The 57,671-nt window shown below is 37.4% G+C and carries 59 protein-coding genes and 5 tRNA genes (1 of these 64 running past the window's edge); 23 read left to right on the forward strand and 41 right to left on the reverse strand.

Annotation, left to right across the window (positions count from 1 at the left end; genetic code table 11):
• Positions 1-120 precede the first annotated feature (120 nt).
• The 3 genes from JW962_02785 to JW962_02795 all read right to left on the reverse strand — a co-directional run bounded on the left by JW962_02785 (position 121) and on the right by JW962_02795 (position 2,723).
• Positions 121-192 (reverse strand) — tRNA-Glu (locus JW962_02785).
• A 58-nt stretch (positions 193-250) separates the two neighbouring features.
• A complete protein-coding gene (gene rplS / locus JW962_02790; protein ID MBN1374234.1) occupies positions 251-682 on the reverse strand; it encodes a 50S ribosomal protein L19 in 432 nt (143 codons plus the stop codon).
• 166 nt (positions 683-848) lie between these two features.
• Positions 849-2,723 (reverse strand): ABC transporter ATP-binding protein, encoded by a 1,875-nt coding sequence (locus JW962_02795; GenBank protein MBN1374235.1) that lies wholly within the window; start codon positions 2,721-2,723, stop codon positions 849-851.
• A gap of 124 nt (positions 2,724-2,847) precedes the next feature.
• Between JW962_02795 and JW962_02800 the strand changes: the two genes are divergently transcribed.
• Together JW962_02800 and JW962_02805 are read left to right on the forward strand one after the other, a co-directional pair.
• Entirely contained in the window at positions 2,848-4,374 is a 1,527-nt protein-coding gene (locus JW962_02800; GenBank protein MBN1374236.1) for a 2,3-bisphosphoglycerate-independent phosphoglycerate mutase, read from the forward strand.
• A gap of 25 nt (positions 4,375-4,399) precedes the next feature.
• Positions 4,400-5,023 carry a DUF192 domain-containing protein gene (locus JW962_02805; GenBank protein ID MBN1374237.1) on the forward strand — a complete coding sequence of 208 codons (624 nt, stop codon included), beginning with the start codon at positions 4,400-4,402 and terminating at the stop codon, positions 5,021-5,023.
• A gap of 216 nt (positions 5,024-5,239) precedes the next feature.
• Here JW962_02805 and JW962_02810 read toward each other — a convergent pair whose 3' ends face one another.
• The 3 genes from JW962_02810 to JW962_02820 form a co-directional block, all read right to left on the reverse strand.
• Positions 5,240-5,857 (reverse strand): glucosaminidase domain-containing protein, encoded by a 618-nt coding sequence (locus JW962_02810; GenBank protein MBN1374238.1) that lies wholly within the window; start codon positions 5,855-5,857, stop codon positions 5,240-5,242.
• Between the two features lie 233 nt (positions 5,858-6,090).
• On the reverse strand, positions 6,091-10,464 hold the full coding sequence (locus JW962_02815; GenBank protein ID MBN1374239.1) for a hypothetical protein: 4,374 nt from the start codon (positions 10,462-10,464) through the stop codon (positions 6,091-6,093).
• A gap of 112 nt (positions 10,465-10,576) precedes the next feature.
• Positions 10,577-13,162 (reverse strand): AAA family ATPase, encoded by a 2,586-nt coding sequence (locus tag JW962_02820; protein MBN1374240.1) that lies wholly within the window; start codon positions 13,160-13,162, stop codon positions 10,577-10,579.
• A 130-nt stretch (positions 13,163-13,292) separates the two neighbouring features.
• Here JW962_02820 and JW962_02825 point away from each other — a divergent pair, with 130 nt between their 5' ends.
• Positions 13,293-13,739, forward strand: a complete 447-nt coding sequence (locus JW962_02825) for a hypothetical protein (GenBank protein MBN1374241.1) — start codon at positions 13,293-13,295, stop codon at positions 13,737-13,739.
• Here JW962_02825 and pheT read toward each other — a convergent pair.
• The 10 genes from pheT to JW962_02875 form a co-directional block, all read right to left on the reverse strand.
• Positions 13,736-16,231, reverse strand: coding sequence for a phenylalanine--tRNA ligase subunit beta (gene pheT / locus JW962_02830; protein ID MBN1374242.1), 2,496 nt, complete (start codon positions 16,229-16,231; stop codon positions 13,736-13,738). The two genes, JW962_02825 and pheT, sit on opposite strands and share 4 nt — an antisense overlap.
• A gap of 146 nt (positions 16,232-16,377) precedes the next feature.
• A complete protein-coding gene (locus JW962_02835; protein MBN1374243.1) occupies positions 16,378-18,294 on the reverse strand; it encodes a hypothetical protein in 1,917 nt (638 codons plus the stop codon).
• An 18-nt stretch (positions 18,295-18,312) separates the two neighbouring features.
• The gene (locus JW962_02840) at positions 18,313-18,840 is read right to left on the reverse strand and encodes a sigma-70 family RNA polymerase sigma factor (GenBank protein ID MBN1374244.1); all 528 of its coding nucleotides are present in this window, start codon (positions 18,838-18,840) and stop codon (positions 18,313-18,315) included.
• Between the two features lie 14 nt (positions 18,841-18,854).
• A complete protein-coding gene (locus tag JW962_02845; GenBank protein ID MBN1374245.1) occupies positions 18,855-20,768 on the reverse strand; it encodes a hypothetical protein in 1,914 nt (637 codons plus the stop codon).
• A gap of 86 nt (positions 20,769-20,854) precedes the next feature.
• Entirely contained in the window at positions 20,855-22,093 is a 1,239-nt protein-coding gene (locus JW962_02850; GenBank protein ID MBN1374246.1) for a polysaccharide deacetylase family protein, read from the reverse strand.
• Positions 22,094-22,117: 24 nt separating this feature from the next.
• Positions 22,118-23,377: a hypothetical protein gene (locus JW962_02855; protein ID MBN1374247.1), complete on the reverse strand. Its 1,260-nt coding sequence runs from the start codon at positions 23,375-23,377 to the stop codon at positions 22,118-22,120.
• Positions 23,358-23,624 carry a thioredoxin family protein gene (locus JW962_02860; GenBank protein MBN1374248.1) on the reverse strand — a complete coding sequence of 89 codons (267 nt, stop codon included), beginning with the start codon at positions 23,622-23,624 and terminating at the stop codon, positions 23,358-23,360. The genes JW962_02855 and JW962_02860 overlap by 20 nt, the downstream gene beginning before the upstream one ends.
• A 2-nt stretch (positions 23,625-23,626) precedes the next feature.
• On the reverse strand, positions 23,627-23,902 hold the full coding sequence (locus JW962_02865; GenBank protein MBN1374249.1) for a helix-turn-helix transcriptional regulator: 276 nt from the start codon (positions 23,900-23,902) through the stop codon (positions 23,627-23,629).
• A 93-nt stretch (positions 23,903-23,995) separates the two neighbouring features.
• On the reverse strand, positions 23,996-24,274 hold the full coding sequence (locus JW962_02870; protein ID MBN1374250.1) for a DUF134 domain-containing protein: 279 nt from the start codon (positions 24,272-24,274) through the stop codon (positions 23,996-23,998).
• A 74-nt stretch (positions 24,275-24,348) separates the two neighbouring features.
• The gene (locus tag JW962_02875; GenBank protein ID MBN1374251.1) at positions 24,349-24,615 is read right to left on the reverse strand and encodes a DUF5320 family protein; all 267 of its coding nucleotides are present in this window, start codon (positions 24,613-24,615) and stop codon (positions 24,349-24,351) included.
• A 124-nt stretch (positions 24,616-24,739) separates the two neighbouring features.
• On the opposite strand from JW962_02875, the gene JW962_02880 reads away from it, so the two are divergent.
• A complete protein-coding gene (locus JW962_02880) occupies positions 24,740-25,879 on the forward strand; it encodes a DUF3810 family protein (protein ID MBN1374252.1) in 1,140 nt (379 codons plus the stop codon).
• 22 nt (positions 25,880-25,901) lie between these two features.
• On the opposite strand, the gene JW962_02885 is transcribed toward JW962_02880, so the two are convergent.
• From JW962_02885 to JW962_02900, 4 genes are read right to left on the reverse strand one after another with little or no spacing between them, the layout of a single operon-like run.
• Entirely contained in the window at positions 25,902-27,680 is a 1,779-nt protein-coding gene (locus JW962_02885; GenBank protein MBN1374253.1) for a M3 family oligoendopeptidase, read from the reverse strand.
• On the reverse strand, positions 27,680-28,936 hold the full coding sequence (locus JW962_02890; protein MBN1374254.1) for a nucleotidyl transferase AbiEii/AbiGii toxin family protein: 1,257 nt from the start codon (positions 28,934-28,936) through the stop codon (positions 27,680-27,682). The genes JW962_02885 and JW962_02890 overlap by 1 nt, the downstream gene beginning before the upstream one ends.
• The gene (locus JW962_02895; protein MBN1374255.1) at positions 28,936-29,544 is read right to left on the reverse strand and encodes a hypothetical protein; all 609 of its coding nucleotides are present in this window, start codon (positions 29,542-29,544) and stop codon (positions 28,936-28,938) included. Before JW962_02895 ends, JW962_02890 begins: the two co-directional genes overlap by 1 nt.
• Before the next feature lie 52 nt (positions 29,545-29,596).
• Positions 29,597-29,836 (reverse strand): DUF1232 domain-containing protein, encoded by a 240-nt coding sequence (locus JW962_02900; protein ID MBN1374256.1) that lies wholly within the window; start codon positions 29,834-29,836, stop codon positions 29,597-29,599.
• A gap of 64 nt (positions 29,837-29,900) precedes the next feature.
• Here JW962_02900 and JW962_02905 point away from each other — a divergent pair, with 64 nt between their 5' ends.
• Both JW962_02905 and JW962_02910 read left to right on the forward strand, forming a co-directional pair.
• Positions 29,901-30,506, forward strand: coding sequence for a hypothetical protein (locus JW962_02905; protein ID MBN1374257.1), 606 nt, complete (start codon positions 29,901-29,903; stop codon positions 30,504-30,506).
• Positions 30,499-31,272 (forward strand): nucleotidyl transferase AbiEii/AbiGii toxin family protein, encoded by a 774-nt coding sequence (locus JW962_02910; protein ID MBN1374258.1) that lies wholly within the window; start codon positions 30,499-30,501, stop codon positions 31,270-31,272. Before JW962_02905 ends, JW962_02910 begins: the two co-directional genes overlap by 8 nt.
• Here the strand turns inward: JW962_02910 and JW962_02915 are convergent.
• The 5 genes from JW962_02915 to JW962_02935 form a co-directional block, all read right to left on the reverse strand.
• The gene (locus JW962_02915) at positions 31,267-31,338 is read right to left on the reverse strand and encodes a hypothetical protein (GenBank protein MBN1374259.1); all 72 of its coding nucleotides are present in this window, start codon (positions 31,336-31,338) and stop codon (positions 31,267-31,269) included. The genes JW962_02910 and JW962_02915 overlap by 6 nt on opposite strands.
• 98 nt (positions 31,339-31,436) lie before the next feature.
• Positions 31,437-31,823 (reverse strand): NUDIX hydrolase, encoded by a 387-nt coding sequence (locus JW962_02920; GenBank protein MBN1374260.1) that lies wholly within the window; start codon positions 31,821-31,823, stop codon positions 31,437-31,439.
• A gap of 75 nt (positions 31,824-31,898) precedes the next feature.
• Positions 31,899-32,417 (reverse strand): hypothetical protein, encoded by a 519-nt coding sequence (locus JW962_02925; GenBank protein ID MBN1374261.1) that lies wholly within the window; start codon positions 32,415-32,417, stop codon positions 31,899-31,901.
• Positions 32,418-32,515: 98 nt separating this feature from the next.
• Entirely contained in the window at positions 32,516-33,511 is a 996-nt protein-coding gene (locus JW962_02930; GenBank protein MBN1374262.1) for an Ldh family oxidoreductase, read from the reverse strand.
• A gap of 45 nt (positions 33,512-33,556) precedes the next feature.
• Positions 33,557-34,570 carry an Ldh family oxidoreductase gene (locus JW962_02935; protein ID MBN1374263.1) on the reverse strand — a complete coding sequence of 338 codons (1,014 nt, stop codon included), beginning with the start codon at positions 34,568-34,570 and terminating at the stop codon, positions 33,557-33,559.
• A gap of 135 nt (positions 34,571-34,705) precedes the next feature.
• Between JW962_02935 and JW962_02940 the strand changes: the two genes are divergently transcribed.
• On the forward strand, positions 34,706-35,119 hold the full coding sequence (locus JW962_02940) for a hypothetical protein (GenBank protein ID MBN1374264.1): 414 nt from the start codon (positions 34,706-34,708) through the stop codon (positions 35,117-35,119).
• Here the strand turns inward: JW962_02940 and JW962_02945 are convergent.
• Both JW962_02945 and JW962_02950 read right to left on the reverse strand, forming a co-directional pair.
• Entirely contained in the window at positions 35,111-35,776 is a 666-nt protein-coding gene (locus JW962_02945) for a hypothetical protein (protein MBN1374265.1), read from the reverse strand. The two genes, JW962_02940 and JW962_02945, sit on opposite strands and share 9 nt — an antisense overlap.
• A 78-nt stretch (positions 35,777-35,854) precedes the next feature.
• Entirely contained in the window at positions 35,855-36,904 is a 1,050-nt protein-coding gene (locus JW962_02950; GenBank protein MBN1374266.1) for a virulence RhuM family protein, read from the reverse strand.
• Positions 36,905-37,116: 212 nt separating this feature from the next.
• Here JW962_02950 and JW962_02955 point away from each other — a divergent pair, with 212 nt between their 5' ends.
• A complete protein-coding gene (locus JW962_02955) occupies positions 37,117-37,329 on the forward strand; it encodes a hypothetical protein (GenBank protein ID MBN1374267.1) in 213 nt (70 codons plus the stop codon).
• A 736-nt stretch (positions 37,330-38,065) separates the two neighbouring features.
• Here JW962_02955 and JW962_02960 read toward each other — a convergent pair.
• The 4 genes from JW962_02960 to JW962_02975 all read right to left on the reverse strand — a co-directional run bounded on the left by JW962_02960 (position 38,066) and on the right by JW962_02975 (position 41,350).
• Positions 38,066-38,494 carry a hypothetical protein gene (locus tag JW962_02960; protein MBN1374268.1) on the reverse strand — a complete coding sequence of 143 codons (429 nt, stop codon included), beginning with the start codon at positions 38,492-38,494 and terminating at the stop codon, positions 38,066-38,068.
• Between the two features lie 250 nt (positions 38,495-38,744).
• Positions 38,745-39,575, reverse strand: a complete 831-nt coding sequence (locus JW962_02965) for an Ldh family oxidoreductase (GenBank protein ID MBN1374269.1) — start codon at positions 39,573-39,575, stop codon at positions 38,745-38,747.
• Positions 39,576-40,052: 477 nt separating this feature from the next.
• A complete protein-coding gene (locus JW962_02970) occupies positions 40,053-41,096 on the reverse strand; it encodes a P1 family peptidase (GenBank protein MBN1374270.1) in 1,044 nt (347 codons plus the stop codon).
• Between the two features lie 179 nt (positions 41,097-41,275).
• Positions 41,276-41,350: transfer RNA gene (locus JW962_02975), tRNA-Asp, on the reverse strand.
• Positions 41,351-41,496: 146 nt separating this feature from the next.
• Between JW962_02975 and JW962_02980 the strand changes: the two genes are divergently transcribed.
• The gene (locus tag JW962_02980) at positions 41,497-42,066 is read left to right on the forward strand and encodes a methyltransferase domain-containing protein (GenBank protein ID MBN1374271.1); all 570 of its coding nucleotides are present in this window, start codon (positions 41,497-41,499) and stop codon (positions 42,064-42,066) included.
• A 77-nt stretch (positions 42,067-42,143) separates the two neighbouring features.
• On the opposite strand, the gene JW962_02985 is transcribed toward JW962_02980, so the two are convergent.
• A tRNA-Ile gene (locus JW962_02985) sits at positions 42,144-42,217 on the reverse strand.
• A 175-nt stretch (positions 42,218-42,392) separates the two neighbouring features.
• The gene (locus JW962_02990; GenBank protein ID MBN1374272.1) at positions 42,393-42,914 is read right to left on the reverse strand and encodes a hypothetical protein; all 522 of its coding nucleotides are present in this window, start codon (positions 42,912-42,914) and stop codon (positions 42,393-42,395) included.
• A 107-nt stretch (positions 42,915-43,021) separates the two neighbouring features.
• Between JW962_02990 and JW962_02995 the strand changes: the two genes are divergently transcribed.
• Together JW962_02995 and JW962_03000 are read left to right on the forward strand one after the other, a co-directional pair.
• Positions 43,022-43,171, forward strand: a complete 150-nt coding sequence (locus tag JW962_02995) for a hypothetical protein (protein MBN1374273.1) — start codon at positions 43,022-43,024, stop codon at positions 43,169-43,171.
• A complete protein-coding gene (locus JW962_03000; protein ID MBN1374274.1) occupies positions 43,146-43,778 on the forward strand; it encodes a hypothetical protein in 633 nt (210 codons plus the stop codon). The genes JW962_02995 and JW962_03000 overlap by 26 nt, the downstream gene beginning before the upstream one ends.
• Positions 43,779-44,062: 284 nt before the next feature.
• Here JW962_03000 and JW962_03005 read toward each other — a convergent pair whose 3' ends face one another.
• Positions 44,063-44,584 carry a hypothetical protein gene (locus JW962_03005; GenBank protein MBN1374275.1) on the reverse strand — a complete coding sequence of 174 codons (522 nt, stop codon included), beginning with the start codon at positions 44,582-44,584 and terminating at the stop codon, positions 44,063-44,065.
• A 109-nt stretch (positions 44,585-44,693) separates the two neighbouring features.
• On the opposite strand from JW962_03005, the gene JW962_03010 reads away from it, so the two are divergent.
• Positions 44,694-45,038 (forward strand): hypothetical protein, encoded by a 345-nt coding sequence (locus tag JW962_03010; protein ID MBN1374276.1) that lies wholly within the window; start codon positions 44,694-44,696, stop codon positions 45,036-45,038.
• A gap of 20 nt (positions 45,039-45,058) precedes the next feature.
• The gene (locus tag JW962_03015) at positions 45,059-45,919 is read left to right on the forward strand and encodes a hypothetical protein (GenBank protein ID MBN1374277.1); all 861 of its coding nucleotides are present in this window, start codon (positions 45,059-45,061) and stop codon (positions 45,917-45,919) included.
• Positions 45,920-46,081: 162 nt separating this feature from the next.
• Here the strand turns inward: JW962_03015 and JW962_03020 are convergent, their stop codons facing one another.
• On the reverse strand, positions 46,082-47,197 hold the full coding sequence (locus JW962_03020; GenBank protein ID MBN1374278.1) for a hypothetical protein: 1,116 nt from the start codon (positions 47,195-47,197) through the stop codon (positions 46,082-46,084).
• 262 nt (positions 47,198-47,459) lie between these two features.
• On the opposite strand from JW962_03020, the gene JW962_03025 reads away from it, so the two are divergent.
• A tRNA-Leu gene (locus JW962_03025) sits at positions 47,460-47,546 on the forward strand.
• 186 nt (positions 47,547-47,732) lie between these two features.
• Here the strand turns inward: JW962_03025 and JW962_03030 are convergent.
• A complete protein-coding gene (locus JW962_03030) occupies positions 47,733-48,422 on the reverse strand; it encodes a hypothetical protein (GenBank protein ID MBN1374279.1) in 690 nt (229 codons plus the stop codon).
• 128 nt (positions 48,423-48,550) lie between these two features.
• Between JW962_03030 and JW962_03035 the strand changes: the two genes are divergently transcribed.
• The 6 genes from JW962_03035 to JW962_03060 all read left to right on the forward strand — a co-directional run bounded on the left by JW962_03035 (position 48,551) and on the right by JW962_03060 (position 52,053).
• Positions 48,551-48,763, forward strand: a complete 213-nt coding sequence (locus tag JW962_03035; protein MBN1374280.1) for a hypothetical protein — start codon at positions 48,551-48,553, stop codon at positions 48,761-48,763.
• Positions 48,684-49,493 (forward strand): hypothetical protein, encoded by an 810-nt coding sequence (locus JW962_03040; protein ID MBN1374281.1) that lies wholly within the window; start codon positions 48,684-48,686, stop codon positions 49,491-49,493. Before JW962_03035 ends, JW962_03040 begins: the two co-directional genes overlap by 80 nt.
• A gap of 125 nt (positions 49,494-49,618) precedes the next feature.
• Entirely contained in the window at positions 49,619-49,777 is a 159-nt protein-coding gene (locus JW962_03045; protein ID MBN1374282.1) for a hypothetical protein, read from the forward strand.
• 134 nt (positions 49,778-49,911) lie between these two features.
• Complete coding sequence (locus tag JW962_03050; GenBank protein MBN1374283.1) at positions 49,912-50,619, forward strand: HAD family hydrolase; 708 nt, start codon at positions 49,912-49,914, stop codon at positions 50,617-50,619.
• A 14-nt stretch (positions 50,620-50,633) separates the two neighbouring features.
• Entirely contained in the window at positions 50,634-51,236 is a 603-nt protein-coding gene (locus JW962_03055; protein MBN1374284.1) for a ribonuclease HII, read from the forward strand.
• 199 nt (positions 51,237-51,435) lie between these two features.
• Positions 51,436-52,053 carry a DUF4230 domain-containing protein gene (locus tag JW962_03060; GenBank protein ID MBN1374285.1) on the forward strand — a complete coding sequence of 206 codons (618 nt, stop codon included), beginning with the start codon at positions 51,436-51,438 and terminating at the stop codon, positions 52,051-52,053.
• Between the two features lie 313 nt (positions 52,054-52,366).
• Here JW962_03060 and JW962_03065 read toward each other — a convergent pair.
• The 4 genes from JW962_03065 to JW962_03080 all read right to left on the reverse strand — a co-directional run bounded on the left by JW962_03065 (position 52,367) and on the right by JW962_03080 (position 54,115).
• Positions 52,367-52,439, reverse strand: a tRNA-Thr gene (locus JW962_03065).
• A 178-nt stretch (positions 52,440-52,617) separates the two neighbouring features.
• A complete protein-coding gene (locus tag JW962_03070; protein ID MBN1374286.1) occupies positions 52,618-53,151 on the reverse strand; it encodes an NYN domain-containing protein in 534 nt (177 codons plus the stop codon).
• Positions 53,152-53,285: 134 nt separating this feature from the next.
• Complete coding sequence (locus JW962_03075) at positions 53,286-53,546, reverse strand: NYN domain-containing protein (protein MBN1374287.1); 261 nt, start codon at positions 53,544-53,546, stop codon at positions 53,286-53,288.
• Positions 53,547-53,632: 86 nt separating this feature from the next.
• Positions 53,633-54,115, reverse strand: a complete 483-nt coding sequence (locus JW962_03080; GenBank protein ID MBN1374288.1) for an NYN domain-containing protein — start codon at positions 54,113-54,115, stop codon at positions 53,633-53,635.
• Positions 54,116-54,397: 282 nt separating this feature from the next.
• Between JW962_03080 and JW962_03085 the strand changes: the two genes are divergently transcribed.
• Positions 54,398-55,951, forward strand: a complete 1,554-nt coding sequence (locus JW962_03085) for a hypothetical protein (protein ID MBN1374289.1) — start codon at positions 54,398-54,400, stop codon at positions 55,949-55,951.
• Between the two features lie 41 nt (positions 55,952-55,992).
• Here the strand turns inward: JW962_03085 and pheS are convergent, their stop codons facing one another.
• Complete coding sequence (gene pheS, locus JW962_03090) at positions 55,993-57,090, reverse strand: phenylalanine--tRNA ligase subunit alpha (protein MBN1374290.1); 1,098 nt, start codon at positions 57,088-57,090, stop codon at positions 55,993-55,995.
• A 51-nt stretch (positions 57,091-57,141) separates the two neighbouring features.
• Between pheS and JW962_03095 the strand changes: the two genes are divergently transcribed.
• Positions 57,142-57,453 carry a YggT family protein gene (locus JW962_03095; protein ID MBN1374291.1) on the forward strand — a complete coding sequence of 104 codons (312 nt, stop codon included), beginning with the start codon at positions 57,142-57,144 and terminating at the stop codon, positions 57,451-57,453.
• Positions 57,446-57,671, forward strand: the start of a protein-coding gene (locus tag JW962_03100; GenBank protein ID MBN1374292.1) for a hypothetical protein. Its footprint extends 563 nt past the window's final position; only the first 226 of its 789 coding nucleotides appear in the window; the start codon lies at positions 57,446-57,448; its stop codon lies beyond the right edge, outside the window. The genes JW962_03095 and JW962_03100 overlap by 8 nt, the downstream gene beginning before the upstream one ends.

Raw genomic sequence — 57,671 nt, forward strand, 5'->3', positions numbered from 1 at the left:
AAGGGGTTCTCTGAGAACATACTGGGCAACAGATGACTGTGTTGGGAAAGCAGTGAAGTAGTGAAGTAGTACTCCGGAGAGATAGTGTGAGAAGAGGAATTCGATTCCCCATTAAAAGAATACCGCTACGGGGAATCGAACCCCGATTACAGGATTGAAAATCCCGCGTCCTAACCGTTAGACGATAGCGGCACGAAAGTTGTGGAAAAAGCGGTAATCGTTAGAAATCGGGGCTAAACCGCTCCAACATTTACTCCTTTAATTTTTCAGGTGCATTAGCTTCAGTTTCCGAATCTTCGGGCTTATTTTTTGTTTGTTGTTTAACTTCCTCAATAATCTGTTCGCCCTTTATCTTCATAGCACGTCGACCGATACGTTCTCGCATGTAATAAAGTTTCGATCTACGAACCTTTCCTCTACCTGCAACCACGAGCTCTTTTATTATGGGTGAGTTAAATAAAAACGTTTTCTCGACTCCTACACCGAAACTGATCTTGCGAACAGTAAAGGTTTTTGTATTTCCCTTGCCCTTAACGGCAATAACCAAGCCCTTGAATACCTGTAGTCTTTCTTTGTCTCCTTCTTTTATGCGAAGGGAGACCTCTACTTTGTCACCCACCTTTACATTTGGTCTTTTTATAACTTGCTTTTCCGTAACATCTTTTACCAAAGCTGTGTTCATTTCTCAAAACATAAAATAAACGCAATTCATGCAAAAGGAAATATACCAAATTTTCCCGCATTCGTCCAGTAGGGACAGGTTTCTAACCTGTCCCTACTGGACATGGTTTTCGAACCTGTCCCTACTTGGACATGGTTTTCGAACCTGTCCCTACTGGATATGGTTTTTAACCTGTTCCTTCGAGGCTGTAACCTTTTGCCTGCAGACTAAAGGCCTTTTTATAAATTCCGTTGTGTTTGGTCAAATCTTCGTGGTTCCCTTGTTCAACGATTTCACCATCTTCAAGAACGTATATTCTATGAGCATTTCTGACGGTTGAGAATCGGTGTGAAATGATAATAACGGTTTTCCGGTCGAAACTATGATAAATATTTTTAAATATTTTGTGTTCGGCTTGGGCATCTATAGAGGCAGTTGGCTCGTCAAGTATTAATATTGGGGCATCACGGTAAAACATTCGGGAAATAGCTATCTTTTGCCACTGTCCCCCCGAAAGATCCGTTCCTTTTGAGAAAGTTTTATCAAGCTTCTGATCATATTTGTTTTCAAGATCAACAATAAATTCATGTGCGTCTGCTTTTTTAGCTGCAGTTTTTACCTGGTCCAGGTCAACTTTTCTGTCAGGATCTCCCAATAATATGTTTTCCTTTACGCTTAAAGAGTGATACTTGTTATATTCCTGGTTTAAAACTCCAATTCGTTTGTAATAATCTTTAATATCAATGTTTTTTATTGGTATATCGTCAATCAAGATCTCTCCTTTCTGTGGATCGTGGAATCTAAGAAGCAATTTTATTAATGTAGATTTGCCGGCACCGTTTTCGCCAACTATTGCAATTTCATCAAACGGATTTATTGTTATATTTATGTTTTTGAGAACATATTTTTTGCTATTTGGATATTTAAAAGAAACATTTTTAAGCTCAATTTTGGGTGGTGTTTGAGTTTTCGACTTAAGTTTTTGATCACCGTTGATAATCAGTGGGGCAAGTGATTCGATCTTTCTTACGTGATCAAGGTAAGAGGCTAAATCGTAAAGATTCAGGAATTCACCGATTGTATAGTCAAGATTACCTGAAAATGATTTAAATTGTCCTTGATAAAATGTGAAATCACCCACAGAGTATTCGCCTTTTAGTACTTTTTGTAGCAGAAACGCTGTTGCAGCCAGGTATGAAAATGCATTAAGGATTAAGAGTAAAAATCCCTGGATGAAGTTTTTGTCATATATTTTTTGTTCCATATTAAGCATGTGTTCACCGCTCTTTTTTAGTTCGTTATATAGATAATTATTTGCACCCGAAATCTTATGTTCGTAAGCGTACCTATCGTCACCTAGATACCAGCCTAACCTTCTTACGAAACGATTTTCTTCTATTCTGTTGTTGTAGTAATCCCAAATCTCTTTTATAAATTTGCTGTGAATAATGTTTCCCGGGAGGGAAAAGAGGACTATGACTGCCGAAATAAATGGGGACGTTTTAAATGCAAAGTATCCTGACATTGTGACTGATAACAGCATAGAAACAAAATTTAAAGATTCTCTTGCAAATTCCTGAACTTTGTAAAAGTTTTCCCAGGCTTTTTGAATAGAGTTTGAGATGTTAGGGTCTTCGAATTGTTGAATATCCAGGCTCGAGATCTTTTTATGTATTGCATACTCATATTTTCTTAGAAAGTAGTTTCGGAATTTGTTGGCAAGCCATTGTTCAGTCCGTCTTCCCATGTTGCTCATTGTTGAGATGGCTGTAGAAGCAATTATTATTATGACAACAGGAGAAATTAGTTCTAGTTCAGATATATCTTTAACCCCTGTTTGGGTAAGATTTAGGAGCGCATCAATAAATTTACCTGTGTAAAATGAACCTAGTATTGGAAGAATAGTTGTACTAACCGAAGAAAAAAACATAAGGATTGTGTAAAACGGCGAGATTTTGAAAAACAATCGATAGACCCAACTTCCATTTCGTATTATCAATCCAAACTTTTGGAGCATGTTCGTGGACTTTGGTTTTACTTTTTTATTTGTATGCCGGTTCATGATTTTCTTATCTATTTAATTATAGTTTGGCAAAACGGTGTATTTTACTATGTATCTATTCGGTTGTACAATAAAAATGTATATTGCTGGTTATCATTTTTGTCTTGTTGTATACTTAAAAACCATGAAACCATTTGCGTTAATAATTCTTGATGGACTCGGTGTAGCCAGAGCATCTAATGGCAATGCCGTTGCTCTTGCAAAAACACCTTTCTTAGAAAAGCTATGGAATAACTATCCTCACGGATATTTAAATGCTGCAGAAGAAGCTGTAGGGCTACCTGCAGGCATTAATGGTAACAGTGAGGTTGGTCATTTAAATATTGGTGCCGGCAAGGTCGTTTATCAATCACTACTTAGAATAGATAGAAGCATCGAAAGCGGTCACCTTCTTAACAACCAAACATTGAAAGCGTTGGTTTCAAAGTTGGCTTTAACCGGTGGTAGAATTCACTTAGCCGGAATTTTAAGTGATGGCGGTGTACATTCGCATATTAACCATCTATTAGAGATTTTGAGTGTTTTATCAAAGCTTTCTCCCAAGTCTCGTATATTTATCCACTGTTTTACCGATGGTAGGGACTCCGGTCCTAAATCGGCAGCTACATATTTTGAAAAACTGTCATCTCGCATTCAGATATCAGGGGTTGGTGAAATTGCAACGATTCTTGGAAGATATTATCTTGATCGTGATGAGAAGTGGGATAGAACAAAAGTTGCATACGATTTATTTACACAGGGAATCGGTAAAAGGATTGATTCTTATAGTCTTGCACTTAACGATTCCTACGAACAGAATAAAACCGATGAGTTTCTTAATCCTTATGTTCTAAATCCTGACGGAATTGTAAAGGAAGGTGACGCATTTATATTTCTAAATTTTAGGGCTGATCGTGCCACACAGCTTACTGAAGCTTTTGTTATGCCTGATTTTACTGGATTTCCCAGAGAAATTGTACTTAAAGATCTTTTCTTTTCAACAATGATGCTCTATAGTCGGAAGTTCATAGACTATACCCAGTTAATTTTTCCAAGGAACGATATTACGGTTCCCCTTGGCAGGATTTTAAGTCAGAAGGGAATTACACAACTTCGAATTGCTGAATCAGAAAAATTTCCCCATGTTACTTACTTTTTTAATGGTGGTCAAAATATCGTTTTTGATGGTGAAGACCGAGTCGAAGTTCCCTCCCCTCGTGATGTTGCCACATATGATCAAAAGCCACAGATGAGCGCAGATGAAGTTACAAGAATATTAGGTTCCAAGATTGAGACTGAGCGGTACGGTTTTTATGTTGTGAACTTTGCAAATCCGGATATGGTTGCTCATACTGGGAATCTTCCTGCAAGTATAAAGGCGGTAGAGGTTGTTGATGAGTGTATGAGCAGAATAGTGCCCCAAATTGTCGGTAGAGGCGGACGAGTTATAGTAACCGCTGATCACGGTAATGCCGAAGAGCTTATTACCTCAACGGGAGATATTGATACTGAACATTCAATTAATCCTGTGCCGTTTTGTATTGTGGGTAATGGACTCTCTTCTCGCACCCTTCCAATGGGTAGACTTTGTGACATTGCGCCCACAGTATTGTCACTTTTAGGTTTTGATGTTCCGTCTGACATGACAGGTAGAGTGTTGTATAATCCTTAAGTTATAATTTGTTTGATTTTTATTAATGAAATTTTCATTTAGTAAACCCAAACGACTCAAAATAAACATACCTAAGATTGATTTTTCGTTTTTGAAGACTGAATGGGGAATGATATCCATTGGAATTTTAGTATGTGTTCTTATTGCCTTTCTTCTCATAAAAATGCTTTCCGGAAGAGATGCCGCACTTCTAGAGTATAGGAGACTAATGGAAGAGTTAGAGAATACATCAACCGACGATCTAACAAACAATCTTTCCGATGATACCCTCTTGCCTACGCTCTCATTTCTGTCTCAAGATGGTGAAGCCAAGGGTAACATAAGTTACGTTACCGCTGATACCGAGGAACTTAGGGTTAAAGGGCTCTCCGAGTATGATATTCTTGAGCAGAATATGGGTATGCTTTTTGTATTTGACACCATTGTCAATGCTGCATTTACAATGGAGGGCATGAGTTTTCCCCTGGATATTATATTTTTAGATAGCAATGATACTGTTGTCGAAATTGCAAGCAAACTTCAACCGTGCGAATCAGATTGCACGCCATATACACCGGCTAGTTCCTATCAATATGCAATCGAGGTAAATGCTGGAGTTGTTAATAACCTTGGAATTGTTGTTGGCGATATTGTAGTTGCCGGCGAATAATTACGGCATATCATAGTTACCTTTGGAGTTCCCTTAGCATTCCTAGGTTTTCACAACATCCCCAGCAATGGGAATTCAGCCTCATAGACAGTGCTCGTTGATTTTTGTAGTGTCTCCTACCTTTAGGATTGTACTAAACACGAACATTATATTCACGAGGATCCTGAATTCCCATTGCTGGGGATGTTGTGAAAGTATTAAAAGCTGTTTCGACGATTAAAGGCTGTTCATTATGTTTGTAATCTTTTGTGCCCAAGCTTCAGGTGTTACGGGATTGTATACCGGAGCCATAAGTGCGGGTGTTGTGAGTCCTTTTGCATAGTAACCTTTTGCAATACCGTTAACAACTGTAGCAATGGCCTCTTCAAAGCTTGTATATCCAAGATTACCCCATCCGAATGGATTGTATGGTCGAAAACACACTACTCCACCACCGGATTCAACAATGGAAATTGCAACGATAAGTCTGTAGTCTACTCCCATTTTTGCCGAGTATCGAACCAGAAATTCCGCAGAAGATGCCATAGGAGCCTTATATTTTTCGTAGAAAGCTTTTACTTTGGTAACATTTGCCATGATTTCTTCTTCTTTTTGCATTCGGGCGGTTTGATTTGCTGATAAATTGCTGTAATTTTCGGTTTTTCCGAAGAAATAGCTGTTGTCAAATGGAGTTGTAACAATGTCAGAATAGATGTTTTCATCTTCGACTTTTGATTCAGCTCTAACGGGAAATTTGATACCGGCACCGTAAAGAAATACAAGAGCGTTTCCTACAACAACTGAGCTAACCCCTACACCGATTGCCAATCCTAACACTTTTTTAAAGGTATTCACGCAAAACGTGTCCCTTATAAATTAGCCTCGCATTCTCTTACAAATTTTTGCAAGGTGCGAGAGTTTGTCCTTGAGATTTCTCCCAAGGGATTCTAAAGAACAATTTATGATTGTATTATACCATGAAAATGGCATTTTCTCAATGTATCTTTAGTCAAACTCGGGCGAGTATACCCTGGTCTTTGGTGAATGTCAACAGAGTGTCAGAATACTCGCCAAGTTATTTTTTATAATTACTTTTCCTGTTTTCGTCTCGACAATATTATTCCTATAACAAGGAGTATAAACACAAGGATCGGAATAAGAATCCACCAGGGGAATCTATTATTACCTATTAGTCTAATGTTTACGTCCGCAGTATCCTTATCAGTTACTTCTATAGTTTTGTTCTCGCCAAGTGAGTACTTTGAAGGTAATTCGTCGTCTATTATTTTTACAGTATATTTTCCTGGACATACTTTTAGTTCCCAATATCCATTATCGTCTGTTATTGCCTCCATTTGGTAGGTTTTTCCGTCGAACTCGTACTCAACAAGGATCTTCTGGTTTGTAAAGATTTTTTCGTTTTCATCCTTTTTGTCATTTTTGTTTTTATCTTCATATACATAACCCGAGATTTTGTATGTAATGCTACATCGTTCCTCGGTAGTACCCAGGATATTATTATCAAGGTCCTCTTCTTCCGGCTCCAAAGATTCCGGTTCAGAAACCGGTTCTATAGGAATTATGGGTTGGATAACCGGTCTAATCGTTACGATCGGTTGAGGAATAATTATTACTACCGGTGGGTTAACTGTTACAGTTACTGATTTTGTTGTACAGGTATTCTCCGACAATGGATTGTCAATAAATCTTGCTTCGCAGACTCTCAGAGTAACAGTATAAATACCGGCCGCAAGATATTGTTTTGATGGAATAGTTATGTTTCCCGGAGTACCGAATGTTCCTAATGATTGAAATCCTTCACCTGTACCGTAATCTATTTCGGCATACCAGGGTGAGTCGTCAGGTACTTCCTGAATCCAACCGGGATCACTTATATATGAAGGGTCTCCAAACATTGCGGTGAAGTTAGCGACTCCACCTGTCTCAATTATTTGATTGCTTCCTAATACAACCGCCGGTGCTACATTATTAATTGTTATAGTTACCAAATACGCCTCACTTTCATTCCCGGCAAAATCCGTTACGTAGTAACGGATTGTATATACCCCCTCGGGTATATATGAAGTGTCTGTGGGAACGTCAATATCTGAAAAGTCAATTGTTTCTCCTGTTAAATAGTGGAAAAGTTCGTTTAGTGTTCCTCCATATCCACAACCGTCATATCCGCAACCAGCCATACTTACATCTATTGCTGTATCAAGGATGGTATATGTTCCATCGGGATCTGTAAACGTTATGACAACGTAAACCATGTCAAGATTCCCGTTTGTGTCACGCATTTCAAGGTCGTTGAGAAATCCAAGGTTTAGTAATTGACCTTCGGTTAGAATTAGATCGTCAATTGTTGAAATTGTCGGAGCTGTATTGTCAATATTTAACGGATAAGTGCTTACTGTATAAGTTGTATTATTTGCAAGATCTGTTGCCTTTACGCAAACATACATACCGTTGTGACTTTCGTCTGCTATGGTAAATGGTGTGTTTGATTCAAAGCTTTCTGTAAATACGACTGTGTTGTCGCAGGTTCCATCTGTGAATGCATATTGATAAGTTGATGGGTCAGGATTATTATCTGTTACTAAGATCGAGATAATGTCTTCAAGATTAAAACCGGCCTCAACGTCATCGATAAAGGTAACGACAGGAGGTGTTACATCGTAAGTTATATAACAAGTATTGCTCCAGTCCGAAACCGCGCCGGTTAATGTATCTATTGCCCTGACTCTTGAATAATGTGGAACTTGACCATAACCAAAGCTTCTATAGTTGGTGTAAGGGTTTGTATAAGGCTCCAGACCCGCCCAGGAGGTTCCGTTTGAAGAGTATTGTCTTTGATATTGTATATTTGGGTTTCCTGCTGAAACATCTGTCCAATGAACTGATACGCCATTTATATTGGTATAACCGCCTTCACAATCGTATCTTGTTGGTCTTTGGCTAATTGGTGTTCCATCGTTAACATTGTAACCAATTTGTACTGGAGTTAAGGGTTGAACAAATCTAAAGCCTACCGCGTCGGCAATGGCAATTTGTCCGCCTGATAAACCCGGACCCTGGAGTACAACAGAGCCCTGCTCGTTTACAAATGTGTATTCTCCTAACGATACCCAGCCTGATTGAGATTGTTCATAGGTTACTGCGCAGGTTGCTTGATCTATTGTGACAGGGGAACCGCTGTTTATTGTATATTCTACCTCGCCTCGCGAAGCCGAGGGTTCACATCTGTATTGGGTGTAAACTTCGTAAACACCGTTTAGAAGATCATTTGTTGTCCATGTGGCTGTGGCGCTGGTTGATCTTAATGTCTGAGTGTCTCCTCCAACGTAGGAACTAGCTATGGCTTGAACACTTGGATCTGAGTGATTGACGTGTATGGCCATATTTGCTCCAGAAACAGAGAAAGTTCCGTTGTTATTATGGTCTGAATATAAGGCACTGTCATCAATAACTATATCCATTGGTTCTGCATACTTCCACTCTATAGCTGAATCGCTTTCGTTTCCTGCCGAATCTACTGCCGTGACAATATAGTTGTGGAGACCTGTTGTTGAATGTGTGTAACTTAGGTCTGTTCCTTCATAAATCGGTGTTATTGTATTATTATCGGCGTAAACTCTATAAAGAGTTGCGTTGGATACCGCTTTCCATGTAACTAATATTTCATTTGTATCCTCCTCTAAAAAGAAAAGTGGGGATTCTGGAGGTGTTGTGTCTAATTCAGTGTAGTCAACCATTCCTAAAACGCTATTGCCTGTTCCGCCTGAGTTTGTTTCCGGAATACTGCCGTCGCCACCTGTTGTATCGTTGGGACCTGTTGCATCTCCCCAGTTATTTCCTCTTGCATCGATAAGAACAGTAGTTGTTGGATCACCGGTTACAGTTGTTGTCCAGTTTGAAAGCCCGTAATTATTGTTTCCGGAGATTGTTACACCATGAATTTCAACATTTGTGACGTAATTTCCTATTGAGATTCCCCCACCGGAAGCTGTGGTTCCGCCGTTTCCTGTAATTGTGCCGCCATTTATTGTAACTAAATCTAAGGTTGTTGTATTTAGTCCATAGCCTGCGGTATCGTTTCGTCCTTTTATTGCGATTCCCTTGCCTTGTGTTACTCCTAAGCCATTTCCTGTTACAGTTGGATTGTTAAAGGTAATATTGGAGTAATTTCCATTCTTTAGGTTGATATCTATACCGGCATTGTGTGCTGCAAGTCCACTTGTTGTGTTTTGTCCGTTATTTGATGCAGATATGTTTGTAAACGTTGCATTTGATAATTTCTCGACGTATATGCCTTTAAAGCCATTTGAATCAAATGAACTGTCAGTAATTAATACGGTGTTAACGTTAGAAGTAGTATCTGGTGATGGGTTTGCCCCGGCAGGGTTTTTTGCAAAGTAGATACCGTAATGTAAATTGTTAAATGCGGAGTTTGATATTGTAAGCCCATTAACTGTGCCGTGTACCATAACTTTTAAGCCAATCTCGGTCTCTGTTCCAAAGTAGGTGGCTGGTCCGATAACCATTACATCGCTTATGGTAAGGTTTGATATTGCGATAGGGTCACCTCCTACGGGTGAGTTTGTCATTATACCGACTTGAATACCCGCTGAATTTACTGGTGTTACACGAAGGTTTCCAATATTTACATTTGATGCAGTTACGGTTATTGCAGCTGCGCCTGAATTTGAAGATAATATTGTATCTACAAGAGGATCCGTACCATTTCCATTTCCCTGTAGGGTGATTTCTTTGTCAATTATTATGTTGCCACTGTATGTTCCGGCTGTAACCTGTACAGTATCGCCATTCGATGATGCATTTATCGCTTCCTGAATTGTGTCGTAGCAGATGCCGTCGACAGTTGCGACGACACATGCGTTTCCATTTCCTACCGGGTTTGGGTTTATAACAATAAAGATTGTGAAATGATCGACGTTTTCTGCAATAATTGAGTTTTCTACAGTTGAAACATTATTTAGTTGAGCAAAGTTTACGCTGTCTTCAGAGTAAGCAATGGTTGAATCGGGTTCACTATTATTTGGAAGGGTAAGTGTAAATTCGAAGCTGTAATTCGGCATTGTCGATGTTACCTCAAGTGCCCAGGGATAAATAGCAGAAGTTTCTTCGATCTGTTTAGTGGTAAGAGGGATCTTGTTTATTGTTATGATTCCAGGCTCATCAACTTTTGTAAAGGTAATAGAGATTGATGGGTCGTTTGGAAAAACATATGTTCCAATTGTGATTGGTTCGTTAGAAGTAAATGAGCCGTCAGTATTTTGAATCCAGATTTGGTTTTCGTTGGATTCAATATAATCTTCCGGTGTGTCTGCAAGTACGGGATTTGAAAGCAGGAAGAAGAGTGAAGCTGTGTTACCGATAATTAGATTTAGTAAAAGAAAAATTTTTACTAATCGGAACAAATGGGTTTTAAGTTTTTTCATTATTGAAAAATTAATATAATGTTATTCTCGTATTCTAACAAAATATCAAATTAGTTACAACCACCTGTTATTCGTCCTACCGAAACTGTAGATAATAGTAGATAATATATGATTAATTAGTGAACATAACTTTGTTGTTTTTAACAGTTGCTTTGATTTTATCGCCTTTTTTAAATTTCCCCTCAATAAGTGCTTTTGAAAGCTCATTTTCTACGTTTTTCTGGATTGTACGTTTCATTGGGCGCGCTCCAAACTCCTCGTCATATCCGGCGTTTACCAGCATTTCAACAACGGAATTGTCAAATTCAATGGTTAATCCTTGCGCCAGAACCAATTGTTTAAGCTTTTCAAGAAGAATTAAGGCTATTTCGCGGATTTGTGCCTTGGTAAGTGAATGGAAAAGAATAATGTCATCGAATCTGTTTAAGAATTCGGGTCTAAATTGAAGTTTAAGTTCGGACAAGACTTTATCATAAAGTTTTTCCCACTCTTTGTTTCCCTTGTTCTTAATGTGTTCCTGAATAAGGTTAGATGCAATATTACTTGTAGCAATTATTATGGAGTTCTGGAAATCCACTGTTCTACCTTTTGCGTCGGTTAATCTGCCGTCATCGAGAAGTTGAAGTAATATATTAAATACTTCAGGATGAGCCTTCTCAATTTCGTCTAACAGGACTAGTGAGTATGGTTGACGTCTAATTCGTTCTGTTAGCTGTCCACCCTCTTCATAACCAACATATCCCGGTGGGGACCCGATTAGTTTACTTACACTGTGTTTTTCCATGTATTCACTCATATCGATCCTTATAATTGCTGATTCATCACCAAAGATATATTCCGAAAGTGCTTTTGCAAGTTCGGTTTTGCCAACTCCGGTGGGACCTAAAAAAATAAATGCAGCAATGGGTTTGTTTTCAGATTTTAACCCAACCCTAGCCCTACGTACCGCCTCACTTACAGCGGAAACAGCATCGGTTTGTCCTACAATCCGTTTATGGATCTCCTTTTCCATTTCCAAAAGTCGCTTTTTCTCTTCTTTTTTCATTTCTGTAACGGGGACACCCGTCATTTTTGATATAACGTCGGCGATATCATCAATTGTAACTTCGGGGATACCGGTTCCCTTCTTTTTTTGCCAGGCTTCGTCAAGTGGTGCAATTTGAGATTTTAGTGATTCAATCTCCTGTTTTAATTTTGCGGCCTTTTCAAAGTCCTCTGCCCGGGTTAAGGCTTCTCGTTCTTTTTCGAGCTGTTTTACTTTTTCGGACAATTCCATAAGCTCCTGTGGAGGTAATGTTTTCTCTAGTCGGACTTTACTGCAAGCTTCATCGAGAGTATCAATTGCTTTGTCAGGTAAAAAGCGATCTTTTATGTAACGGGTGGCCAGTTGGGCAGCGGAGACAATTGCTTTGTCCGTTATTTTTACTTTGTGGTGAGCTTCGTATTTATCACGTAATCCTCGTAGAATTTCGATTGTTTGGTCAGTTGTGGGTTCATCAACTAAGACCGGTTGAAATCTGCGTTCCAGGGCAGCGTCTTTCTCTATGTATTTTTTATATTCATTAAGAGTTGTAGCTCCAATTACCTGGAGTTCACCTCGTGCAAGTGAGGGTTTCAACATGTTTGAAAGATCCATTTGGCCTTCCTGTGCACCACTTCCAACAACTGTATGAAGTTCGTCGATAAATAAAATAATATCTCGACCGGCTTTCTCGAGTTCTTCGATCACTTTTTTGGCTCGCTCCTCAAATTCACCACGGTATTTTGAACCTGCAATAAGACTTGATATATCAAGTTCTTTAACCCGCTTTCCTAAAAGTACTTCAGGTGCACTGCCGTTTACTATTCGATGAGCTAAACCTTCAACTATTGCTGTTTTTCCTACACCCGGTTCACCAATAAGTACGGGATTGTTTTTACGTCTACGTGACAAGATTTGGATAATTCGGGTGATTTCGTCGGCTCTACCAATGACAGGATCAATTTTTCCCTGCTCAGCTAAGTTTGTTAGATCTCTACTGAATTTGTCGAGCGTTGGAGTTAATGATTTTTCTTTCACGGCTTTACCGCTCTCGTCGCCTTCACCTACCAGGCTTACAACGGCTTGTCGTGCATTTGTATAACTAATACCGTATTTTTTAAATACTTGGGCGGCTAAGCCTTCTCCTTCCTTTATAAGTCCCAAAAGAATGTGTTCCGAGCCGACGTAGCTATGATTAAGCTCCATTGCGTCTTGAAATGCAAGTTGAAGTACCTGTTTACCTCGTGGAGTCAAATCGGTAATTTCGGTTTCAATATCGCCATCGGTTATTTGTGATTCGACATAGCTCTTAAGTTCGGAAATATTAATTTCGAGTTTGTTTAAGATTTTTTGTACGACTTCATCTTCGAGAACGCCTAGAAGTAGGTGTTGGGTATCGATTGCTTTGTTTTTATGTTTTATTGCACCTGCAACTGCGGCTTGAATTGCTTTTTTAGCACGGTCGGATAAATAATTGTTAATGTCGACGCTCTCCTGCTGTGGTTGGTAACCGCCGCCTCCGAAACTTCTTTCGAATGGACCATCGAAGGAAGTTTCGCCGGTTTCTTCGGTTTCGGCAAGACATTTATCACAGATATATTTAGTAACGTTACGTCCGTTTATAATTTGAGTTATTTTGGTATTGGCTTCACGGGCCTGACATCTGTCGCAAATCATGTTAACCGTAGGCAGTAAATTAGTTTAATATCATTATACCGCAAGGAGTTAAGGTCGTAAACTGTCTGCTTTTGGACAATATTCCCTAAATTGGGTAATATGAACAATATCTAATTTTTATTTATTCAGAATGAAAAAAGGTTTAATTATTGCAATAATCGCAGCAATTGGGCTATTTGTTCTACTTGGTTGTGGGCTTTGTGGCGGCGGTATTTACTGGTTTATGAATTCTATGAAAAAGGAAGCAGCCGAGGTTCGAAGTGGAGTTTTGTATGATGTGTGCGTAATTTTGCATGAAGAAGATTTTGAGAAAGAAGAGAGTGATTATTTTACAGATGACTTTATAGAAAAGGCAGATTCGCATCCTGAAGAAGTTGTTGATGACTTATATGATTTGTTCCCGGAGGATTTCGATTGTGAAGATTTAACAGAAACGGGAATTAGCGATGTTTTCAGAGGTTCTGTCAGGGTTTCAATAGAAAACGATAAGAAAACGGTTATTCTCAAACTAAATGGCAAGGAAGTTACTGTTGTATCTGAAGACGGCGACGACTTTAAAATTGACGATATTGATTAGGCTTTTACCCGGCCTTCTGTTTTATCTCGCACATTTCTTTCTAACTGCTTTCGGGCTATATCAACCTCTTCGTTTGTAATTTGGGAATCGGCTTTGTTAAAGTAAATTCGAATTGTAACCTGCTTTGTTTCGTCCGATTTGTTTTCTTGATAAATATCTACCGGCTCTATCTTTTCCATAAACTCTGCCCCCCTTGAAGTTAAAACTGCATTTATAATGCCTTCGTAGGTGACATCTTTATCCACAATAAAACAAATATCTTGAATTACAGAAGGAAAATTGCTTGGCTCTCTGTAGTTGCTTATTCCTGTTAATGCCTTTGGAATACTATCTAAAAGAACCTCTACGCCGCTTGTATAGGCGGGAACCCGCATGTTCTCTATAACTGTTGGGTGAAATGCACCGACGATTCCGATTGGAATACGTTTTTTGTTTGCATGCTCGTCAATTAACTCGACAATTGCTGACTGGCCCTTATGAAACATTGGAGTTATAAGTCTAAGCCAAGCCGGCATTGGGTTTATATATTTTGTTAAAAGTGTGTATCGGATAGTTCCTTTCTTAATTCCAAGCGTTTTAAATACCAGTTCCAGGTATAACTTTGAGTGGTAATAGGCTGAAGTTTTAGATGTTGAAACAGGATTTGTATAGACAAAGCTTAACTTATGATATTCAGTTGGAAGTTTATCAGGACCAAGATCAGCTTTAATATGAGTAACGCCATGTTCATAAAGCATGAATGGTTCTGATGTTTGTGCGGTATTTTCAGCCACCTTTTCCAAAAGATTTGGAAGAATAGTGCATCGCATGTAAGAAAGTTCCGGTGATAATGGATTTTGGATGTGGTAGCAGTCTTTTGTTGATAAAGTACATTTGGTATACAGTTCGTCACCGATAAATGAAAAAGTCATGATTTCATTTCCGCCGGATGCCGTTAGTGTATGTCGTAGATTTTGCTCCCTTGTAATAGCGTGGACTTGGTGAGTGGGTTTCCCTGTGTGTGTTGGAACTGTTGGGACAATTTTATTGTATCCATATAATCTTGCAACTTCTTCAAGAATATCCTCCGCATTGCAGAGATCGTAGCGGAACGTTGGAATTGTAAGGGAAATTGTGTTTGCTTTAAGTATCGGGTTTAGTTCAAGTCTGGAAAGATAAGTCACAATCTGATTTGTAGGTAGCTCTTTTTCGGAGACCCCGATGCGTGTTCTTAGGTAATCTGTTGTTACTTCGATGTGTTGTTTTTTTCGTGGGTATGGATATGCATCTTTAATGTTAGATGTAATTTTTGCGCTTGCAAGTTCTACCAGCAATTTTGACACCATAAGTAGTGCTGTAATTGTTTGCTCGGGATCTTGTCCTTTTCCGAATCGTGTCACGGCATCGGTAAAGAGTCCAAGTTTCATTGAGGTCTTTCGGATGTTGTATAAATCAAAGTTTGCTGATTCTATAATTACTTTTGTTGTGGAATCTGAGATCCCGCTTTCTTTTCCACCTATAACTCCCCCAATCCCCAATGCACCGCCGTCATCGGCAATTACGACGGTTTCGGAATCAAGCTCGTAAACTTTGTTATCCAGCGTTAAGAGTTTTTCGCTTCTTTGAGCGACTCTTGCCGTTACTGTACCGTTTACCTTGTCGTAATCGAATGCATGAAGTGGCTGTGAAGTCAAAAGCATTACATAGTTTGTAATGTCGACAACATTGTTCACGCTTTGAATGTCGTGTTTCTGTAGAAATATTTTTAGCCACAGAGGGGATTCTTGTACATTTACATTTCCTAAGCTTATTGCACTATATCTTTTGGTAAACATGTGATCCTTTGGATTTTTAATTGCAACGTTAAAAGGGTTCTCGTCTTCGTCAATGTTAGAAACTTTGGGTGAAAGCCAATCAGGAGTGTTAAGGTCTAGGTTAAAAGCAGCTGAGATCTCTCTTGCTATTCCATAAATTCCAAAACAATCGGGTCTATGAGTTAAGGCTTTATTTTCTACTGTAATAATTGTGTCATCAAGAGCCAAAGCCTTTGTTAGTTTATCACCGGGAGTTAAATCAACCGGAAGTACAAGAATCCTTGAATGGTCGTCTCCAAATCCAAGTTCTTTTTCGGAGAGTAACATTCCGTTAGACTCTACTCCGCCCAATGGTCGCTTAGCAATTGTTTCATGCTTTCGATCAGGGTATGGGTTTACGGGGGTTAAAAATCCCGGCGATATATAGGCAATTTTGTCACCTACTTTTATATTGTTAGCACCTGCGCATACCTGTACATTTGTGTTTCCAAGGTTTATTTTACAAACAAATAGTTTTTCGGATTTTGGATGTGGTTTGATTTCTCGTACCTCGCCAACAAAAATACCTTTATACTTTTCGGAAAGTTTTTGGATGTCTTCAATCTCCGCAATGGCACTTGAAAAGGTGCTTACAAATTGCTCAAAGGGAATGCTTTTTACGTCGACAAACTGTTGCAGTGTATTAAGCGAGAGCTTCATTGTAAGAACCTGTTTAAATAAAGTTGAGATAATATTAACACAAATTAATTAAGGGTGGTATTCGTTTAAATGGATTCAGTCAACTGTGCCGGGGTCCCTATTCTGGGACCCCGGCAGTATTTACAGAGGTTACCCTTTAAAAGGTTTTACTGTCTTTTGGCCTCATCCGGTATGTCTTCTTCATATACTGCCCAGCTTGAGGTAGTAAGCTCAAGGATTTTTGCCCTGCCGGTAGTATTTAGCGTTGAGTAGGAAGTAAATGCAGGATATACAAATGTTTCTGCATCAAAGTTGTCATCACTGTAATTATCAGCAGAAATTATATGCAGTGCATTCTTATACCTAAACATAATCATAACTGCTTTGTAAGTTTTTGTGGTAGATTCTTTTACAGGATCATTACCTTCAGTTTCGCTGTCTGCCGATACGGTTTCGGTGATTTCATAATAAGTTTGCTCGGAGACATAAACGTTTGCGGCTACACTAGTGCCATCTATGGTTAAGGTTTTTGTACCGGTTTTGGTAAATCCGTTTTCGGCTTTTGCTGAGCCGTCGGTTTCTTCTGTTGAGGTTCTAACTAAACCAGTAGAATCAAGAATCTGTTCTTCTCTAACACTGTTATCATATGTGGCAATGGAGATATTTGTTCCGTCCCGGCTGGTTGTCTCGTTGTAATCCCCCGATGCTATTGCCGAAACGTAATCGGGCTGATACCAAGACGAATACAATTCGCAACTTTGGTTATACATTGCTCGACCTATTTCGGTGTCCGGATAAAGGGCACGGTCGCAGTAATCAGGATAATCCTGCTCTTCCTCGTACGAAAGATAAAATCCGTTCGTTACGTACCCGTTTGGAACAATTATAGAAAAATTGTTAGCAGCTAAAAATGCGTTAACCTCAGTTTCATCAATTCCGCTAGTGTACTCATAAACATATTCATGTATCGAAACGTTTAAATAATCGTTTGCGAATTTGGAAGAAACTGTATCCCATGCTATGTCTGACTGATTCTCTTGAGCGTAAATTGTTGTTGAAATAAGATTTGATGTAGCTACGGAGTCAAGATACATCTCCTCTTTATATATTTCGTAGGTCTGCTCATTTATCCATTGTCTTGTATAGACGGTTTTAGAATTTGAATCGGATCCACAATAAAAATCGTCCCATTTAAACTCGATTACTACGTAGTTCTGGTCATTGATAGTCTCATATGCAACAGCCTTTACATCGGTTCCGAAATATGAGTCGATAAAGGACTCTGGTTCATCTGTCGAAGTATTTTCGGAATCTAGGGGTTTAGTAGATTCATTATCTATGGTATTGCCCATATCAAGATCTTGTAACGGTTCTGCAGGCTCCACTCCTAAAAGTCTATCGCTATAATCGTAAGTCTCTCTTATTGCATAGTTTCCTCCAAAATATGTGAAATTGCTTGATTCGTCGGACTGATAATATGCAATTAGTTCGCCATCCCCCGTTTTAGTAACAGTTTTGCTTTTGTACCCACTGTCGTCCCAGAATGAATAAGTCTCGGTTATTGTCTTTTCCCCTGGATAGTAAACATAAACAGGACAGCTATCGGATTTAGGACCCCTTTCGGTGGTGATAATATCGTGTGAATAGTTAAAATTGATATAAGTTGAATTATCATACCAGCCATAACCTGCGGCTAGGTCTGCAGACTCTTCGTTTGTGGATTTTAATCCGGTTGCGAGTGCTTGCGTCCCGCCTTGCCTGCTCAGGTTATTGTTTTTTATTGCTCCTCGCAGAAGTGCCTGCAAATCAATATTTGCCAGTGGATCTGTGGGCTTTGGCCATAGTGCCTTGTAGGTGAAGAATCCACCTACCAGAACAATCACTGAGGCCACCCCAATGATTGCGTACTTTAGAGATTTTTTCATGATCTCTCCTAAACTAAAATTAAATATGCCTGCTTTTTTAAGGAAACTTTGTTTTAGCGAATTGGAAAAATTAGAATCCGGTGTGCTAGAGCCTGCAGGGTTTTCTAAAAAACTTAGCACCTCCTGCTCTTCTTTTTCAAACTCTCTTTCTTTTTCCATAAAAAATAAAACAGGTTATTAATTTATAAGTGCATCCGGGGGTACACTCGGTTGCATGGCTATCATCAGTCTTAACGATTTTATAGCTCGTTTCATTGTTGTTTTTACATAATTGTTGTCTTTACAAATCTTTTCGCAAATCTCTTTTGTTTTTAGTTTTTGTAAAAGCCGAAGTTTTGCAATTTGTCTTTGTTTTTCGGGAAGCCGATCGATAAACGTTTCTATTTGGCTTTGTGTATAACCGTTGCTTTCTATTCTATATGTTGTTTGCTCGATTTCCTCGTATATTTCGAGTCTCTCAATCTCAAGTGGAATCTCGTGACCCTTTTGTTTTAGATAGCTGATAAAAATATGTTTTGCAATTCCGTAAAGGTAGCCTACGGGGTTTTCTATTGTTGTTTTGGATCTTGAATTTTCGGCAAACGCTAGAAAGGTTTGGCTTGTAAGTTCTTCCGAGACAGCTTGTGATAGTGTGCGTGAATAAAAGAATCGGTAGATTTTGACGATGTTTTCGTTGTAGAGTGTTTCGAGTTGTGTCTTATCCATGTTGATTTTAGTGTTTATGACCAGTCCCATTCTTTCTTTTTTCCTTGTCTTCTGTTGAAAGGGTTTAGGTATGCTAGAAAGTTAAATAGGGTTTCTCTAACTTGGGGAATAAGTAGTAGTGAACTTCCTGCAGCGATAGCTGCAACTGGAACCCCGACTTTGTAAAGTGTCTCTTCCGGGATACTGGTTTTCTCTGAAATATTGGAGACAAGGGTTGTTACAGGTGATTGTTCTGAACTGGTTATTGAATCATCTGGACTTACTGTTTCACTGGTTGTAGCTTCTGGTGTGGTGTCAGTGCTTGTATTACTTGTTGAATTGTTTTCGGGTGTAGTTTGAGCCGGATCTTCTGGTTCTTCGTTGCCCTCATTTGGGGTCTGTGGCTCTTGCTGAGGTGGACTTTGAGGTGCAACATAATATTCAAAGGCGCCAATATCATAACCATTAAATTGAGGCCTTGTTACTCCATCGTAGTCATTTGTGATACTAGAAATTGTTAATCCCGCATCTATTGCCGGTGAAGTTGACTGTAGGTGGAAGTTGTTTGTAGAAATGAAAAGTGGGTTAATCTTCATCTTGTCTGTTGGTTGCAGAATATATCCATAGACTTTGGGGGTGCTTCCGTCGGAATTCCAAAATAAATTGTTTCCATAAGTCCCACAGCTGCCTATGTTGTGAAGGTGTGTTGATGATGAGTGAGTGTGGTAATCTACCATAATGTTGTTGTAGATCTGAAAATCACGTACGTCTATTGCTGCTTCGCAATCGTTCACGTTGGAATCTGCTTCCCAGTCGTTTAGGTTGATTGCAGTTGGCCAGGTGTCAGATACAAATCCCAGGTCCCCTTTAAAGGTGTTGTTATAGATTTTTAGACCAATTAAGTTTTTTCCTCCGCCTCCAGTGCATATGCCCACATGAGACATTATTATATTGTTGCGGATTGTTAGGTTTTCACATTGGTTGGAATCATTTTGCCCCTCTAGCATAAACCCTGTCACAGATATTCCTGGGACTGGCCTCTCCAAGACGCCTGTTGTGGTATTTCCCATGAAAATGTAGTTGCCCTCAATGATGGTGTTCTTGGCTGCGCCTCCCCATTGTGGGTCCTGTCCATATGTTTGGAATGCGTCCATATGTGGGGTTCCAGCTTGAAGATCTACTCTGAGGTCGTGTATATAATTGCCACGATATGTGTTTCCAGTGCCTGTAAATTCAATACCATTAACGTCTTGTAATTCTGTACATGGACTCATCTGATCTACAATATAACCAATATCATTATCCTCTATGAGATTATTTGTTCCACTGCAAACAATTCCATTGTTGTATGTGTATCGAATCGTGTTATTTCTGACGATTGATCCATTGGAGACTCCCCTTACCAGTATTCCTTGTCTCGGGCTATTTTCTACTAGGTTGTTTTCTGCAATGTTGTAATCGCCGATTATTTGAATTGCCCCTTTATATTGGCAATCCGTTGGCGTTACGGTAAATCCCTTTAATGTAATATAACTTCCGCTTAACTCTAGGGTTTTTGTGTATACCGCTCCACTTGCTTGTACTGTAATCCGACTAACATTAGTTCCAGAATTTGAAATCACTACATCTTCGTTATATGTTCCGGCAAGAACAGTAAGTGTATCTCCCGCTCCAAGCACGGTTGCACCTTTTTGAATTGTTCGAAAAGCACAAGGTTGGCCGGTTCCACTACCTGGGTAGTTGGCCGCTGATAGTCCCGTACGGCCCGTATCGCTTCCTCCTGTAGACACATAAATCGTTTCGGCGGCTGATGTTCCTAATACCTGTTGCGTCTGGGAGTTTTTCCATGGATGAGAATAAATAAAGCAGCCTGATGCAACGAATATTAGGGTAACAAACGTGAAATAGGTTAATAATATCAAAACTCCGGACAAACTGTTCTTTTTCATACTTCTACGTTAACATGTGTAAAAGTGTGTGTAAAGTCCTGAAGTAAAGAATTATTTATGACCTGTCCGTTGGTAGAACGGCTCTACTAAAGATCCAAAACTGTTTTAAGCTGTGCTTCTATGTCACTGTTAAATCCGGAAAAGGCTTTTCCATCGACAAAAATAAATGGATAATATCCGTAGGTTGTTGATACACCTTCACTTTCCGGATATTCGGATTTGTATGTACCAAGTACGCTTGAAAAATCGCTATCGGTTGTAAGATGCTCTTCGTAGGAAAGGTTATATTCATCAAGAAATGCCAGCAAATCAACGCACATGGGCCCTGTGTTGTTGTGGAAAATAACAATTTCTTGCTGATTTATTTTGCCATTGCCGCCGTCTGACTCATTAAGATCATCAACCTTACATGGGTTTACAACATCCTGCTCATCTTCGTAAGGAATTGCCGGTCTAATTTTCTCAGGTGTGTAAGGTGCATTTATGTTTATAGGAATCTGCCACATAGGAAGTACTTTGTCGACTGTTCCAAGTGTATCTAAATCAACCCAGTCAACGTTGTAGTTATCCCAAAAGTTATGCCACATATTGTTCCAGCGGGCCTTTTGTCCTCCAATGTATGTGTGTGAAACCCCAATAAATTTTTCTTCTGTAATTGCGCGCTCAAACTCAGTTGTCATATCTTCGGGACTTCCGTTTCGCTCATAAAAGCTGTAATCACAGAAACTTCCATATTTAAATTCGGGAACGTCGATATTTGAAACCGAAATTATTTTTACGTTGTATTCTTCGGGTTTGTAGACAGTGGTTGCAAGCTCTGTTGTTCCACGGGCAGTTATATATTCAATCCCAAGCTCATCAGCAATTTTTACTGTATTTTCGTCGGATGCCATGTAACGTGAGCTGATTATTCGCACTTTTATGTTAAGCATTGACTCTATTCTTGTTACCATGTCTGTGATAACTTCGTACTGCTCGTCATATGTCATTTCCCAATATGGTTTGGGATCATATGATGCGGCAATTTCTATTACACCTGTTTTTAGAATCTCACGGATTGTTTCCTGGTTTGCTTGAACGAAATCGGCATTAACCATTAGTATCCCTTTAACATTTCTTTCTTTCATGTCGGAAACCATATTTACAAGACCGTCGGTGTTACGGAACTCGATTAGAAGCATCATTGCTTTTGGAACTGTTTCCTCTGCGGGTGTTTCCTCTTTGGGTGTTGGGCATGCGTATTTTTGCACCAAAAAGAATTCCCCCACAAGCAGAGCTCCAAGCACAAAGAGAGCCCCGATTAAGATTGGTAATTTCTTACTCATAATTTATATAAAAAATTTAGATAATTACCCGAACATTAGTATTTCGGGTTTTACTATTAAGATGATTCCAATAATTAATATAACGATTCCTCCAATCAGGCTTGACCACTTTGTGTATTTCTTTGCTATTCCCGTGACTTCAAAAGTTTTAATAGCAACAAAGAAAACGATTAAATCATCAAGCATAAAGACTAACACATATAAAATCAGGTAGAGGTAATATTGAATTGGAGTTAGTTTAATTGTTGACAGTAGATTTGTATAAATGGCTGGTAGCCCTGCAGAACAAGCTAATTCAATAAGGTTTACCGATATGGCCAAAGTGATGATTCCTACCATTGCAAGCAAAAAGCTTCTTTCGGCTATAATTTTTTTTATTTTGTCAATAATGCCTTTTCGTTGAGTTTCGTTTGTTGCACGACAACCGCCCTTTGAAGACAATGCACTTTTGATGTGTAGAATTCCACTTACAATTGCGACAATTCCTATTATTATCTTTATTTGAGAAACATAGCCGATTAGATCAAAGACCTTAAACCATGCAAGTAAAAATAAAAAGTATACGAGACCTGATACAAAGATAAACGTAGACCCAAGTAGATACAGTTTTTTCTTATCTTTCATGTTAATAAGCATGGTGATAAGAAATATAAGAATCCACATTGCACAAGGGTTAAATCCATCGACTAGTGCAATAAGTATTGTTGCAACCGGAAGTGAAATATCTTTTAGATTTACTTTGCCAAAGATATAGGTGTTCAAATAGATTGGCGATGTGCTCTCTGTATTTGATCCACTTTGAATTTTAGCATTGGGATCGGACCCATTTGGTGTGGTTTCTCCTAACAGCAATTCCGAAAGATTGTCTTTACAACCGTCTTGTATACACCTGTCAATCTCGGCTTTTATATCAGCCCCGGTGGTATTGTCGCTTTCATAGCCTACGAAATACTTTTCCCCTATTACAAGAAAAGGAACACCTGCAACCTCGATATCTAAGTAATCGATAACATCTAGAAACGTATTGCTATCTTCTTTTTCGTAGTAAATTTCGTATTCATAAATTGTAATTTGGTCGGGGTAATCTTCCCTGAGATCTTTTAGAAATTGCCTTTCTTTTGCACAGTGCGGACAGCCAAGTCCATAGAACAGATAAATATTTATGGGTTCAGCCTGGGCATAGACTAACCGTGTAAATCCTGCAAAAATAGCAATAAAAAAAACAAGAACTAATGCGATCTTATTAAATATGTTTAGGTTTGGTTTAACTGTCTTTATATTCATTAATGATTTTTATTAGGTTTTTCTTTTCGATTTCACCGTATTCACGATGAATTTCAGTACCATTCTTGTCAAGAAAAATGAAACAAGGAAATTCGGTTATATCATACTTTTTTACAAGATCGGCGTTCTCGTCGACATCATAATATTCGGTTTTAAGCCACTTTAGTTCGCTCTCAATCTGTTGCCAAATCGGCTTCATAATAAGGCATCCCGAACACCAGATTGCGCCAAATTTTAGTACTTTCATATTTAGTTGTTGATAATAGTTAATAATTCAAGGACGATGTCCCTTTTGGATTCAATTAGTTTGTAAATTATGTGTTGTCCGTTTCTGATGGTTTTAACATATTTTAAATCAAGCAGTGTTTTTAGATGATGAGAGATAAGGCTATGTTTTAGGTTTAATTTCTTTACCATTTGACAAACGCAGGTATCTTTCTGTGAAAGTAGAGTCAGAATTTTTATTCTGTTAAGTACTAAAAGTTTGCGTAGGGTTTCTATTTTTTTGTTGGTTGAAACATTCATTAATAAAGATTGCAATCATTTCAATGTATATTGAAATATATAACAAAGTTTAAGCTGAGTCAAGTCAGGTGAAGAAGTGAAATCGTGTAGACTTTACTGAGGTTGCTGAATATTTATAGCCATTCCTTCTATCAAAGCCTTTGTAATCTTTTCAAGCGCGGTGGTAATATCACGCTGATACTGGCTTTGAGAAATCCCCATTTTTTCTGCGGCTTCGTCTTGATCGAGCTTTTCAATATAACGTAAGCGGATAGTCTCGAGTTCCTCATGGGTTATTGTTACTTCTTGTAATTGTTGCAAACGGATTCCTCTAGGTTTAAAGTAAATGTCATTAAATCGAAACCCCAAGTGTCGTCTGAATCGATGTCTCATTTTGGTCTGTGTTAATAAATAAGCTAGTGGGATAACATGGGTTAACAGAAAATGCTACCCCACACACTTTTAAGTTAGAGGCAGAAGATACCACGCATGGCTGTTCCACACTTCGGGCACTTTTTTTGTGTACAAGGAGTACCTCTTACATGTGGTTCTTTATATCCACACTTCGGACATGTGCACTCTTTTGTTCCACCTAAACCCCTACCAACGCCGGTTTTTGCTCTTCCTAAACCTCTACCTCGTCCGGCTCCTCTGCCGGCTCCACGACCAACGCCGCGACCTGCACCAGTAACTGGACCTTGCCCCATAGGGCCTGTTCCGTCTAGATTTGGCATAATTATGTTAAATAAATTTATATATGGGTGATTACCCACTTGTATGATAACATACATTGCCAAATGGGTCAATACCCATTTGGTTGCTCTGGAAGTCAAACGACAACCCATGCTATAATATAGCATGGCAAAGATATCTTTTGAAGGTTCACAAGCAATGCAAGCTGAGGGTATAGATGTTCCTTATTTGCTACATGAATGCCAACAGTTGGTTAATGCCGATGAAGCATTAAGACGAACTAAATTTGTTCAAGGAGCTGCTGATGGATATTTTGAACATATTGGGAGACATATAATATCCCTAACTTCTTGGGTTACTGACCACATCCCATTTGCTATAAGTGATATTGCATTGGCTCCACAACCAATTGCAAAGGAACTGTTAGCTATTTTTGTTGTTGCTGGTATTATTGGAATACTCTCAAGTGATGTTTCTGCTACTCAAAAAACAGCAGAGCTGGTCGACACGGTCAAAGGTATGTTTATTGGAACCGGTACAGGCTTTCTGATATTCATGCTTACGTATGGGTATAGATATTTTAGGACACCTTTAGAACAAAAGCTTGGAATTGTTAAGGAGCCCTTTGATGTTACAGAGGAAACAGCGTTTGTGATTTCGAAACTAAATGAGCTTTCTGAAAGCCGTAAACTTGAAAGAGACGAGCAAATTGCAGAGGCACATAAGGCTGTAAAAGAATTCTTTGAGAATTACTATCCTCCTGTTAGAACAGCGCATAGAGTTAAAAAGTCGTTGTTTTCCAAAATGCTTTTAAAAACCATGGGATTTTTAGGGATATGTAATCCTTTTATCCAAGAAATTATTTCAACAATCGAAGTGATACCGGAATTATATGCTCATGAGTTTGCTCATGCGAATGGAGCTGCTCCAGAACCATCAGCACAGATTGCCGGTGTTATTGCCCAGATAAGCTCAGAAGATCCATCGGTTCAATATCAAGGTTATTCTGCCTGGTTGTATCAGCTTATATCACACTTAATTTCAGAAAATAAATTCGAGGAGATACTTAAAAAGCTTTGTTCTGCATGGCTTAATGAAAGGTCGCTTGAAGAATGTAAAGAACGTTGGAACACGCTTGAAGAAGTATATAATGCCGATAACTGGTGTAGAAGAAAAGAAAGATGGTATCGTGAATTGTTATTAAAACTCACAGGACAAGAAGGAGTTAATGTAGCCTATGTTGATGCTCCGCTTGCTCTTCTTGCCAACTGGCGAAAGCAGCAGGCCAATGCTACAGCGAGCTAAATCTACTGCGGGCTAACGCTAACTAAATGCTTTTCAACATATCATCAATTCTATTTAGACCCTTTTCCCAAAACTCTTTTTTGGTAATGTCGATTCCGAGTTCCAGAAAAATCTCCTTTGGTGACTTAGAAAGTCCAGTGCTTAAAAATGTTTTTACCTTTGAAATTGTCTTTGGGTCTTTTTGTACCATTGCTTGCAATGCCTTTGAGATAAGTAGGCCGCTGGCATATGAATAAACGTAAAATGGGGATCTAATGTGAGACCAATGAACCCACCAATTTTCAGAACCTTTGTCGGCTGAAACCGCTGGTCCCATATATGCTTGCATGTGAGTTTTAAACATAGCTGATATTTCTTTTGCGCTTAAATACATTTGTTTACGAAATGTTGCATGCAGTTCTTTTTCGAAATTATAAAGCGCAACCTGTCTAAAAATTGTTGAAACGTCGTTGCCTAGCTTGTCCATAAGCAAAAGCCTTTTCGTGGAATCGGAGATGGATTTATTTAAGTTTTCAAAAACGAAATCCTCAAAAAATGTACTTGCAACTTCTGCAGTGCTTGTAGGTGTTCCGTAGTTTAATATGTCTTGATGTTTTGCGATTAGTTCATTATTTATTCCGTGGCCTAATTCATGTGCGATTGTTAGAATGTCTGATTCGTTTCCAGAGTAGTTTAGAAGAATGTAAGTTGGATATTTTGGCTTAACTGCGGCACAGTATGCCCCACCCGATTTACCTTTTTGTGGGAATACGTCGAATCTTCTTTGAGAAAAAAAGTTCTTTGCAAGCTCACCCAGTTCAGGATCAAGTGAAGTATATGTTGATAGTACAATTTTTTGAGCCTGAGAAAATTCATATTTTAGGGACTTGGGATTTAAGGGGAATGTTCGCTCATGATATTTTAGCCTTTTTTTGCCCAGTATTCTGGCACGGGCTTTGTAGTATCGTTTTGAAAGGTCGAATCGCTTGGTTACTGCACTTACCATTGCATCAACGACACTTGTGTCTATGTCGTCCGATATATGACGGGCTTCGTCAGGGCGAATGTGTCCTCGCAATTTGTCGGAAACTCTTTTAAATTCCAGAATAGAGTTAAGCTCTTCTGTTGCAATTTCACGCTTTTCGTATACTATTTTATGAATTATTTTTGCGCTGCTGTCGCGCAATTTTGAATCACGGCTCGATAGATTTTCAATTATTTGATTAAATGGTTGTTTCTTTTTTATGCCTTTGGTTGTTGTTACGTATCCTTCGGTTTTGTTTACCTGTTCCTCTAAAAACTGTGTCCAATTTGAATACGCAGGTTTGCTTAAAAGTGAAAATAAGTTCTCTTCCTTTTCGGAAAGCAGGTATTTTCCTTCAATGAATAATCTTTTTAGCATGTGCGAGTACTTTTGTAATGGTTTGTAGGCTAGCATTTTAGGCTGCAGGTTTTTTGGAATTTTTGATATTTTGAGAGTAAAAAAGGTAAGACTGTTTGAAAGCTCCGTTGCTGTTTGATTTATGTTGTTGAATTGTTTTTTTATTGTTATATCTTGGGCATTTTGATCACGTCTTAAGTAGTAGTAAAACCAAGCTTTGTCTATTGAATGATTGCTGTTTGCAAGGATTTCATAATCTAGTAGTGCTTTGTGTAGTGCCTTGGGATCTTTTAAATATGCTTTTGCGGTTTTATATTTTTTTACAAAGTCGGAGATCTCTTTTTTTGAGATTTTTACATCTTTTTCTATTTGTGGGTCGGAATCGCTTTTATATAAAAGGCTTAAGTCCCACGTGTAGTTTTTTGCTGGTTGTACAATCACTATAAAAGCTCTTCAAATTGAATTTTTTTAAGGAGATTTCTGTCTAGAATAATATGCTCTTTGGGATCAAATTTATCAGTTGTTACTCGAACTAGTCGAGTTTTGTATTTTTCTTTGTATAGAATTTTGTTATTTCTTTTTATAAAGTCATTTATTTTGTTATAGAATAATCCTATATATTCATAATCCAGACTATTTAAATCAGCTGATGCGTTTATAAGCGGTTCAATTTCTTTTACTCGATTTCCCTCTTCTATTTTGACATCTGAGAAGTCAAACCAATAACTACTTAGTGCTACAACAAATCTGATCGAAGTGTCGTTCTCGCTATTAAAAATATAAGTTATCTCCCTAGTCTCAGTTTGCAGATAGGTTTTTAAATATAGCTGGTCAAAACTTGTAACCTTGTAAACTTTGTATGAATTTATGAGTGTAAGAAATGTCGGTCTCCAATTTTCAATCCATAAGTCATAGTTTGTTCTGTCGTAGAAGAATTGGGCAAGGTCCTTTTCAAAAAGATTGTCGTCAAGATTAGCAACTCTTAGTTTAAGCTTATCAAGTAAGTCTTTCAGTGTTTCATATTTCTCTTTATTCAGCTTAAAATATTCAATATCAGGGTATGTATTACGCTTTAAATACCAGATGAGATCGTAGATATCTCTTGGCTTGCAATTTGTTTTTTCTTCACCAATTCCTCGATCATTTCTGTTTATTACCGCAAGTATTTTACTGGACATAAGCGTGGAAATAGGATAAGTTTTTATTGTATAAGTTAAGTTATCATGAACAATCGGAATTGTTTCTGTAATTAATTTGTTGGCTTCGGGAAAGTAATTAATATCAAACCTAATTTTCAATTTTGACCACGAAACGTTGATGCCAAGTGCTTCAATAATATCAAGACCGATCATAAGTGTACTTGTTTTTATACCTTCTTTGATAGATATGTCCACTGTTTGTAAATATCGGTTTTTAAAATGTGAAATTAAGGAGGTTCTAAGTGCTGGTAAGTCTAGTTCTTCAGCGGTTTGGAAATCAAGGTCCTCTGACATTCTTGGCAATTCATAACCTATCCGTAAAAGGGATCCGCCATACATTATCAGTTTTGAGTATGGTGCGCTGTTGAATATATAGTTTAGAATGTAATGCTGCAGCTCTTCTTTTATTGCGTTTATTATAATGATATCGGTATGTCCGGCTTCTTTAAGAGTAGCTACTTTTTCTTTAAGCTTTTTTACAAGGATAGATTCGCTCATTATATTGATTTAATAAGTTCAAATAAGGCATGGCGCTCTATTTTATCTAGTATACCTATATCGAGACGGTACTCTTCGGTTGCATTAATAAGTTTTGTTTTGTTTCTCAAGGTATCGATTGGTATTCGATAATATAAGTAATCAAATATGGCTTTGTAAGGGCTTGCAATGCTTATTTTAAATTCTTTATTTAATATTATGAATCCATTAAACAGTTGAGCTTTTATGCTTTTGTAGTGGAAAATTCCGATCCTATTTGTAAACTTACGTGTTGCTTTTGGGGTAACAGATGTTATAACTGAGGATATTCCCTCTGTAAGAATTCCATAGTATGATAGTGCGCTTTCCATTGATATGTAGGATGGTTCAACCAACTTATTTCCTACCATATAGCTGTACATTAGATTTGATTTGTGTGCGTCAAAGTATTTTTTTGTCGTATAAAAATTACGCTTTAGGCTTAAGATCTCTTTGTTTTTTATGCTTCGCTGGATATAGGTATTTATGGTTGTGGTGGGAATTGATAAGCGATCTGCAGAGACTAAAAGACTCTCTTTTGTGAAATACGGTGAATTTTCAAACTGTGAAAAAAAGGACAGCCTTTTCATTTACGTTTTAATACAAATTTGTATTATATTGTAAATAAACGTTATTGTTTTGTCAAGTATTTTTCCTTTGGTTATACCATCTTCTAAAAAGCTCAATTGCAAATAAAACTGAATCGTCGGTTTGACCGACAAACGGTGTAAAGTCCGGGATTATATCAAGCGGCCAGATAAGATAAATTATGGCGACGATTAGTAGCCAGTTTTCTTTAAGAAAGTTTTTAATCTTCATTTTTCCAATATACTCCATCACGATTAAATACATATTATCATGCCTGTGATTAAACCGCCACATTTGACAAAAGGCTTTAGATTGTGATATTGTTTCTGTAAGTAACTAAATACAGTAACAAAGAGAAATGAGATACGTTGATTTAAAGACAAAACTGAAAGAAATTGTTGTATTTAGTCTTAACGATATAAGACAATGGGATCCTTCTTTCTATAGAAATCGGTTAATTGAATGGTTAGATAAAAGATATATAATCAGATTACGTCGAGATAGATATATGTTTTCTGATACTGATATCTTTGAATCTAGGCTTTTTCATATAGCGAATCGAATATATTCTCCTTCTTATTTATCACTTGAAACGGCATTATCTTATTATGGACTTATTCCGGAAACTGTTTATTCTATAACCTCAGTTACCACAAGAAAGACAAACGAATTTGAAAATAATTTGGGGAAATTTATGTATAGAACGGTAAATTCAAACTTATTTTGGGGTTATGACATAGTGCATGGCTCTCAGGTTGCAGAAATAGAAAAGTGCATTTTAGATTATTTTTATTTGAATCCAAATATTGATAATGAATCTGATTTTTTTGAACTAAGGTTTAATGGTGAAGATTTTTTGAAAAGATACTCAAAGGAAAAGTTTAATAAATATCTTAAAATTTTTGATAATAAGGCATTAAATAGTAGAGTAGATAAATTCATGAGGTTTTTAAAAAATGCTTGATATTAAAGATATTGCAAAATATTTTGATGGAAGCCAGTATATAAGTCCTCGACATATGCTGAGGGAATATTTGCAGTATAAGATCCTAGATCTATTTGTAGATAGTAAAATTGGTAATAAAATATCATTTCTTGGAGGTACGTGTATTCGAATTGTACATAATAGTTTTAGATTTTCAGAGGATCTGGACTTCGATAATTTTAGTTTATCTTATGAGGAATTTATTGAAGCTTCAAAAACAATAAAGCGAGGTTTAAGCCTGGAAGGATTTGAAGTTGAAATCAGAAATATCAAAAAAGGAGCATATCATTGTAATATTAAATTCCCAGAATTACTTTATAAAAATAAACTTACTCCATTGCAATCAGAAAAGATTCTGATTCAAATTGATACTTTATCACATGGCTTTACCTATAAACCCGATGTATTTTTACTTAATAAGTTTGGTGTTATAAGAAATATTTTAGTTACACCTACTGACATTCTTTTAGCTCAGAAAATTTACGCATTGTTTAATAGAAAGCGTCCAAAAGGTAGGGATTTTTTTGATGTGATTTTCTTATTAGGTTTCACAAAGCCTAATTATGAGTATCTTGATTACAGACTTAATATTAATAAGCCGGTTGATTTAAAGGGGTACATTTTAGAAAAAAGTGAAGGTTTAGATTTTAAAGCTCTTGGAAAGGATGTTTCTCCATTTTTATTAAACTTAGAGGATGTAAGAAAGGTTGAAAGGTTTAGGGATGTGATTGGGAGTGTTTTATAGTGAATCGTCAACCTGACCAACAAGTGGTGTGAAATCCGCGATTATATCAAGCCGGCCAGATAAGATAAATAATTGCCACTACTAGTAGCCAGTTTTGTTTTAGGAAGGTTTTCATGTACTAATTGTACTATAAATTCGTGGATTTTAGTAAATTTGCGGTGATCTTACAGTAAGTCGCTCATATGCAAATCTTCTATCAGCTTGTCGTAGTTATACGCATATTCCAGTTTTTGAGCTTCTGTAAACGAAAACCAGCCAAACTGTGCGACTTCACTTTCTTGGGGAACTATTTTCCCTTTGCCGATGCCTATGAAAATATATGTGTCTGGATCTACAAAGGTAATTGGCTTAAAGACCTTTGTGATTGTAAATTTTAGGCCAACTTCCTCTTTGGCACCTCTGACAACGGCAATATCTGGGGATTCGCCTTCTTCGACAGTCTCATTTATGGGATTCCATTTCCCGGGTTCAGAATAGTCTGTTAGTGGTCGTTGAGTTAGTAATATCTTTCCATTTTTTATTATGACTCCGCATGCATGTAATTCTTTCATGGTCTATTATAGCATTATATTTTGTTTTTCTCACTAGCTCTAACATACATATACATTGTACACAATCACATATTATTATGAATCCCGCATACTTTTGCCATTTTCAAGTTCGTCCATTAAAGCAGGAGTTATTTCTTTAAGCAATGTATGCCAATCTAAACCAGGAAATTGCATCTCTGGCTCTATATAACTCCAGTACCAAAGCCGAGGTTCGTCGCCCGCCCCTATGTAAATGATGTGTCCAGGTCTTGGAATACATGGTCCTTCTCTGTCGGGAATATATTCGCCTGTTTCAATATTTCTAACTGGCTCAATATGGAAGGATTCAGAGTCTACAAGTTTAAGGTTGGGCTGGGTACCGATCCATTTACCGTTAGGAAAATACATTCTGACTATTGCCCATTCATAGCCGGCTGCAGAAAAATGACCAATACATCTTGTTATACAGAGTGGTTTTTCACGAAATGATGTTTCCGAGTCAAATTTCTTGGAGGTCGCAAGATTATCCCATTGGATTGTTCTTCCAATAGTATAGTAATCGGGGTGTGGTAAACCATCATTTGAAAAAGGGGCTGTAGTAATTTCTATGGACATATGGTTTAGGCTTAACGCTTAATGAAGTATGATACTATGGGGTGGACTGATTGTCAATGGTAAAAGTTATTATATCTTTCTCCACTCGCGGCTATATTTTAGCCAAGAAGAAGTTTAAGCTCTTCGTATAGTTTATCGTTTAGCTCAAGTTTTCCTGATTTTAGGCAGGCCTGCCTAAGTTTTTGCGATTGCTCTCCTGGATAAAATATCTCTTTTACGCCTTTTTGCTTTGGAGAATTCTTAACTTCATTTATTAAAGATTCAACATCAGCTTTAAAGTCTTTTATGGATCGAAATATGGTTGGATCTATAAGAATAAAGAAAGAACCCCAGCCGCCTTTAATATTGTAACCGCATCGGGAGGTTGTTAATGCTCCCCCAAGGATTTCCACAATAAATGCGATTCCCGAGCCCTTGTGATCGGCAATAGGTAGTAACCCACCTTCCATTGATGCTTCGGGACTATTTGTTGGGTTCCCGTCTTTATCGATTGCAACGTTATCGGGTATTTCCTTTCCTTCGGCCTTTGCGAGAAGTAAGTGACCCCATGTTATTTTGCTTGACGACATGTCTAATATCAAAGGTATCCCGTTTGTTGGAATTCCAACGGTAAATGGATTTGTTCCAAAGATTTCTTTTATTGAGCTAAATGGTACAAGTCCACCCGGTGAGTTATTGAACCCGATAAAAATAATGTTATTTTCGGTGGCTTTGCGTGCATACTGTCCGATTAATCCCGAAATTGGTGCTGTATTTGTTACCCCAACGGCAACAATTCCAGATTCTTTTACTTTGTTAAGTCCTAATTCAAGTGCTTTATTTATAACATAAAGGCCTGGTTTCTTTTGTCCGTTAACTAATATTGATACGGGTGTTTCTTTTTCTATAAAGATATCTTTTCCGCCTACAATGATTTTACCCTGCTGAACTTTTTCTATTAAAACGGGTATGCGTATAAAGCCGTGTGTTTTTTTGTTTGTGAGCTCGCCTTCAAGACAATTTTCGATACAGTACTGTGCTTCTTCTTCTGAAAATCCGGTTTTTGTCAATATTTTGGTTCCTAGGTCTGTTGCTTCTTTTATTGATATGATCATGGATAATGGTTTTTATATTAGCTACTTTTCGCTTAGAACACGTAATTATTTAGTAAGCTCGATGACTTTTTGCCAGATTTCGTCATCAACGTCAACAGTTCCTAATTCGGTTGCTTTTCTTAATCGTTCAAGATTATTATCTCCAGGTACAAGAACCGTTTCTCCTTTTTTAGGCTTTTGATTCCTTATAACTATATTAAACTCCGATACTTCTTTCTTAAATGAATCTGTGGAATTAAATGCATTAATATCAATCACGATTAAAAACCCGCCGTGTTCTTCATTTACATAGGTTGGATTCATTTTATTACTTAATTTTGCCCCAACCAAAGCTCCTGTCATTACTTCAATAAGGTAGTTAATGTTATACCCTTTATAATTTGCTCCCATTGGAAGAATATTTGAAGTTCCATCTTCGGCTAAAGCTTTGTTTACATCCCTTGTTACATTTCCCTCGCAATCAACTGCTGAATTTTCACGCAGTTCTTTATTTTCTTTTTTACAGTTACGTATTTCAAAGTATGGAATTTGAGAAGTTGCCATGTCTATAACAATCTCTCCTTCATTTGCTGGGAAAGCGTATGAAATTGGATTGGTTCCTAAAAGTCCTTGTGTTCCGTTAAATGGGATAACTCCTGATGGACCTCCATTATATCCAGCAATGGCAAAATACCCTCTTTTGGCAAGACCTTGAGTCCACGTGTGAAGCGTATGCATTCCTCCTGAGTTATCAAGTCCTAAAATGGAAATACCTGTTTTTTGAGCTTTTTCTATGAGTTTGTCATGAATCCATTTAATTTTAAAAGTCATTGGGAGGTTATGAAAATCAAGATGTAGTAAGCTTGGAAGCTCCTTTTTTACTTCTATTTCATTTCCTTTGTATTTTTCTTGTCGCTCTGTATCTGAAATAACTTCGTCTTTTAATACATTACATCTTGGATGTTTTCTAATGTATGCTTCAGATATTTCCTCTGCAAAATATTTTGCCTCTTCTGATGAGACGTACTTAAGGGCAATTATTTGAAGATTAGTTTTTAGCTCGGTTATGCTTACTTGCATTTTTAGTGAGGTTAAAACTTAGCTAATATGTTTTATTGTACATCCGTTACATGGATAATTAAACACACTAGAAGAGGACATATTTACAATGATTTGCGATATAATAGCAGGTGACGTTATTTAAATGATGCTGGTATGGCACTTTCAATCTTTCATTTGGATGGACAGGACATAGCTGTTAGTTATATTTCGGAGAGTGAAGTATTTTCTGGAGTTATTTGTGAGGTTTATACCATTCCTTCGGCTAATGGTAAATATGATCTTGGGGTTATTTATATAGATGCCGGTAAGGAAACTCCCCTACAGCGTGTTCTTAAGGGTAGCAAAACTGTAGAAGGACATATTAGTGGAAAAGGGAAACTTTTAATTAATCAGGGTTCGGACGACGAGGTGGTTTATGAAGTTAGCGATGATATGAGTGAGCCATTTCAGATTGAGGTTAAAGTTGGTCAAACTATGAAGTGGATTGCGAATCCGGAATCAAAGCTTACCGTTTATGAAATTTGCTACCCTCCTTATGAGGATGGTAGATATGAGAATTTAGAGTAGCGTTGAGAGTGGGTTTAGTGATTTTACTTTTACAAAGACCGCCCGTTTAAAATATTGGTTGTCTGTTGAAAAGCAGATGATTTTTATACTATCTTTCGTTTGATTGATGATAGCTCTTTTGTATCCTGCTGAGTTGAAAAACGCCTCATGCTCTTCCGGATAGATAGTATATCTCCATCCTATATCCACCATGTTATCAGTTATAAAATATGCTTTACCCTCCCACACAAACGTTGCTTCATTATTTTCAGGAGAATTTCTCACCTTAATTTGAAATTGATCTTCTTTCGAAAGAATGATCGTAGCATATGCTTGTGGTTTGCCTTTAAGAGAATAGTAATCCTTGAGGTTCTTGATTTCGCCCGTCTTTTTATCTTTCTCTAGGGTGTCAGTCATATATCCGAACTCCTCGTATTCCCCCTCCAGTAAAATGCGTTTCTTGATCTCCGAGAAGGCCGTGTAAATTTTTTGTGAGCCATCAACAGAAAGTGTAGTCAATATAGATAGCAAAATCACTCCAACTACTTTACCTGCGAAATTATCTTTATCCAAGGGATCACTAAATATAATGCAAGCAAGAAGACCAATAAAGACCAGTGATGTTCTCACAATGGGCCACCACTTGAATTTCCACAGTTTGAGTAATGTTTTTGCCATTCCTTATTTTTCTTGTTTATAGTTGTATTAATTGTCGTATTTTACTATAAACCACAATGGGAAACAAAAGAGAGAGATTTAATCTTTGGACGACTTAATTTTTGTCTTTAGGTCATCTTGTAGTTTCTTTATTAGTTGCTTTTCAAAGTCGCTTTCAATTTTTTGTGTTTTATTAAATTTAATATATTCAGAAATTGCTTTATTTTGAGCGATATTCATTGAAATCGAGCCCTTCCCATCTAAAATCTTGTACTCATTAAACTCAAGAAACTTATCAACACTCTTAGCAAATTGTACCATTGTCAACGTTTTCTTGCTCTCAATTACGTTTTCAATATAGTCGAAGAAGCCGGAAACAGCTCGCTCAAGTTTTCTTATCTCTTTTTCTGACAAATAGTTCTTGGCAACCACTATATCGGATTTTAAAATACGTCCTTTGGGTGAATCTTTCCAAGTAGTTAAGCCCATGTATGGTTTCTTTTTATCGGCGTTAGAATGAATAATCTCTGCTGCGGTTTGTCCGGTTATAGCATAATGAAATTTGTTTTGAATCGTTGCAAAAAAGTCCTTTGTGATACGTGAGTTTGGATTGTAATCAATACTGCACTCCTGGAAAATGTCTGTGATTTGAAGATATATTCTACGTTCGCTTGATCGAATTGATCGGATACGCTCTAAGAGTTCTTTAAAATAATCCTTGCCGAAGTACCTGCCATTACTCAACCTATCATCGTCCATTGCAAATCCTTTGATTATGTACTCTTTTAGTCGTTCTGTTGCCCAAATTCTAAATCTTGTTGCTTGTGAAGAGTTAACCCTATAACCGACCGAAATTATTGCATCGAGGTTATAAAACTCGATTCTTCTGGAAACTTTGCGCATTCCCTCGTTTTGAACTATCCGGAATTTCCGGATGGTTGAATCTCGTTGTAATTCTCCGCTTAAATATATGTTTTTTAAATGTTCGTTAATTGTTCTAACGTCAACACCGAATAGATCTGCCATTCTCTTTTGAGTTAGCCATATGTTCTCATTCGCAAAAAATACCTCCACCTTGATTTCTCCATCTGGTGCCGTATATAACAGGAATTCATTTAGTTCTTGTTTTATTGAAAGAGTATTCTTCATTAATTTTGAAAATTTTTACGTAAATGCTTGTTAAAAGCCACTCCTGCCTTCTGTATTCTACTACAAACCACATCGAGAAACAAAAAGAGATTAAATAAAAGAAATAAAGTTTGTTATTTCCTACTGAATTTATTGCAAATTATTGTCAGTGGGTTTTGACTAGACACAATATACGATATAATAATAGCTGATGTTATTTAAATCACTCTTGTATGACACTTTCAACCTTTAATTGGGATGGACAGGATAGAGTCATTAGATATATTTCGAAAAGTGAAGTAGTTCCCGGAGTTACTTGTGAGGTTTATACCGTTCCTTCCGCTAATGGTGAATATGATCTTGGGATTATTCGTATAGATGCCGGCTCAGAAACTCCCCTACAGCGTGTTCTTAGCGGATCCGGATTCAAAGCTTACTGTTTATGAAATTTGCTATCCTCCTTATGAGGATGGTAGATATGAAAATTTTGAGTAGGTTTGAATAAAAGGATTAACCAGGGCGGGCGCCTGTTCGCCTCTGGCGAGGAATCAGGCTTCGAACTTTTTTCAATCAAAAACCTCTTCTAAAGTCTTGTACATTTTTTTGCTGTGACATTTCCCCATTTAGGATGTTCAATCATTCTTCTTTATTTTATATACATCCCTACATTCAAAAAATCGATTAGCCAGAAAAGATTTACAACATACTCTGTTATTTTTAGTATTGTTCCTTGAAAAAAGCTAGGATTATGATAGTTTAGAATAATACTACTTACGAGTATAACAATTGGAAGATCAAAAAATAATATGTTCCCCCAAAAATATTTTTTAGCTTTATGAGACAGTTGTAACGAATATAATCCTGAACCATGAGAAAGAGTAAGTGACAACAGGAATGGTCTTGATAATATTTTCGAAGAATATTCTTTTTGATTCATATAATTGCTATCACAGTTAAATTTTAAGGAGATATTGTTCCTACTCAACTTGGAGAGTGGAACTTACCTTGAGCCCTTCGATATTGCGGTCAAAAACAGACATGTGTTCGTTAAACGGGGCGGAACCATTAGCCTCAATTTTACTTAAAATTAGTTTAGAGTGAATCCGTTTGGGAGATACGAGTTTCCAAAGGCAAGTTTTAAGGTTAATTATCTGTTTTTATTATAATAATATTTTTCTGTATTTAAGAAATCCATGTCGGGATCGATAAAAAAGGATCTTTGTCGTGTTGAATTCTATAATGTTTCTGTCCAGATTCACACATTGGTCCACAATGAATATGTCGCTCTTCAACCTCGACTTCTTCTACATATCTATCAGATACTTTGTCATATACCTTTACAGTAGATAGTTCAATAAGATCTCCGATATAATAAATCGAGATTTCCGATATAATTATTTCGTTTGTAGTTAAGCCTTGCTCTTCAATATATTGTTTTATGTTTTTTGATTCTTGACTATTATACTTAACCTCGTTTAAGTAGTTAATAACGTCTGAGTAATTAAATGTTAAAATTACGTATTCAGATTCATATATCACCGTTTTGATTTCATCAACAGGATTTAAGTTAATTGTTTTATAGGTGACTTCTATCTTGTTTTTTATTTTCACCAAATAATTGGAAATAAAAAGAACTCCAAGCAATATAAAAAGAAGAATGAAAGCTATAGCTAGCAATGGGAAGTATTTATGCGACGAAAATTTGGGGAGTTGAGACTTCATAACTGCATTTGTCAAACACTTAAAACGGAGCGGACGGGATATGGCTCGAACTTTTAGTTTTGATTTTATGAAAGAATGGTGTATTGAGAATCCGTTTTGGAGGTATAAGTTTCCGGAGTTGAGTTTTAATTATGATTATTTAGTTATCTAGAATTTTAACTTTATTCCAAATGTCTTCTTCAATTTCAACCATTCCAGATTTATTAACTTCGTCAAGTCTATTAAGATTATTATCTCCTGGCACAATGACATGTTCTCCTTTTTTTGGTCTTTGTTGGCGAATTTCTCTGTTGAACTCTGAAATTTCATTTTTAAAAGATTGAATACTGCCGAAAGCCTCAATATTTATTACTATAATGAATCCTCCATGATCCTCATTTACATATCCTGGATCCATCTTGTTGCTCAACTTAGCCCCTACAAGAGCTCCAGTCATTATTTCAATTAGATAGTTTATATTATACCCTTTGTAATTGCCGCCCATAGGTAAAATATTTGAAGTACCGTCTTCTGCTAATGCTTTATTTGCATCTCTAGTTACATTTCCTTCTGTATCAACCGCTGAATTTTCTCTTAAATCTTTATTATCTTTTTTACAATTACATATTTCGAAATATGTGATCTGGGATGTGGCCATGTCAACGACGATTTCTCCTTCTGACGTCGGGAAAGCGTATGAGATCGGATTCGTTCCAAGTAATCCGCAGGTTCCATTGATGGGGACAACACCCAAAGGACCCCCATTATATCCTGCTAATGCAAAATAACCTCTCTTTGCAATTCCTTGTGTCCATGTATGAAGTGTATGCATTCCACCTGAATTATCAAATCCAAGAATACTAATCCCTGTTGTACTTGCTTTTTCTATGAGCGTATCGTGAATCCATTTTATCTTGAATGTCATTGGAAGATTATGAAAGTCTATGTGTAATAGGCTGGGCATATCTTGTACGATTTCTATTGCATTCATCTTATATTTTTCTTGTCGCTCTGTATCCGATAGGATCTCATCTTTAGTACATTTGATCTAGGATATTTTCTGACATAAGCTTCGGATAGTTCTTTTGAAAAGTACTCAGCTTCTTCTTCGGAAACATATTTTAGTGCTACTTTCCGTAGTTTATCTTGCAACTCATCTAATTTAACTTGCATTATTATTGTTTTACAAATTATTTATATAACTGTTAAATTATAGCACAAATCGTTTTGGCTCGAACTGTCCAAATGTTGAGAAAATCGAGTACTAATAATACTAACTGAGTAATACAAAGAAACCATGTCCGTTCACCCCAAAACACAAAAATGCTGATATTACGAGGATATTTTAAGCTGGCGGGGTGGACGGAATCAGGCTCGAACTTATAGTTTCAACTTTTTAAGAGATGGTCGTTACAGAATCCGTTTTGGAGGTATGATGTGCCGAAGGTGAGTTTTGAGATAGACTTACTTAGTTATAGTCTGTTAGAGATAAAATCTTTTTATTGAAGGTAAGATCTGAGTCTATGGTTGATGCATTCCTTATTGCATCATAAATACTTTCTCGAACGGCAGATATTGCAGATTGAGCTAGAATATCAACTTTAAATTTCCACCATTCTCCATTTTCAATACTTTTACCTTCATCTGAAAATGGGAAGTCAACTTCTTGAGTAGAAAAAACAAAAACAGTATCTCCATCGAAAGAGGTATTAATAGGGTCTATTGCTCTAGCCTGACCAATATGCACTAATTCTGCAATACGAGTTAAATCCTGTTGGAGAAAATCAAGTTTTAAATTTGTTCCTACGATACTTATCGTAGTATTACAAGTATAATAATCAGAAAATCCTTTGAAAGTTCTAAATTTAAAGTCGGAATTGTTGTGTCTGTTACCAGCAATAATCTCTCCTTTCTCATTAACTACATTTCCCAGGGCATTAACAACGGACATAGCAGTTACAATACCATCTTTTCCAATCTTTTCACTAGCATGTCCTAGACCACCTTTCATTGCAAGAGAAGTTTTATCATCTAACCACGAGAACTTTCCAACCGATGCTCCATATCCAGCACCAATATTTCCACTTTGAACAGGTTTGCTTGAGATGTTTTCCACTACTTTGAGTCCAAGTTTATAGTCAAGCTTCGTAGAATGAATTCCAAGTGAACTGATCACGGCACCCACAATGGATGGTTTGTAAACAGAGTTATTTTCAAAGCCAATCTTTAATTTTGAAAGACCTTCGTTTATGTAGCTTGAAAAGTTTAATCCATCATGTCCACCATCAGCTATATATATTGCATGTCTCAAATAATAGTTTTTGTCTAAAGATAGATTTGTAGTATTGTAGGTTACAGATGCCCCTCCTTTTGAAACACATGCTACATTGAGTGGTTTAGGAAATACAACTAGTGTTAACCCGTACTGCATATTTCCATCTTGTACATTTCCAACACGAACTCCGCTTAGCTGTGTTAACGAATTGTTTTGGAAGTTTTTATTAGAGTCCATACAGTTGATTATATCATTTTTAAAAGTATTTATGCTCGAACTTTAAATACTCCCTTAATAACAGTAGAAGATTGATATATCCGTGGATGTAAGTTTCATATTAAGGAATTCGGCTCGAACCGAGAAAATGCTTATTTATCAACAAGAAATCGTCATTTTTTAGAGGTATGTTCGTTAAACGGGGCGGACGGGGATCGAACCCGCGACCTTCCGCGTGACAGGCGGACGTTCTAACCAAACTGAACTACCACCCCATTTTGTGGTAACAGTATTGTAAAAGAAAATCACCAAATCCGCAAGATATGCTAAAATAAAAATAGCTAAGGTAAGTTCAGCTACATTTGTATAGACCCTGTTTTTAAGTAACAAAGGGTTAATAAACCATTTATCCGATATCGGTGTGCTGCGCTCCCCTGCTCTTAAAAGGGCGCTTAAGGCTATCGATAGAGCCCACTTTGTTCCGGTGGCAGAAAAAGACTATGCATATGCCGATATGCCGTTACACGTGTCCAGTGGGCAGACAATATCCCAACCATACACCGTTGTTTTTATGCTCGAGCTTTTACAGGTTAGGCCTGGAAACACAGTTTTTGAAATAGGCTACGGTTCCGGATGGCAAACAATGATTCTTTCAAGCCTTGTCGGAGATAAAGGTCATGTGGTAGCCGTGGAAGTTCGAAAGGATATGGCAAAGATTGGCGCTTCCAACATTGATAAATACAATCCTTCGAATGTTGAACTTGTCGTAGGAAACGCAATTACAGCTGCAAATTCTTACGATAAGTTCGACAGAATAATCTCAGGAGCTGCTTTTGATGGAATTCCGGAGGTATTAGACCAAAAGTTAAAGGATGACGGAATCGCTATTGTCCCTACTCAGGATGGAAACGTTGTTAAACTAACAAAACTTAAGGGTACTCTTGGCACAGAAACTTATGAAGGGTTTACCTTTGTTCCCATAGTTCAGTAGGACGTGAAATTGTGAATAGTAATATGGGCGTGCCTGCCTGTCTATCGACAGATAGAGACTCGGACCTATATTTCATATGGGCGTGCCTGGACTCGGACCAGGGACCCCAGTCTTATCAGGACTGTGCTCTAACCAGCTGAGCTACACGCCCCTAACGAAATTAGGGTGTGGCAAACCTTTTAAGCTGCCTGTCCGCCTCTGGCGGAAGCTACACGCCCCTAACGGTGATTACTATTATCGGGACTTGTGTATTTTATGGGAATTCTTGCGAAAGTGCAAGCAGAGGTGGATTAAGTTAATGAGTATTTCACCATTACATATCTTAATTAACTGGTAACCATTTGTAAACATCTGCGGTTTCGGCCTTGGTTGCCTCTTCCCGGTTTATAGTCGGTAAATATAATCTGGTCATCGGTGAATATATCCTTCATTAGATCTTCGAAGAGGGCTTGTGCAGTTTCAATTCCCAAGGAAGGATCAGTTAAACTTATTTGAGGGAAAAAGTAATAACCTGCGGTTGCAAGATTTTTGGGATAATCGGAAAGATTACATTTACCTATAGGGATAGAACGTGAAAGTGGCTCCTCTATATTCAAAAGAAATGTGTGGTCTTTGTATTTGAAATTGATCAGTTTGACAAGTTCTAGATTTGTAAATGGTCTTGGTCCGATATCGATAACCCTATTGGTTGCAGCTTCGCCTAATGCTCCCCGTGCTAAAACTGCGTTATCGTGCGGAACTATTTTTTGAATACTTTTGAATCCTTTGATTTCTATAATGTTTGTATGTTGTTGCCCATTAAAGCCTCGACGCGACATTTTGGTGGTACTGCCAAAATTATCTTTCATTATACACAGTTTTTGTACAAAAGGTAACTGTAATTATAATTGCTGGTTGTTCTCACAGGTGATATAATATGCGATCTAAACCAAGAGGTGATTTTATGACAGAAAAAGTGAATGTGGATGTTATCCCAGCCGAGCATGAACCGTTATCATTTGATGAAGCTAATCAGACAGCTTTAACTGATGAGCTAATACTTTGGCTTTGTGAGCAATCATGGCTTCCTGAAATAAAAAATGGAAATGGACAACTGGTCGTGTGAGCGTCTTGAGACCTGCAATGAAATTGGATGGCTTGAGAATTATTCTAGACGCCTTGATGCTGGGTATAAGCAGGCCCAGGAAGAGTTTAATCGGGTATTTGATTTGAGCGAGGCATTTTCTCGTGCTGATTGTATCCTTAAACAATTTTATCTTGATTGCAGAGAAATTATTGGTTCGTATGCATCTCGTACGATAAGATTTGGTGAGATACAAACTAGAGCAAGTATGAAAGTGATCGTTGATTTATACTGGGCAAGAACATTAGACTCTTTGAAGCCTTTACATTTAACAGAGGATCAGGTAGTCCATATTCTTCGATTGTTAGCTAAACGTGGGATCGATCCTACTTTAGTTGATTGGATGCCTTTTAATGAAGAAGAGTTTGTTCGTTTGTATGATAAAGTAAATTTTGAACTAATTATTGAAGAGGTTGTTCCAGAGGCTTTAACAATTGAAGATGATTTGGAAGAATGTGTAGAACGAAGTTGTTCATATAGTGAGGAGATTAGAATGGTTAGTGAACGATTAGCTTTTCTTAACCAACGCCTTGATGAGTTAGAAAGTTACAAGGGATACCCCGTCTCACTAGTATTCAAGAAACAGTAGAATTATTGCTAAACCGTTGGTATTGGATTAATCGAACGGTACAAAATGGTGAAGCAACATATGAAGATGAGATTACCAAGTTTTTCGTGGTAGAGGGTTCTGGCCCTGAAAAATGTAAACTTGTTGCAGAATTTATTGTTTCGACACTACGTAAGCTATCCCAGGAGTAATGCTAGCTATTTTCCCTACCCAACCAACGCAATCTTCACTTGACTATACAAGAATACCCATGCAGGAGCTTGAAATTTACCTTGTCGAATATGTACTTGATAAATGACAAAATGCTAGTTATTACCGTTAAAAATATCCTTATACATTCGCCACATAATATAAAATCCGAGAATAACCTGAGCAATATAGTAAGGCACGACCATAAATGAGGGTAACCCAAACGGATTCCAGCGATAAAGCTCGTACACCTGGGGCACGCCATATTTTTCATATAGAATGTAAGGGATCCACGTTATTATACAGGTTCCCATTAAAAGCTGCGAAATTGCGTGAATAAAAATAATAAGCATAACGCCAAGAAGTAGATAATCACCTAAATGTCTTGTTTGCTTGGGGAAAAGACCACGGCAACATGCCGGTATAACTAAAGTCCATCCAAGTATAGTTACGACTTCATGAAAGGTATCGGTTGCCTTGCCGAATGATTGCACAAGTGTTTTGGTATCGGTCGTATTTATGTTTATTAAAAACTCAAGCCCCCAGTAGCCAAAACAAATTAATAGAAACACACCGGTCCATTTGGCAAGCGTAGTTAAAAATGCTGCAAACTCTTTTGACGTTATATTGTTTTTCATAATTACATAATTTTGTCACACAAAATTAATTCTATCAAGTTTGTAAGTGGGATTTTTAAAATATTTGTAAACAAGGTAAACTAGAAAAGTTAAGTTAATCACACTTTGCATGAAGAAAACCTGGAAATATGCATATAACATATTATTTTGGGTATACATAGTTTTTTTTATAGCAATGTCGTTCGACATTGACATCAAAGACAACTTCTGGAGAGGCGTAGGAGGCTTTTTAATTCACAATATTCCAACAGTAATACTTTTGGTTGCTCATTTCGCCACAATAAAAAATTATAAGGTTCGTAGCATATTGTTTTTAATACTTGCAATTGCTTCCGTAATATTCTTCAGAACTTATATAAATCTGGCTGTATTCCTGTATGTTACTGTCCCAATACTTGCACTAAGCGGATTCTCCTATATTCAGAGTAAAACGATCATAAACCCAAATAACTAAGCTAAAAACCATTTATATTGATGGACGTAAAACAGGACCTGATTAGTTTGATTTCAAAGGATTCGAAAGTACTTTGTTTGTTGGCACCTTCCTTTGTGGCAGAGTTTGATTATCCCGACATTATATATACACTTAGAGCATTGGGGTTCGACAATGTCGTGGAACTTACCTTCGGCGCAAAAATGATAAATCACGGCTATTACGAAATATTAAAGTCGGACAGTGACAGTCGAACATGGATTGCATCACCCTGCCCAACTTTAGTGCAATTAATTCGTACAAAATATCCGCATCTTGTTAGGAATCTGGTTCCTATACATTCCCCTATGGGTGCAATGGCTTTAATATGTAATAAGTTTTTTCCCGGATATAAAAAAGTTTTTGTCGGACCATGCATAACCAAAAAATTCGAAGCAAAAGAAATAGGAACAGTCGATCTGTCAATAACTTTTAAAGAACTGCTTGAAATACTTGACCAAGTAAAACCTGTTATTAAAGAAGAACACAAGCAAACATTCAATAAATTTTACAATGACTATACAAAGATTTATCCAATTTCCGGAGGATTATCGGAGACCTTACACTACAGCAAAATTCTTGATGATAAAGACATTCTTGTGACTGACGGAATTAGAGAGATAACTCAGGTCTTAAATGGTTTCAAGAATGGATTCTACGAAAAGTATAAATTTCTTGACATATTAACCTGTAAGGGCGGATGCATAAATGGACCGGGTATGTGCGGAACAAGACTTCCGGCCGAACGTAAACAAAGAATTATTGGCTATAGGGATTTTGCAAGGACATCAGAACGGGACATTGGTCGTGCCGGCACGAAAGTTGTTGTTGAAGACATAGATTTTACGCGAAAGTTTGAGTAGTAAGCTGTTCTCCGAAATATCCGTATGGGAAGAAAGTCAGCAGATAAGGCAACAATACTGAAAATCATTAAGACACGCATATATCCTAATTAGACAAATACACGAGAACTTGAAAAAGTATGTGTTCTGACTTTCTAACCGTAGGGATATCAGGAGAATAATTTACTCGTCGGTAACTGTTCCCATTTTTTTGAATCGTTCTTCTTCAAAATCAATATTTTTTGCCATTTCTTCTTTCGAGCTCATTGTGTAATAGGTCGAGCGACCGTGACCATATTGGTTAATTAGCTTGCGTTCAGACATTTCCGTAAGGTCCCGAAAGGCTGTCATAAAAGAAACTCCCATCATATCTGTATATTCTTTTCGTGTTATTTTCAATTTTCGTTTAAGATAAGTAAGAGCTCTAAGTTGTCGAGAGTTAAGCCCTAATAACATTTTACGTTTGTTCTGAACCTTTTCCTTTTCAATTTGGATCATTTGATTATTAAGGTTCTGAATATCCATAGATACTCCACGTACAAATCTTTCTATCCATGAGGTAAGATCATTGGATTCTCTGCTTGCAATTAACGCCTCAAAGTATTCCTCTTCGTACGTATAAAAGTGAAGACTTGTTGGAATAAGTCCGTTCTGCCATATATTAAGCTCAGAAAATAAAAGTTCAACGGTAGCAAGAGTTGTAAGCTGGTTGGCCGCAAGAAACGGAGCATACTGAAAAAGCTCAAATACGGTAACAGCTGTTTTTATTAAAGGATGCACCAAAAACCTTGTTTCAGTAACCCAGGAAAAAAGATCGTTTAGGTGGTTTTGGATATTTATTTGTGATAGCTCTTTGTTGTGATAAGATTCCCAGCGATCGTAATTTGATACGGGGCTTTCACCTTGGTTACGATATCTACCACCATTCCAGGAATCAACCCAGTTGTTTGTCAAGAGTTTATTAAGATGAACAATTGTGGCCGCCGAAAAGCTCATGTATCTGTCTCTTTTAACTTGTTTTATAAATTCAATTGCGTTTCGATAATTTACAAGTACAACTTTTGGCTCTTTAAGTACGTTAATTTCTTTACCCTTAAATACTTTTTCTGCATCTTTCATTGTAATATTAAGTCCAATAAGTTTTCCCACATAGAAAAGGTTTTCGGTACGTTTTTGCTCGTAAAGCTGTTTTTTCTGTCTTGCTGGAAGTGGAAGGTTAGTTATTTCCTTAAAGGCAATTTCAAAATTGACAATATGATGTAAAACCTTGTTTGTTATGTAGTATTTCGGGGTGTACATTAGCAACTTAGGTTTGATTTAAGTAACGGAATTGTAACAGCGATTGTTTTATCTCGCAAGTAGGGGTGGGTTTAGACCCGCACCCCAATTTCGAACACATTGTTGGATAATACATTTAAAAATGGGGGATACGTTTAAACCCAAACATGAATAAAAAAGTGCCTTTGTATGAATTCTTGGGGATGTCTTCGTGTCGGTTTAAACCTGTCCCTACAATGAGAATAAGGAATATGATAAAATTCGTATGTTGACTTATGTTAACGCCGAAATGGTGGAATTTGGTAGACACGCCGGCCTTAGGAGCCGGTGCCCTTTACCGGGTGTGTGGGTTCAAATCCCACTTTCGGCACTTTCATCCTTAGTTGTTGGTGGGTTATAGAGTCAGTCCTTTTCTTTCCGCTGTGATCATAGTTATTACAGGCACTAGAATAACTATGATTGTATTTAATTATCTGTAAGTATCCAGAACAGTTTGTATTTCGTATTATCTTTTGCGGTCATGATGGATGGTAGCAGATTCTCTCTTCATAAGCAATTACTCCACCTTTACTACTCTCCCCTTAAGCCGCCCCTTAAACATAACATATTTAAGCTCGCGGGTTATAAATTCCACCGTTAGCTGTGCATCGGTTAGGTTGCTAATTGGCATTTTTGACTCTTTTGTTCTAAACAAAAGCCAAAGTTCGTTAGTTATAAGTCCTGTCATTACCGCGCCCGAGTTGTAAAAAGAGTTAATATCGGTTACGGAAAACGTATAAGTATTCGTGCCGTCTGTGCTATTTGGAGTACTTGACTGCTTTACTCCTTCACTACTCATCGGATGCGTATGAACATTAAAAAGATACATGACTTCAACTATTTTGGGGGCATCTTTATAGTAAACAAGCCGTTTTGAATAAGTTTTCCCGCCAACAGTTACAACCCTTTCGTAGTACTCGGGTTTGTGTGAGGAATTATATACAACGCTAACATCTGTTTTTGACTGAACATAGGTTTTACCCCCTCGCATTAGTTCGGTAGTTACAAGCTCACCATCGGCAAAAAACACCATGAAGGCTCGCTCGTGATCATCGGCCCTTGTGTGTTTGTATGCTCTAACCGCCGTATTCCAAAAATCAGAGTTAAAGTCGATTACGCGTGGTAATTCAAACTCATTCGGAAAGGCATTAATAGTTTTTAAGCCTTTTAGTTTTTTGTATAGTTCGTGATATGTAAATTTGCTCATGTCTAATAATACAATACCGGCTTAATTTAGTACACGTTACCTTTTTTGAGGACTTTTGGGTAGTATCAATTTTGAAACAAAATTACAACGGTGATATAATATTCCACAGTTAACTTGATTGGTGCAAGATGAAAATTCAATTTATACAAAATGGCATAAAAGCATTTATGGGGCTTTCAAAAGCCTTAAGAATAGGTATTATAATTTCTACGGTTACATTAGTATCTGCAGGGGGTTATTTTACAACAACCGCAATTATCAATGCTAATAGTAATACTGGCTCTACAGAGAAGAAAGAAGAGACGTTCGATACTTCAGTCGGAGCCGGATTCAGAAACTGATAACAATGAAACTGAAGTTAATGAAGAAGAAGCTACAAATGAAACCGAAGATTCGGAAAAAGGAAGTACCACATCGACGGCTACCGCATCTACCGCAACCGCAAATACAAGTAATAATACAACAACCTCAAGTAATACTTCAGAGCAACCAGTTGCCCCTACAACTAAAACTTTTGTTGGTGACTACATAACAATAACTATACCTACTGCGTGGAATGCCGAAGAAATCCACGAAAGACCAACCTACGGTGACGTCGGACTTATTGAATTCAATCTGTATAATGCTGCCGGTACAAAGGTTTTTGGTCTTTATGCTCCAGAAGCATTGGGATGGGGTGGAAATGAGTGTAGCGATTTTGGGACATACAAGGCTTTTTCTGACTATAATCCGGCATCATATCAAAGTTATGTTGACTTCTTTACCGCGTCATGTACTGGAGAACCTGCTGCGCTTGAGTTTATTTCGTATCAGACAGAAACAAGTTTTCTGGGTTATAGAATTAGAAGAACCTCTGGTGTCTATAGAATGGATAGTATAAAGGGAGACCAATATTTTAGCGAGGGACGAGAGTCTGGTCTGCCTATAACTTATAATCTTCAGTCTACCGGGATTTCTTATTTCCTCGGAGGTACTTACAAAGAATATATATATACCATTACCTTTAATCCAACGGCTAGTGATTACACACAGCTAGAGACGGCTTTGGCTACTGCTGTCATCAGTCAATAAGCAGTAACTTAAGAACCATTAAAACTGTAAGGTTTACATATGACTTGTAGACTTTTGTTAACGCTTGAAATTAACTTAATCTATTTGTTATAATCCGGCGCTTAAACAAGATTAGAAAAACCGATATGAAGCCTGCAGTTCAAAAAATAATAAAACCATTCTTCACTTTATCAACAGCGATTCAGGCAGTTTTGTTTGCATTGGTTTCTACCGTTGTTATCACTGGGGTTTACTTTATTGCCCAATCCCTTGTTATTAATACCGTTTCAGCGTTCGGAGGTTAAGGCGTTGGGTTTTACCCACCCGTTTGTCCTTAAGACTTTCATTTATTACTTGTTACATAACGGTGTTACTGCTTCACTAAATTAATGGCTTCTTGTATACTGACTAAGTCTAAAATATTAAATATTCCAAAGAAATGAAAGTAAAAAGCGTTTTGTATGATCTCGATGATACTCTAATAAAGTCCAGTAAAATTTATGATAAAGCACTAGAGTTTGCCACAAGATTTTTATCCGAGAAATACAAACTTAACCACGAAGATTTTTTTAAGCTTGTCCAGACTAAACATCTTATCGTTCACAAAAATTTCCCAACAGTTCACACAAGACACAGTAGAATTTTGGTATTTAGAATGGCATTGGATGAAGTACTCGATAACTATGATTTGTCATTGCTTCCCGATGTTGAAGATATGTATTGGGACTATTTTTTTAATAACATTGATATATATCCCAATGTCATAAAGACATTGAAAACGCTACGTGATCGCAAGATCAAGATAGCAATAGTTTCCGACGGGAGTCTTTCACTTAGGATTCGTAAAGTTAAAGCGGCAAAGCTTCTGGAATATGTTGATGAACTTGTCGCCTCAGAAGAAGTCATCTTCGAGAAACCGTTTAGCGCAATTTTCACTCTTGCGTTATCTCAACTGAAATGCGATCCTGCACATGCAGTTATGGTTGGGAATGACTATAAAAACGATATACGTGGAGCTCAACTTGTTGGTATGAAAGCCGGAACCTATGAACCTCCTGTGGATGCAAGCGTGTATAATAACAACGAAGATATTATTCCCGACTTTAAACTTAAAGATCATCAAGAGATTTTAGACATTATTGAGTAATGATTTACCCCGTCTTGGAAAAAGAACAAAAAATTTGGAAAACTCAACCCGAGGCATTAATTGCCGGAATTGATGAAGCCGGTCGTGGACCATTGGCGGGTCCCGTTGTTGTTGGAATCGTTGTAATAAAACATGAAAATCAATATATTCAGGAAGTAAGAGATAGTAAGACATTATCTGAACTTCAGCGGGAAAAGATTTTTGAGAAAATTACTAAAACTGCATCCGCCTGGGGTTATGCAATGCGAGATAACCAGTTTATTGATGAACGTGGAATTGTTCATGCAGTTCGTGAGTCTGTTGTAGATGCATACTACTCCCTAAATCCTAAGCCAAATCTTGCACTTATCGACGGTAGTTATCTTCGAAATTTTCCTTTTGAATATAAATCGTTTGACAAGGGTGATCGTGATATTTACTGTATTGCGGCGGCTTCTATCATTGCAAAAGTCATAAGGGATCGGTTAATTGTGAAACTCGACTCGACCTATCCCGAATATGGGTTTGCTAAGCACAAAGGGTATGGAACAATGCAGCATATTGAGGCTATCAGAAAGTATGGTTTGTCGGACGTCCATAGGGTTTCGTTCTGTAGCAGATTGATTATTAATAAATAAGCTATTTTTATTAACTTAATTCCCTGTCGACCTGCGTGTTCTCAGAGAGCCCCTTGCATATAATATTTTCTTGCTAAGGCGAATCTCTGATCACACCTGTTCTTCCAGGGTATTGTTCACTGTTTTACTTTTATAATTCCCTGTCGACCTACGTGTTCTTATCATGTTATAATTAAAGATTAAATTGACAGCTACTAACATGCAAAAAACAATGGCAAAGGTAGGTATCTATCTAATAGTCGGACTTGTTCTTATTTCTGGATCTATGGTTTTGGGAGGTTTCCTATATAAGAAATTTTTCGAGAAGGATTCCGTACAATCGGTAACGGCACTTTCTATAATTGAACGAGTTTCTACAAAAGGAATATTGGTAACCAAGTCATTATATATTGAAGAGGAAATAACAATAAAAATAGACCAAGGATCTGCGTGGTCAAACTTCTGGTGGGGACACCAGGTTGTAGCTACAGCTCCAATGAGAATTGACCTGGGAATTGATCTGTCTAAACTTACCGAAGATAATATTGCAGTAGATAACACGGAAAAAACAATAATCATTGATTTTCCGGATGTTGAGATTTCGTCGATAAGCCTTGATGGTGACATCGAGGTTGAGCGCGAAAGTGGAATTTTTTACAAACTTTTCGAGGCAGATGATAATGCTGATTATAACCTTGCCCTTACCGAGCTAACAAATCAATCACGAGCTACTGCCGAGGCTAATACTGAGCTTTATCAGGAAACCAAAGACGCTGTTGTTGAACTTTTAAACTTCTTGTATTCCGAAACCGGGTATACGGTAAGTAGTAAACAGTAAGCAGTAAACAGTAGGGATTAAATGGTAATTAAATCCGACAGGATCGGTCGGGACGTGTTTCTATCTTATTCCTAGTTCATATATCTAGACGTATTTTTTGATTAGCCAGCAGTGAGAATCGAACTCAGCGTGCTACCTCTTGCACGCTATCTTTCCCGAATCTAATGTACGGGAAGAATTTAATAAGAAACGGAATCGGTTCAAGTAATTAATAGTAATAAGCCGGCAATCGGAATTGAGCGAGCATCCTTGGCGAGCTACGCAAAGTCGATGGCAATCAACTGAAACAGAAACTGAGTTCGTAATGGATATTAGCCGGCAATCGGAATTGAACCGATGACCTACGGTTTACGATACCGCCGCTCTACCAACTGAGCTATGCCGGCCCCAATAATAATCTGTCGGTCATAGCGAACTTGTCCGCCTCTGGCGGAAGCTATGCCGGTGAAAGTGCAACTAGACGAACAAAAAACAACGTTACTAATGATTATACTATTGAATCTGTCATTTTGCCAGAATAGATGATTGACTATCATGGCTATCATCGGCTATAATTAGTTATCATCATAACCAGGGGTGCCTAAGGTTTCGACCGACCGCCAGTCCTGGTTTTTTCTTTTTATAGCCAAACGACCCTACCTGTTTATCCAACCTAATTATGTACGTGTCATACTTTCTTGGCAGGCAAGAGTACTTATGATTTGGTGTAAGTACTTTGAGTAATTTCCCTTTCTCCTTCAGATATTGGATAAGACAAGAAAAATCTCCATCACCACTTACTATTACAGCTTTTTTATAATTGTTGTATTCAATTGCTGCTGCATGTAAAACTAACTCTGCATCGACATTTCCTTTAACCGCCTCTCTTTTGTCAGCGAAATATCGTACGGTGGGTTTAAATACCAGAATGAATCCTGCCAACTGTAATGTTGTATAGAGTTTTTGATTATTAGGTAACTGTCCGATAAACATAAAAGCCATTGATACATTGTATTTATTTTTTAGATATAGTCGGAATCTCGGGTAATCAATTTTCCATCCAGTAGACATAATTCCTAGGTATAAATTCTGGCTATCGATAAAAGCATAGTTATCCATGCTTTAATTTTACGCGACGGCATGACCGAAAAGAAATGGCGGAATCTGTCGTTTTGCCAGAATACGAGATTGAATTAGTCAATAATAATTGTTATAATTAAATGTTTATGATAAGGGGACTACCAAAATGGATTTTATTCCATGCGGGAATGCCCCTTTTTTCTTTTCAACTTATCCTTTAACCTTGCCAAGGAAATCAAGTATGGTGAATACTTTTTTAACAATGAGGAATATTTCTCGTTTGGAGTGATTATATTTTTTAGTTTGTTTTTCCTCTCCAAGTATTCAATTAAACAAAAGAAATCCCCATCACCCGAAATAATGACGGCTTTATCATAATTGTTATATTCTATTTTGCCAGAATAGAAGGAAAGCTTTACGTTACTTATTGGAATCTGCTATAATGGATTATCACGATGAGAGGACTACCAAAATGGACCTCGATCCATGCGGGAATTCCTCTCTTTTTTTAAAAAAGCGGCTACTTCCCTTTCCTAAGTTTTTCCTTTAACTCACCCAAAGACACAATATACTTACTATATTTTTTAAGAAGGGATGAGTATTTTCTATTGGGTGCAATTACTTTTGCCAGCTTTTTATTCTCTGCTAGGTACTCTACAAGACAGTAAAAGTCACCATCACCCGATACTATTACAGCTTTATCATAGTTGTCTTTTTCCATCATTGTGTGTAAAACCAGCTCTGCGTCAACATTTCCTTTGTAGGTTATCTTGTCAGCCTTTTTTATTTCTAGGACTTTCTTAAAGATAAGGATATATCCCAATTCTTGTAGTTCTTTATACAGTTTTGCGTTTGATTCTATATAGCCTATGAATAAAAATGCTGTTTTAACGTTATATTTGTTACGGAGGTACAGTCTAAATTTTCCGTAGTCTAATTCCCATTTATCGGCTTTTGTTCCTATGTATAGGTTTTGGCTGTCTATGAATGCATGATTTTTCATGCTTTATTGTACTACGGTTTAGAAAATTTGGATAATTCCTGCCAAAGATTTTCTTCAATCTCGACTTCGCCCGATGTTTCAATTTGTTTTGTTAAGCGAAATCGAGTAGAGTTTTCGAAGAACAACCGACAGCTATAGATTGAGTACTTATTACAGAGACCACGTCTCTAAAGGTAAAACTACTCGTACGAGTATATTATGCCCCAACCTTTGATGACGTTACAAACAAGACGATCTATGGTATAATACACTTTCAATAGATAAGCTGACCAAACATCTATAGTGATCGAAGAGTTTATCAGAGCCGAAAAAGAAAGTGTTATAAGTTGCCTTGGGGAAAATTCTCGTTTAGTTTCTGTAGTTAATGTACAAGGTTTGCGTGAGGGAATCGAAGATCCGAACAGTATCATGGTGACTAGAGGGTCTATTGACCCTCAAGATCCAAACTGCTGGAGTATTATTGTTGAAAAAGATAGTCAGAATTTTACCATTGTAAGATCTCCTCAAGGTGATCTTCAAGTTGTTACAGAGGAGAACAACGTTGTTCCTTTCGATGGAGATTCAGAATTTGCACAAGCTATATTTAACCAAATAGGAGTAAGGACTCCTAATCCATTGGAAGCCTCAGCACTGGCCTCAATAGGAATGCTTACTTCTCCTACGGAACGATCAAGAAGAGATTTATTAAAAATTGTTGGAATTTTAGCAACTTTTGTGGGACTTACCTGTTGTACCTTTGGTGGTAGTGGGAATTATGAACCCACAATAGTCGTCAATGGAACTGCTGTCCCCACAAAAGTTGAAACAGTCGTAACACCTTCTCCCGAGTCTTCACCCGTACAAAGGGCAGAACTTATAGCAAAAACCGAACCGTGGCAAATATTGCCTTCTCTTTCAAGTGAAATAAATGCTATTAATGTAAAATTTGTTAACAGGGATGAATATATAGCTCTTGCGAGAGAAGATGGGATAATAATTCCGGATGGATATGAAAGCAGCTTTTTAGAAGAAAGCGATGCAAAATTACTAACTAATCTTAGAGTTATAGTAATTAATCGTGACGCTCCAACATTTACCACACAGATGGAAGGATTTTCAACTGAAACTGAAAAAGACAATTTCCTTACAAGATTACTTACACATGTTATAAAGCACGAGGTAAGTCACGGCGTAAGCGAAACAAAACCTGTTTCCGATGAGCTAAAGCGTGCTGTAGCCGAAAACCCTTTAACCAATGCATTTACGGCTATAACTACATTTGGTTATTCCATAGGACTGGATGGTGGCTACCAATTAAGCGGTCTCGAGGAAGTTGTGGTTACGCACTTTAATACATTGAACTGTGGTTCAACTTGTGTGATTGATCAAATCTCACTATCGTATATAGGAACCGAAATGATAGAGCCTGTCAATACATTCCTTGCCAACACCCTTGATGTGGAGGCAGGGTCCTTTGTCAACTATGTCATACATAAGGCAACTGATGGTATAGATGGCTTAATTGATCGCTTGGTTATAAGATATAATTGTGTTTCTGGGATTGACAGAAGAGGTATAACAAAAATGGTACTTGATTTTGTTGTTGCCACAACTTTTGCACATACAAGTTACCTTTATTGGAGAAAATTATCCAATGGCGACGCTACTCAAAGAGAGGATGCTGATCAATATAAAGAACGATATGATTTATTTATCAAAACCATGAATGATATTGCCACGGCTGTTAAGAATAGAAGTACTGAATACACTCCACTTGCAAACAACAGTCGAACATTTATGGCTAATCTTATTTCAGGTTATTCTTCTTCTGCACACAAGCTTACTATGAGAAGTTAAGATAATGAAGGTGCTCAAAACGGCATTATGTGCGTGGTTGCCTAAAACTGTTCCAAAAATCTTAGGTCACCCTTGTAAAAGTGTCTTAGGTCTTTAATGCCGTTTTTAAGCATAACAATACGCCCAATACCAGGACCAAACGCAAATCCGGTGTATTTTTTAGAATCAATGCCTGCGTTTTCTAAAACTTTGGGATGAATATACCCACAACCCATAAGTTCGATCCAACCGGAATACTTACAAATTCCACACCCTATTCCGTTACAAAATACGCATTCGTTCATAAATTGTAGTCCGGGTTCAACAAAAGGAAAGTAGCTGGGTTGTACCTGAACTTTAATATCTTCTTTGTCAAAAAACTTTTCCAAAAATGCTTTCATTGTGCCAATCATATCGCCAATAGAAATATCTTTACCAATATAAACCATTTCAATCTGATAAAAGGTATGACCATGAGTAGCATCGGTGGCCTCATTTCTAAAACAACGACCAGGAATAACAACAGCAATAGGTTCACCCTTGTCCAACAAGTGCTTATACTTTTGCATAACCCTAATTTGCATGCTACTGGTATGAGTTGTAGGAATAAATCCTTCGTCGGTCCAGAATGTATCCCAAAGCTCGCGTGCAGGATGCCCCTTAGGAATGTTTAGGGCTTCAAAAACATGATAATCATCATCTAAAAGTCGATGTTCTTCAACAATATAACCCATTGATTCGAGTATTCTAAACATCTTTTCGGAGTCAACTTTTACAGGATGATACGATCCGCTACGTGATATATATTCAGGCTTTTCTTTTGAATTAATATCGAAAGGAGCCGTTGGATCAATAAGATCATTTTTTATGCTTTCTTCAATCTCTTTCTTACGTAATGACAACTTTTTAGACTCGATAAGATTAATAAGCTCTGTTTTAATCTCGTTAACTTGCTTACCAAATTCGGTACGTTTTTCGGGATTAATCTCTTTAATTTTTTTAAGAAGTATAGTGACTTCACCCTTAGGTCCAAAGAAGAAACTTTCAAGCTGCTTTACTGTTTCACTATTTTTTGCCGAAAGGACTTTTTTAAAGGCAGCTTCTTTTACAGCAAGCACACTATCCATTTTGTAAATTTGGTTGAACTTAAGGTATGCCATATGCTATCATAGAGCGATTCGTTGTTCAATGATCAAATAGCTTTTAAACACATGGTATTTAGAGTAATAATAAAAATCCTCTACTCAATTCTTTTGGCAATAGAAACTCTAATAGCCATAAAGTTTGTCTTGGTATTTATAGGTGCGAACTCCGGAAACGTGTTTGTGTCATGGATTACAATGATCACCGAGCCTTTTATTATGCCTTTTAACGGAATCTTGGGAGCAAGCCAGGTTAGCCTTTCAGTCTTTACAATCGACCTAAATGCATTTATTGCAATGATCGTCTACATTCTCTTAGCATTATTTTTAATAGAGTTACTTAAAGCATTCACCCCTACCACACCAAATAACAATGAATAAACGCATCCTTCTGGAAAAATACTTTGGAATTCCAATCTGGTTCGAACGAAACAAAATCTTTTCCGGAGGCGATTACGAGGTTACAAAACTTTCTGACATCGTACTTTCCGAAATAAACACTCAAACAATTAACAGTGAGCTTATGTATCCGGAAACAATCGGCACAAGATATTCGTTAAGCGTTAATGAAAATTCCTTGTCTCTGGTTCAGAATTCTT

The organism is Candidatus Dojkabacteria bacterium (genome assembly GCA_016927995.1).
Taxonomy (GTDB): Bacteria; Patescibacteriota; Dojkabacteria; order JAFGLO01; family JAFGLO01; genus JAFGLO01.

Excerpts from the sequence above, each read along its gene's own strand:
- rplS (MBN1374234.1), bottom strand. The coding sequence starts at position 682 with ATGAACACAGCTTTGGTAAAAGATGTTACGGAAAAGCAAGTTATAAAA.
- JW962_02795 (MBN1374235.1), bottom strand. The coding sequence starts at position 2,723 with ATGAACCGGCATACAAATAAAAAAGTAAAACCAAAGTCCACGAACATG.
- JW962_02800 (MBN1374236.1), top strand. The coding sequence starts at position 2,848 with ATGAAACCATTTGCGTTAATAATTCTTGATGGACTCGGTGTAGCCAGA.
- JW962_02805 (MBN1374237.1), top strand. The coding sequence starts at position 4,400 with ATGAAATTTTCATTTAGTAAACCCAAACGACTCAAAATAAACATACCT.
- JW962_02815 (MBN1374239.1), bottom strand. The coding sequence starts at position 10,464 with ATGAAAAAACTTAAAACCCATTTGTTCCGATTAGTAAAAATTTTTCTT.
- JW962_02820 (MBN1374240.1), bottom strand. The coding sequence starts at position 13,162 with ATGATTTGCGACAGATGTCAGGCCCGTGAAGCCAATACCAAAATAACT.
- JW962_02825 (MBN1374241.1), top strand. The coding sequence starts at position 13,293 with ATGAAAAAAGGTTTAATTATTGCAATAATCGCAGCAATTGGGCTATTT.
- pheT (MBN1374242.1), bottom strand. The coding sequence starts at position 16,231 with ATGAAGCTCTCGCTTAATACACTGCAACAGTTTGTCGACGTAAAAAGC.
- JW962_02835 (MBN1374243.1), bottom strand. The coding sequence starts at position 18,294 with ATGGAAAAAGAAAGAGAGTTTGAAAAAGAAGAGCAGGAGGTGCTAAGT.
- JW962_02840 (MBN1374244.1), bottom strand. The coding sequence starts at position 18,840 with ATGGATAAGACACAACTCGAAACACTCTACAACGAAAACATCGTCAAA.
- JW962_02845 (MBN1374245.1), bottom strand. The coding sequence starts at position 20,768 with ATGAAAAAGAACAGTTTGTCCGGAGTTTTGATATTATTAACCTATTTC.
- JW962_02850 (MBN1374246.1), bottom strand. The coding sequence starts at position 22,093 with ATGAGTAAGAAATTACCAATCTTAATCGGGGCTCTCTTTGTGCTTGGA.
- JW962_02855 (MBN1374247.1), bottom strand. The coding sequence starts at position 23,377 with ATGAATATAAAGACAGTTAAACCAAACCTAAACATATTTAATAAGATC.
- JW962_02860 (MBN1374248.1), bottom strand. The coding sequence starts at position 23,624 with ATGAAAGTACTAAAATTTGGCGCAATCTGGTGTTCGGGATGCCTTATT.
- JW962_02865 (MBN1374249.1), bottom strand. The coding sequence starts at position 23,902 with ATGAATGTTTCAACCAACAAAAAAATAGAAACCCTACGCAAACTTTTA.
- JW962_02870 (MBN1374250.1), bottom strand. The coding sequence starts at position 24,274 with ATGAGACATCGATTCAGACGACACTTGGGGTTTCGATTTAATGACATT.
- JW962_02875 (MBN1374251.1), bottom strand. The coding sequence starts at position 24,615 with ATGCCAAATCTAGACGGAACAGGCCCTATGGGGCAAGGTCCAGTTACT.
- JW962_02880 (MBN1374252.1), top strand. The coding sequence starts at position 24,740 with ATGGCAAAGATATCTTTTGAAGGTTCACAAGCAATGCAAGCTGAGGGT.
- JW962_02890 (MBN1374254.1), bottom strand. The coding sequence starts at position 28,936 with ATGAGCGAATCTATCCTTGTAAAAAAGCTTAAAGAAAAAGTAGCTACT.
- JW962_02895 (MBN1374255.1), bottom strand. The coding sequence starts at position 29,544 with ATGAAAAGGCTGTCCTTTTTTTCACAGTTTGAAAATTCACCGTATTTC.
- JW962_02900 (MBN1374256.1), bottom strand. The coding sequence starts at position 29,836 with ATGTGGCGGTTTAATCACAGGCATGATAATATGTATTTAATCGTGATG.
- JW962_02905 (MBN1374257.1), top strand. The coding sequence starts at position 29,901 with ATGAGATACGTTGATTTAAAGACAAAACTGAAAGAAATTGTTGTATTT.
- JW962_02910 (MBN1374258.1), top strand. The coding sequence starts at position 30,499 with ATGCTTGATATTAAAGATATTGCAAAATATTTTGATGGAAGCCAGTAT.
- JW962_02920 (MBN1374260.1), bottom strand. The coding sequence starts at position 31,823 with ATGAAAGAATTACATGCATGCGGAGTCATAATAAAAAATGGAAAGATA.
- JW962_02925 (MBN1374261.1), bottom strand. The coding sequence starts at position 32,417 with ATGTCCATAGAAATTACTACAGCCCCTTTTTCAAATGATGGTTTACCA.
- JW962_02930 (MBN1374262.1), bottom strand. The coding sequence starts at position 33,511 with ATGATCATATCAATAAAAGAAGCAACAGACCTAGGAACCAAAATATTG.
- JW962_02935 (MBN1374263.1), bottom strand. The coding sequence starts at position 34,570 with ATGCAAGTAAGCATAACCGAGCTAAAAACTAATCTTCAAATAATTGCC.
- JW962_02940 (MBN1374264.1), top strand. The coding sequence starts at position 34,706 with ATGGCACTTTCAATCTTTCATTTGGATGGACAGGACATAGCTGTTAGT.
- JW962_02945 (MBN1374265.1), bottom strand. The coding sequence starts at position 35,776 with ATGGCAAAAACATTACTCAAACTGTGGAAATTCAAGTGGTGGCCCATT.
- JW962_02950 (MBN1374266.1), bottom strand. The coding sequence starts at position 36,904 with ATGAAGAATACTCTTTCAATAAAACAAGAACTAAATGAATTCCTGTTA.
- JW962_02955 (MBN1374267.1), top strand. The coding sequence starts at position 37,117 with ATGACACTTTCAACCTTTAATTGGGATGGACAGGATAGAGTCATTAGA.
- JW962_02965 (MBN1374269.1), bottom strand. The coding sequence starts at position 39,575 with ATGAATGCAATAGAAATCGTACAAGATATGCCCAGCCTATTACACATA.
- JW962_02970 (MBN1374270.1), bottom strand. The coding sequence starts at position 41,096 with ATGGACTCTAATAAAAACTTCCAAAACAATTCGTTAACACAGCTAAGC.
- JW962_02990 (MBN1374272.1), bottom strand. The coding sequence starts at position 42,914 with ATGAAAGATAATTTTGGCAGTACCACCAAAATGTCGCGTCGAGGCTTT.
- JW962_03000 (MBN1374274.1), top strand. The coding sequence starts at position 43,146 with ATGGAAATGGACAACTGGTCGTGTGAGCGTCTTGAGACCTGCAATGAA.
- JW962_03005 (MBN1374275.1), bottom strand. The coding sequence starts at position 44,584 with ATGAAAAACAATATAACGTCAAAAGAGTTTGCAGCATTTTTAACTACG.
- JW962_03010 (MBN1374276.1), top strand. The coding sequence starts at position 44,694 with ATGAAGAAAACCTGGAAATATGCATATAACATATTATTTTGGGTATAC.
- JW962_03015 (MBN1374277.1), top strand. The coding sequence starts at position 45,059 with ATGGACGTAAAACAGGACCTGATTAGTTTGATTTCAAAGGATTCGAAA.
- JW962_03020 (MBN1374278.1), bottom strand. The coding sequence starts at position 47,197 with ATGTACACCCCGAAATACTACATAACAAACAAGGTTTTACATCATATT.
- JW962_03030 (MBN1374279.1), bottom strand. The coding sequence starts at position 48,422 with ATGAGCAAATTTACATATCACGAACTATACAAAAAACTAAAAGGCTTA.
- JW962_03035 (MBN1374280.1), top strand. The coding sequence starts at position 48,551 with ATGAAAATTCAATTTATACAAAATGGCATAAAAGCATTTATGGGGCTT.
- JW962_03040 (MBN1374281.1), top strand. The coding sequence starts at position 48,684 with ATGCTAATAGTAATACTGGCTCTACAGAGAAGAAAGAAGAGACGTTCG.
- JW962_03045 (MBN1374282.1), top strand. The coding sequence starts at position 49,619 with ATGAAGCCTGCAGTTCAAAAAATAATAAAACCATTCTTCACTTTATCA.
- JW962_03050 (MBN1374283.1), top strand. The coding sequence starts at position 49,912 with ATGAAAGTAAAAAGCGTTTTGTATGATCTCGATGATACTCTAATAAAG.
- JW962_03060 (MBN1374285.1), top strand. The coding sequence starts at position 51,436 with ATGCAAAAAACAATGGCAAAGGTAGGTATCTATCTAATAGTCGGACTT.
- JW962_03070 (MBN1374286.1), bottom strand. The coding sequence starts at position 53,151 with ATGGATAACTATGCTTTTATCGATAGCCAGAATTTATACCTAGGAATT.
- JW962_03080 (MBN1374288.1), bottom strand. The coding sequence starts at position 54,115 with ATGAAAAATCATGCATTCATAGACAGCCAAAACCTATACATAGGAACA.
- pheS (MBN1374290.1), bottom strand. The coding sequence starts at position 57,090 with ATGGCATACCTTAAGTTCAACCAAATTTACAAAATGGATAGTGTGCTT.
- JW962_03095 (MBN1374291.1), top strand. The coding sequence starts at position 57,142 with ATGGTATTTAGAGTAATAATAAAAATCCTCTACTCAATTCTTTTGGCA.